56 protein-coding genes and 1 pseudogene (1 of these 57 cut by a window edge) are annotated in these 55,303 nt (G+C 71.7%); 15 read left to right on the top strand and 42 right to left on the bottom strand.

All coding sequences use genetic code 11. The features are described 5' to 3' along the window. The 10 genes in view from RV983_RS16070 to RV983_RS16115 are tightly spaced (at most 26 nt apart) and all read right to left on the bottom strand, a layout consistent with a single transcriptional unit that may run on beyond the window. A protein-coding gene (locus RV983_RS16070) for an NADH-quinone oxidoreductase subunit J (protein ID WP_475986468.1) crosses the window boundary here: on the bottom strand, positions 1-183 show its 5' portion. Its footprint begins 618 nt before the window's first position; 183 of the gene's 801 nt are visible here — the first part of the coding sequence; its start codon is at positions 181-183; its stop codon lies off the left edge, out of view. Next, complete coding sequence (gene nuoI, locus RV983_RS16075; protein WP_475986469.1) at positions 180-854, bottom strand: NADH-quinone oxidoreductase subunit NuoI; 675 nt, start codon at positions 852-854, stop codon at positions 180-182. The genes RV983_RS16070 and nuoI overlap by 4 nt, the downstream gene beginning before the upstream one ends. Continuing rightward, the gene (nuoH, locus tag RV983_RS16080; RefSeq protein WP_475990343.1) at positions 847-2,166 is read right to left on the bottom strand and encodes an NADH-quinone oxidoreductase subunit NuoH; all 1,320 of its coding nucleotides are present in this window, start codon (positions 2,164-2,166) and stop codon (positions 847-849) included. The genes nuoI and nuoH overlap by 8 nt, the downstream gene beginning before the upstream one ends. Positions 2,167-2,171: 5 nt before the next feature. Then, positions 2,172-4,655: an NADH-quinone oxidoreductase subunit G gene (locus tag RV983_RS16085; protein WP_475986470.1), complete on the bottom strand. Its 2,484-nt coding sequence runs from the start codon at positions 4,653-4,655 to the stop codon at positions 2,172-2,174. After that, a complete protein-coding gene (gene nuoF / locus RV983_RS16090) occupies positions 4,652-5,983 on the bottom strand; it encodes an NADH-quinone oxidoreductase subunit NuoF (protein WP_475990344.1) in 1,332 nt (443 codons plus the stop codon). The genes RV983_RS16085 and nuoF overlap by 4 nt, the downstream gene beginning before the upstream one ends. Before the next feature lie 2 nt (positions 5,984-5,985). Next, a complete protein-coding gene (gene nuoE, locus RV983_RS16095) occupies positions 5,986-6,813 on the bottom strand; it encodes an NADH-quinone oxidoreductase subunit NuoE (RefSeq protein ID WP_475990345.1) in 828 nt (275 codons plus the stop codon). A gap of 26 nt (positions 6,814-6,839) precedes the next feature. Continuing rightward, positions 6,840-8,186, bottom strand: a complete 1,347-nt coding sequence (locus tag RV983_RS16100; RefSeq protein WP_475986471.1) for an NADH-quinone oxidoreductase subunit D — start codon at positions 8,184-8,186, stop codon at positions 6,840-6,842. Next, entirely contained in the window at positions 8,183-8,920 is a 738-nt protein-coding gene (locus RV983_RS16105; protein WP_475986472.1) for an NADH-quinone oxidoreductase subunit C, read from the bottom strand. The genes RV983_RS16100 and RV983_RS16105 overlap by 4 nt, the downstream gene beginning before the upstream one ends. Continuing rightward, the gene (locus RV983_RS16110; RefSeq protein WP_319658399.1) at positions 8,917-9,471 is read right to left on the bottom strand and encodes a NuoB/complex I 20 kDa subunit family protein; all 555 of its coding nucleotides are present in this window, start codon (positions 9,469-9,471) and stop codon (positions 8,917-8,919) included. The genes RV983_RS16105 and RV983_RS16110 overlap by 4 nt, the downstream gene beginning before the upstream one ends. Before the next feature lie 15 nt (positions 9,472-9,486). Beyond that, positions 9,487-9,846: an NADH-quinone oxidoreductase subunit A gene (locus tag RV983_RS16115; RefSeq protein ID WP_401975342.1), complete on the bottom strand. Its 360-nt coding sequence runs from the start codon at positions 9,844-9,846 to the stop codon at positions 9,487-9,489. Between the two features lie 553 nt (positions 9,847-10,399). On the opposite strand from RV983_RS16115, the gene RV983_RS16120 reads away from it, so the two are divergent. After that, positions 10,400-11,215, top strand: a complete 816-nt coding sequence (locus RV983_RS16120; RefSeq protein WP_475986473.1) for a C40 family peptidase — start codon at positions 10,400-10,402, stop codon at positions 11,213-11,215. Between the two features lie 188 nt (positions 11,216-11,403). Here the strand turns inward: RV983_RS16120 and RV983_RS16125 are convergent, their stop codons facing one another. The 10 genes from RV983_RS16125 to RV983_RS16170 form a co-directional block, all read right to left on the bottom strand. Further along, a complete protein-coding gene (locus RV983_RS16125; protein WP_475986474.1) occupies positions 11,404-11,709 on the bottom strand; it encodes a hypothetical protein in 306 nt (101 codons plus the stop codon). Between the two features lie 284 nt (positions 11,710-11,993). Next, positions 11,994-12,353 (bottom strand): DUF4180 domain-containing protein, encoded by a 360-nt coding sequence (locus tag RV983_RS16130; protein ID WP_475986475.1) that lies wholly within the window; start codon positions 12,351-12,353, stop codon positions 11,994-11,996. Beyond that, on the bottom strand, positions 12,346-12,804 hold the full coding sequence (locus tag RV983_RS16135; RefSeq protein WP_475986476.1) for a helix-turn-helix domain-containing protein: 459 nt from the start codon (positions 12,802-12,804) through the stop codon (positions 12,346-12,348). Before RV983_RS16135 ends, RV983_RS16130 begins: the two co-directional genes overlap by 8 nt. A 76-nt stretch (positions 12,805-12,880) precedes the next feature. Continuing rightward, entirely contained in the window at positions 12,881-14,173 is a 1,293-nt protein-coding gene (locus RV983_RS16140) for a geranylgeranyl reductase family protein (protein WP_475986477.1), read from the bottom strand. A 62-nt stretch (positions 14,174-14,235) separates the two neighbouring features. Then, complete coding sequence (locus tag RV983_RS16145) at positions 14,236-14,925, bottom strand: demethylmenaquinone methyltransferase (RefSeq protein WP_475986478.1); 690 nt, start codon at positions 14,923-14,925, stop codon at positions 14,236-14,238. A gap of 55 nt (positions 14,926-14,980) precedes the next feature. Next, positions 14,981-16,036, bottom strand: a complete 1,056-nt coding sequence (locus RV983_RS16150) for a calcium-binding protein (RefSeq protein WP_475986479.1) — start codon at positions 16,034-16,036, stop codon at positions 14,981-14,983. A 62-nt stretch (positions 16,037-16,098) separates the two neighbouring features. Beyond that, entirely contained in the window at positions 16,099-16,503 is a 405-nt protein-coding gene (locus RV983_RS16155) for an imidazolonepropionase-like domain-containing protein (protein WP_475986480.1), read from the bottom strand. Positions 16,504-16,522: 19 nt separating this feature from the next. Next, a complete protein-coding gene (gene mqnC / locus RV983_RS16160; RefSeq protein ID WP_475986481.1) occupies positions 16,523-17,722 on the bottom strand; it encodes a cyclic dehypoxanthinyl futalosine synthase in 1,200 nt (399 codons plus the stop codon). A 53-nt stretch (positions 17,723-17,775) separates the two neighbouring features. Then, a complete protein-coding gene (locus RV983_RS16165) occupies positions 17,776-19,434 on the bottom strand; it encodes a serine/threonine-protein kinase (protein ID WP_475986482.1) in 1,659 nt (552 codons plus the stop codon). A gap of 84 nt (positions 19,435-19,518) precedes the next feature. Continuing rightward, complete coding sequence (locus RV983_RS16170) at positions 19,519-20,379, bottom strand: menaquinone biosynthetic enzyme MqnA/MqnD family protein (RefSeq protein WP_475986483.1); 861 nt, start codon at positions 20,377-20,379, stop codon at positions 19,519-19,521. A gap of 307 nt (positions 20,380-20,686) precedes the next feature. Between RV983_RS16170 and RV983_RS16175 the strand changes: the two genes are divergently transcribed. After that, on the top strand, positions 20,687-20,890 hold the full coding sequence (locus RV983_RS16175) for a cold-shock protein (protein WP_018558781.1): 204 nt from the start codon (positions 20,687-20,689) through the stop codon (positions 20,888-20,890). A gap of 274 nt (positions 20,891-21,164) precedes the next feature. Here RV983_RS16175 and RV983_RS16180 read toward each other — a convergent pair whose 3' ends face one another. The 5 genes from RV983_RS16180 to RV983_RS16200 form a co-directional block, all read right to left on the bottom strand. After that, positions 21,165-21,461: a DUF4229 domain-containing protein gene (locus tag RV983_RS16180; protein WP_475990346.1), complete on the bottom strand. Its 297-nt coding sequence runs from the start codon at positions 21,459-21,461 to the stop codon at positions 21,165-21,167. A gap of 113 nt (positions 21,462-21,574) precedes the next feature. Beyond that, positions 21,575-22,093, bottom strand: a complete 519-nt coding sequence (locus RV983_RS16185) for a GNAT family N-acetyltransferase (RefSeq protein ID WP_475986484.1) — start codon at positions 22,091-22,093, stop codon at positions 21,575-21,577. 125 nt (positions 22,094-22,218) lie between these two features. Further along, positions 22,219-23,382 carry an aminofutalosine synthase MqnE gene (mqnE, locus tag RV983_RS16190; RefSeq protein WP_475986485.1) on the bottom strand — a complete coding sequence of 388 codons (1,164 nt, stop codon included), beginning with the start codon at positions 23,380-23,382 and terminating at the stop codon, positions 22,219-22,221. A 63-nt stretch (positions 23,383-23,445) separates the two neighbouring features. Then, positions 23,446-23,901 (bottom strand): Lrp/AsnC family transcriptional regulator, encoded by a 456-nt coding sequence (locus tag RV983_RS16195; RefSeq protein WP_475990347.1) that lies wholly within the window; start codon positions 23,899-23,901, stop codon positions 23,446-23,448. Positions 23,902-23,998: 97 nt separating this feature from the next. Continuing rightward, positions 23,999-24,706: a UbiX family flavin prenyltransferase gene (locus tag RV983_RS16200; protein WP_475986486.1), complete on the bottom strand. Its 708-nt coding sequence runs from the start codon at positions 24,704-24,706 to the stop codon at positions 23,999-24,001. A gap of 103 nt (positions 24,707-24,809) precedes the next feature. On the opposite strand from RV983_RS16200, the gene RV983_RS16205 reads away from it, so the two are divergent. From RV983_RS16205 to RV983_RS16215, 3 genes are all read left to right on the top strand, one after another. Further along, complete coding sequence (locus RV983_RS16205) at positions 24,810-25,880, top strand: hypothetical protein (RefSeq protein WP_475986487.1); 1,071 nt, start codon at positions 24,810-24,812, stop codon at positions 25,878-25,880. Between the two features lie 211 nt (positions 25,881-26,091). Then, a complete protein-coding gene (locus RV983_RS16210) occupies positions 26,092-26,628 on the top strand; it encodes a rhomboid family intramembrane serine protease (protein WP_475990348.1) in 537 nt (178 codons plus the stop codon). Positions 26,629-26,674: 46 nt separating this feature from the next. Continuing rightward, entirely contained in the window at positions 26,675-27,358 is a 684-nt protein-coding gene (locus RV983_RS16215; RefSeq protein WP_475986488.1) for a DUF4870 domain-containing protein, read from the top strand. 32 nt (positions 27,359-27,390) lie between these two features. Here RV983_RS16215 and mqnP read toward each other — a convergent pair whose 3' ends face one another. Both mqnP and RV983_RS16225 read right to left on the bottom strand, forming a co-directional pair. After that, positions 27,391-28,314: a menaquinone biosynthesis prenyltransferase MqnP gene (mqnP, locus tag RV983_RS16220; RefSeq protein ID WP_475986489.1), complete on the bottom strand. Its 924-nt coding sequence runs from the start codon at positions 28,312-28,314 to the stop codon at positions 27,391-27,393. Next, positions 28,311-29,762 carry a menaquinone biosynthesis decarboxylase gene (locus RV983_RS16225; protein ID WP_475986490.1) on the bottom strand — a complete coding sequence of 484 codons (1,452 nt, stop codon included), beginning with the start codon at positions 29,760-29,762 and terminating at the stop codon, positions 28,311-28,313. Before RV983_RS16225 ends, mqnP begins: the two co-directional genes overlap by 4 nt. Positions 29,763-29,850: 88 nt before the next feature. Here RV983_RS16225 and RV983_RS16230 point away from each other — a divergent pair, with 88 nt between their 5' ends. Genes RV983_RS16230 through RV983_RS16240 form a run of 3 tightly spaced genes read left to right on the top strand, consistent with a single transcriptional unit; the run spans position 29,851 to position 31,683 of the window. Further along, a complete protein-coding gene (locus RV983_RS16230; protein ID WP_475986491.1) occupies positions 29,851-30,264 on the top strand; it encodes a PLDc N-terminal domain-containing protein in 414 nt (137 codons plus the stop codon). 22 nt (positions 30,265-30,286) lie between these two features. Next, positions 30,287-30,733, top strand: a complete 447-nt coding sequence (locus tag RV983_RS16235; protein WP_475986492.1) for a nucleoside deaminase — start codon at positions 30,287-30,289, stop codon at positions 30,731-30,733. Continuing rightward, positions 30,730-31,683, top strand: coding sequence for an isopenicillin N synthase family dioxygenase (locus tag RV983_RS16240; RefSeq protein ID WP_475986493.1), 954 nt, complete (start codon positions 30,730-30,732; stop codon positions 31,681-31,683). Before RV983_RS16235 ends, RV983_RS16240 begins: the two co-directional genes overlap by 4 nt. Positions 31,684-31,701: 18 nt before the next feature. Here RV983_RS16240 and ccsB read toward each other — a convergent pair whose 3' ends face one another. The 8 genes from ccsB to hemL form a co-directional block, all read right to left on the bottom strand. Further along, complete coding sequence (ccsB, locus tag RV983_RS16245) at positions 31,702-32,781, bottom strand: c-type cytochrome biogenesis protein CcsB (RefSeq protein WP_475986494.1); 1,080 nt, start codon at positions 32,779-32,781, stop codon at positions 31,702-31,704. Then, positions 32,778-34,574 carry a cytochrome c biogenesis protein ResB gene (gene resB, locus RV983_RS16250; RefSeq protein ID WP_475986495.1) on the bottom strand — a complete coding sequence of 599 codons (1,797 nt, stop codon included), beginning with the start codon at positions 34,572-34,574 and terminating at the stop codon, positions 32,778-32,780. Before resB ends, ccsB begins: the two co-directional genes overlap by 4 nt. A gap of 3 nt (positions 34,575-34,577) precedes the next feature. Beyond that, on the bottom strand, positions 34,578-35,339 hold the full coding sequence (locus tag RV983_RS16255; protein WP_475986496.1) for a cytochrome c biogenesis CcdA family protein: 762 nt from the start codon (positions 35,337-35,339) through the stop codon (positions 34,578-34,580). A gap of 1 nt (position 35,340) precedes the next feature. Then, positions 35,341-35,952 (bottom strand): TlpA family protein disulfide reductase, encoded by a 612-nt coding sequence (locus tag RV983_RS16260; protein WP_475986497.1) that lies wholly within the window; start codon positions 35,950-35,952, stop codon positions 35,341-35,343. A gap of 87 nt (positions 35,953-36,039) precedes the next feature. Beyond that, positions 36,040-36,612, bottom strand: a complete 573-nt coding sequence (locus tag RV983_RS16265) for a type 1 glutamine amidotransferase domain-containing protein (RefSeq protein ID WP_475986498.1) — start codon at positions 36,610-36,612, stop codon at positions 36,040-36,042. A gap of 27 nt (positions 36,613-36,639) precedes the next feature. After that, the gene (locus RV983_RS16270) at positions 36,640-37,983 is read right to left on the bottom strand and encodes a polysaccharide deacetylase family protein (protein WP_475986499.1); all 1,344 of its coding nucleotides are present in this window, start codon (positions 37,981-37,983) and stop codon (positions 36,640-36,642) included. Positions 37,984-38,181: 198 nt separating this feature from the next. Further along, positions 38,182-38,856 carry a histidine phosphatase family protein gene (locus tag RV983_RS16275; RefSeq protein WP_475986500.1) on the bottom strand — a complete coding sequence of 225 codons (675 nt, stop codon included), beginning with the start codon at positions 38,854-38,856 and terminating at the stop codon, positions 38,182-38,184. Further along, the gene (hemL, locus tag RV983_RS16280) at positions 38,853-40,166 is read right to left on the bottom strand and encodes a glutamate-1-semialdehyde 2,1-aminomutase (protein ID WP_475986501.1); all 1,314 of its coding nucleotides are present in this window, start codon (positions 40,164-40,166) and stop codon (positions 38,853-38,855) included. Before hemL ends, RV983_RS16275 begins: the two co-directional genes overlap by 4 nt. 106 nt (positions 40,167-40,272) lie before the next feature. Between hemL and RV983_RS16285 the strand changes: the two genes are divergently transcribed. Continuing rightward, the gene (locus RV983_RS16285; RefSeq protein ID WP_475986502.1) at positions 40,273-40,854 is read left to right on the top strand and encodes a hypothetical protein; all 582 of its coding nucleotides are present in this window, start codon (positions 40,273-40,275) and stop codon (positions 40,852-40,854) included. Between the two features lie 74 nt (positions 40,855-40,928). On the opposite strand, the gene RV983_RS16290 is transcribed toward RV983_RS16285, so the two are convergent. The 5 genes from RV983_RS16290 to RV983_RS16310 form a co-directional block, all read right to left on the bottom strand. Further along, positions 40,929-41,489 (bottom strand): hypothetical protein, encoded by a 561-nt coding sequence (locus RV983_RS16290; protein ID WP_475986503.1) that lies wholly within the window; start codon positions 41,487-41,489, stop codon positions 40,929-40,931. Between the two features lie 230 nt (positions 41,490-41,719). Next, positions 41,720-41,878, bottom strand: coding sequence for a hypothetical protein (locus RV983_RS16295; RefSeq protein ID WP_475986504.1), 159 nt, complete (start codon positions 41,876-41,878; stop codon positions 41,720-41,722). 211 nt (positions 41,879-42,089) lie between these two features. Then, positions 42,090-42,374 (bottom strand): glutaredoxin domain-containing protein, encoded by a 285-nt coding sequence (locus tag RV983_RS16300; protein ID WP_475986505.1) that lies wholly within the window; start codon positions 42,372-42,374, stop codon positions 42,090-42,092. Continuing rightward, a complete protein-coding gene (locus RV983_RS16305) occupies positions 42,371-43,735 on the bottom strand; it encodes a M1 family metallopeptidase (RefSeq protein ID WP_475986506.1) in 1,365 nt (454 codons plus the stop codon). Before RV983_RS16305 ends, RV983_RS16300 begins: the two co-directional genes overlap by 4 nt. Then, positions 43,732-47,649, bottom strand: a complete 3,918-nt coding sequence (locus tag RV983_RS16310) for a Pls/PosA family non-ribosomal peptide synthetase (RefSeq protein WP_475986507.1) — start codon at positions 47,647-47,649, stop codon at positions 43,732-43,734. Before RV983_RS16310 ends, RV983_RS16305 begins: the two co-directional genes overlap by 4 nt. A gap of 506 nt (positions 47,650-48,155) precedes the next feature. Here RV983_RS16310 and RV983_RS16315 point away from each other — a divergent pair. The 5 genes from RV983_RS16315 (at position 48,156) to RV983_RS16335 (ending at position 52,545) form a co-directional block, all read left to right on the top strand. Further along, positions 48,156-50,030, top strand: coding sequence for a LamG-like jellyroll fold domain-containing protein (locus RV983_RS16315; RefSeq protein WP_475986508.1), 1,875 nt, complete (start codon positions 48,156-48,158; stop codon positions 50,028-50,030). Positions 50,031-50,176: 146 nt separating this feature from the next. Further along, positions 50,177-50,656 (top strand): hypothetical protein, encoded by a 480-nt coding sequence (locus RV983_RS16320; RefSeq protein WP_475986509.1) that lies wholly within the window; start codon positions 50,177-50,179, stop codon positions 50,654-50,656. 148 nt (positions 50,657-50,804) lie between these two features. After that, entirely contained in the window at positions 50,805-51,200 is a 396-nt protein-coding gene (locus RV983_RS16325) for a hypothetical protein (protein ID WP_475986510.1), read from the top strand. A gap of 29 nt (positions 51,201-51,229) precedes the next feature. Then, positions 51,230-51,487, top strand: coding sequence for a hypothetical protein (locus RV983_RS16330; protein ID WP_475986511.1), 258 nt, complete (start codon positions 51,230-51,232; stop codon positions 51,485-51,487). A 320-nt stretch (positions 51,488-51,807) separates the two neighbouring features. After that, on the top strand, positions 51,808-52,545 hold the full coding sequence (locus RV983_RS16335; RefSeq protein ID WP_475986512.1) for a hypothetical protein: 738 nt from the start codon (positions 51,808-51,810) through the stop codon (positions 52,543-52,545). 233 nt (positions 52,546-52,778) lie between these two features. On the opposite strand, the pseudogene RV983_RS16340 reads toward RV983_RS16335, so the two are convergent. Continuing rightward, positions 52,779-53,045: pseudogene (locus tag RV983_RS16340) on the bottom strand (TetR family transcriptional regulator); the annotation flags it as partial. Between the two features lie 124 nt (positions 53,046-53,169). Here RV983_RS16340 and RV983_RS16345 point away from each other — a divergent pair. Beyond that, complete coding sequence (locus RV983_RS16345; protein WP_475986513.1) at positions 53,170-53,925, top strand: SDR family NAD(P)-dependent oxidoreductase; 756 nt, start codon at positions 53,170-53,172, stop codon at positions 53,923-53,925. A gap of 57 nt (positions 53,926-53,982) precedes the next feature. On the opposite strand, the gene RV983_RS16350 is transcribed toward RV983_RS16345, so the two are convergent. Then, complete coding sequence (locus tag RV983_RS16350) at positions 53,983-55,209, bottom strand: RtcB family protein (RefSeq protein ID WP_475990349.1); 1,227 nt, start codon at positions 55,207-55,209, stop codon at positions 53,983-53,985. Positions 55,210-55,303: the final 94 nt, after the last annotated feature.

Genomic DNA, 55,303 nt, shown 5'->3' on the forward strand with positions numbered 1-55,303 from the left:
GGCCAGATAGAAGACCGCCAGGACGATCATCGTCCCGGCGAGCGACAGTGCGCTGTGCACGGCCCTCTTCATCAGGACGGTCGCCAGCGCGCCCAGCACCGCGACGGTGCCGAGCACCCAGAACTGGACCGCCTCCCCGGTGGAGGTGGTGTACCCGGCCGCCAGCGTGGTCAGCCCGTTCATGCCTCGCCTCCCGTCCCGGCCGGAGCCGCGCCGCCCGCCGCGGGGACCTGTGCGTCCGTCGCGCCGGCCTCGGCTGCCGCGCCTTCTGCGGACTGCTCGCCCTGCACCGTCTCGTCGGCCTTCTCGCCCTTGGAGACCGCGACCTGCCGGACGGTGTCCGGGGCCGCGTGCGTGACCGCGCCGCGGTAGTAGTCGCCCTCGTCCATGCCGGGGAAGATCGCGTGCGGGGCCTCGACCATGCCCTCGTCCAGGCCGGCGAGCAGCTGCTCCTTGGTGAAGATCAGCGACTCGCGGCTGCTGTCGGCGAGTTCGTACTCGTTGGTCATCGTCAGCGCCCGCGTCGGGCAGGCCTCGATGCACAGCCCGCACAGGATGCAGCGGGCGTAGTTGATCTGGTAGACGCGGCCGTAGCGCTCGCCCGGCGAGTAGCGCTCCTCGTCGGTGTTGTCGGCGCCCTCCACATAGATCGCGTCGGCGGGGCAGGCCCAGGCGCACAGCTCGCAGCCGATGCACTTCTCCAGCCCGTCCGGGTGCCGGTTGAGCTGGTGACGGCCGTGGAACCGCGGCGCGGTCGGCTTCTTCTCCTCGGGGTACTGCTCGGTCAGCCGCTTCTTGAACATGGCCTTGAAGGTCACGCCGAAGCCCGCGACCGGGCCCAGGAACTCAGGCATCGTCGGCCTCCTTGCCTACGAGTTGACGCTCCGCACGGGACGCCCGCCGCGGGACGGGCGGGAGCTCCTGGCCGGGCAGCGGCGGCACGGGGTATCCGCCCGCCATGGGGTCGAACTGCTCGGGCGGCCCCGCCTCGGCGGCCGCCTCCTTGTCCTTCTCGCCGCGGTCCCGCAGGACGTCGAACGCCAGCGAGACCAGGAGCAGCAGCACGACGGCACCGCCGACGTAGAGCACGATCGACTGGAAGTCGTAGTTCTCGTTGCGCAGCGCCCGGACGGTGGCGACGAGCATCAGCCACACCATCGAGACCGGGATGAGCACCTTCCAGCCCAGCTTCATCAGCTGGTCGTAGCGCACGCGGGGCAGCGTGCCGCGCAGCCAGATGAAGAGGAAGAGCAGCAGCTGGACCTTGACCACGAACCACAGCAGCGGCCACCAGCCGTGGTTGGCGCCCTCCCAGAAGGTGCTGATCGGCCACGGGGCCCGCCAGCCGCCCAGGAAGAGGGTGGTCGCGACCGCCGAGACCGTCACCATGTTCACGTACTCGGCGAGCATGAAGAGCGCGAACTTGATCGAGGAGTACTCGGTGTTGAAGCCGCCGACCAGGTCGCCCTCGGACTCGGGCATGTCGAAGGGGGCGCGGTTGGTCTCACCGATCATCGTGCCGATGTAGATGATGAAGGAGACCGGCAGCAGCACGATGTACCAGCGGTCGTGCTGCTGGGCGACGATCTGCGAGGTCGACATCGAGCCGGAGTAGAGGAACACCGACGCGAAGGCGACGCCCATCGCGATCTCGTACGAGATCATCTGCGCGCAGGAGCGCAGGCCACCGAGCAGCGGGTACGTCGAGCCGGACGACCAGCCGGCCAGCACGATGCCGTAGATGCCGACGGACGCGGTGGCCAGGATGAACAGGATGCCGATCGGCAGGTCGGTGAGCTGCATCGGCGTGCGGTGGCCGAAGATCGAGACCTCGTTGTCGGCCGGGCCGAAGGGGATCACCGCGATCGCCATGAACGCCGGGATGGCCGCGACGATCGGGGCCAGCACGTAGACGACCGCGTCGGCCTTCTTGACGATCAGGTCTTCCTTGAGCATCAGCTTCACGCCGTCGGCGAGCGACTGGAGCATGCCCCAGGGGCCGTGCCGGTTGGGGCCGATGCGCAGCTGCATCCAGGCGACGACCTTGCGCTCCCACACGATGGAGAACAGCACGGTCAGCATCAGGAACGCGAAGCAGAAGACCGCCTTGATGACGACCAGCCACCACGGGTCGCGCCCGAACATGGACAGGTCCTCGACGGACATCGTGATCACTGGGCCACCTCCTTCATGGGCGCGGCCACCTTGACGACCTGGCCGGGCAGCGCGCCGGTGTCCGAGGCGAGACCGCCGCCCACGGAGTTCAGCGGCAGCCACACGACGCGGTCGGGCATCTCGGTCACCTTCAGCGGGAGCCGTACGGCGCCGGCGGGGCCGGAGATCTCGGCCTCGGCACCGTCGGCGAGGCCGATCTCCTCCGCCGTGGCCGCCGACAGGCGGGCGACCGCCGGGTGGCGGGTGCCGGCGAGGGCGTCGTCGCCCTGCTGGAGCAGGCCCTGGTCGAGCAGCAGCCGGTGACCGGCGAGGACGGCCTCGCCGACGCCCGGCTTGGGGATCGGGCGGCCGGTCTCGCGCGGCGCGGCGGCGCGCGGGCCGTCCACCGGGGCGAGCCGGGTGAGTTCGGCGCGCGCCGCCCTCACATCGGCGAGGCCGAGGGGGACATCGAGCGCGTCGGCCAGCATCGTCAGCACCCGGGCGTCCGGGAACTGGTGGCGCTGGACCTGCTGGGCCGGCTTGATGGCGGTCTCGAAGAGCCGCGCGCGGCCTTCCCAGTTGAGGAAGGTGCCGGCCTTCTCGGCGACCGCGGCCACCGGCAGGACGACGTCCGCCCGCTCGGTGACCTCGCTGGGCCGCTGCTCCAGGCTGACCACGAAGCCGACCGCGTCCAGCGCCTCGCGGGCCTTGGCCGGGTCGGGCAGGTCGGCGACCTCCACGCCGCCCACGAGCAGCGCGCCGAGCTCGCCGACCGCCGCCGCTTCCAGGATGTCGGTGGTGTCGCGGCCGAAGCGGGACGGGAGCGTGGCCACGCCCCAGACCGCGGCGACCTCGTCCCGGGCGCGCGGGTCGGCGACCGGGCGGCCGCCGGGCAGCAGCCCCGGCAGGGCGCCCGCCTCGACGGCGCCGCGCTCACCGGCCCGGCGCGGGATCCACGCCAGGCGGGCGCCGCTGGCCTCGGCCAGCCGGAGCACCGCGGTCAGCGCGCCGGGAACGGCCGCCAGCCGCTCGCCGACCAGGACGACGGCGCCCTCGGCACGCAATGCCTCGTGCGCCGCGCGGCCGGCGGCGTCCAGGCCGACGCCACCGGCGAGGGCGTCCAGCCACTCGGTCTCGGTGCCGGGCGCGGCGGGCAGCAGCGTGCCCCCGGCCTTGCCCAGCCCGCGGGTGGCGAAGGGAGCCAGCGTAAAGGTCTTCTGCCCGTGCTTGCGCCAGGCCTTGCGCAGCCGCAGGAAGACGCCGGGCGCCTCCTCCTCCGCCTCCAGCCCGGCCAGCAGCACCGCGGGGGCGCTCTCCAGCAGGGTGTAGGTGACGCCGTGGCCCGACAGGTCCCGTCCGCGGCCCGCGACGGCGGCGGCCAGGAAGTCGGCCTCCTCGGCGGAGTGCGCCCGGGCCCGGAAGTCGACGTCGTTGGTGTCCAGGGCGACGCGGGCGAACTTGGCGTACGCGTACGCGTCCTCGACGGTGAGCCGGCCGCCGGGCAGCACGCCGGTGCGGCCGCCGGCCGCGGCGAGCCCGCGGGCCGCCGCCTCCAGCGCCTCCGGCCAGCTCGCCGGCTCCAGCTCACCGCTGTCGGCGTTGCGCACCAGCGGCGTGCTGAGCCGCTCGGGCCGCTGCGCGTAGCGGAAGCCGAAGCGGCCCTTGTCGCAGATCCACTCCTCGTTGACCTCGGGGTCGTCCTGCGCGAGCCGCCGCATGACCTTGCCGCGCCGGTGGTCGGTGCGGGTGGCGCAGCCGCCGGCGCAGTGCTCGCACACGCTCGGCGAGGAGACCAGGTCGAAGGGACGGGAGCGGAAGCGGTAGGCCGCCGAGGTCAGCGCGCCGACCGGGCAGATCTGGATGGTGTTGCCGGAGAAGTACGACTGGAAGGGGTCGCCGTCCCCGATGCCGACCTGCTCCAGCGCGCCGCGCTCCAGCAGTTCGATCATCGGGTCGCCCGCCACCTGCTCGGAAAAGCGGGTGCAGCGCGCGCACAGCACGCACCGCTCGCGGTCCAGCAGGATCTGCGTGGAGATCGGCATGGGCTTGGCGTAGGTCCGCTTGCGTCCCTCGAAGCGGGTGTCGGCCTGGCCGGCGGACATCGCCTGGTTCTGCAGCGGGCACTCGCCGCCCTTGTCGCAGACGGGGCAGTCCAGCGGGTGGTTGATGAGCAGCAGCTCCATCACCCCGCGCTGGGCCTTCTCCGCGACACCGGAGGTGAGCTGGGTCTTGACGACCATGCCGTCCGTGCAGGTGATCGTGCACGACGCCATGGGCTTGCGCTGGCCCTCGACCTCGACGATGCACTGCCGGCAGGCGCCGACCGGGTCCAGGAGCGGGTGGTCGCAGAAGCGCGGGATCTCGATCCCGATCAGTTCGGCGGCCCGGATCACCAGCGTGCCCTTGGGCACGGACAGTTCGACGCCGTCGATGGTGACGGACACCAGGTCCTCGGGCGGCACCGCTGCCTCTCCGGAAGCGGCGTTCGTGGTGACGGTCACGCGTTCACCTCCAGGTGAGACTTGTCGGCCCAGACCGTGGACTTGGACGGGTCGAAGGGGCAGCCGCGGCCCTCCAGGTGCTCCACGTACTCGTCGCGGAAGTACTTGAGGGAGGAGAAGATCGGGCTGGCCGCTCCGTCCCCGAGGGCGCAGAAGGACTTGCCGTTGATGTTGTCGGCGATGTCGGCGAGCTTGTCGAGGTCCGCCAGGGACCCCTTGCCGGCCTCGATGTCGCGCAGCAACTGGACGAGCCAGTACGTGCCCTCGCGGCAGGGGGTGCACTTGCCGCAGGACTCGTGGGCGTAGAACTCGGTCCAGCGGGTGACGGCGCGCACCACGCAGGTGGTCTCGTCGAAGCACTGCAGCGCCTTGGTGCCGAGCATCGAGCCCGCGGCGCCGACGCCCTCGTAGTCCAGCGGGACGTCGAGGTGCTCGTCGGTGAACATCGGGGTGGAAGAGCCGCCCGGCGTCCAGAACTTGAGCTTGTGGCCCGGGCGCATGCCGCCGCTGAGGCTGAGCAGCTGGCGCAGGGTCACCCCGAGCGGGGCCTCGTACTGGCCGGGGTTGGCGACATGGCCGCTGAGCGAGTACAGCGTGAAGCCCGGGGACTTCTCGCTGCCCATGGAGCGGAACCACTCCTTGCCCCTGGTGAGGATCGCGGGCACCGAGGCGATCGACTCGACGTTGTTGACCACCGTCGGGCACGCGTACAGGCCCTCGACCGCCGGGAAGGGCGGCCGCAGCCGGGGCTGGCCGCGCCGGCCCTCCAGGGAGTCCAGGAGCGCCGTCTCCTCGCCGCAGATGTACGCGCCCGCGCCGGCGTGCACGGTCAGCTCCAGGTCGAAGCCGCTGCCCAGGATGTTCTTGCCGAGGAAGCCCGCCTCGTACGCCTCGGCGACCGCGTGGTGCAGCCGCCGCAGCACGGGGACGACCTCGCCGCGCAGGTAGATGAAGGCGTGCTGGGAGCGGATCGCGTGGCAGGCGATCACCATGCCCTCGATGAGCGAGTGCGGGTTGGCGAAGAGCAGGGGGATGTCCTTGCAGGTGCCCGGCTCCGACTCGTCGGCGTTGACGACGAGGTAGTGCGGCTTGCCGTCGCCCTGCGGGATGAACTGCCACTTCATCCCGGTGGGGAAGCCGGCGCCGCCGCGGCCGCGCAGACCCGCGTCCTTGACGAAGGCGATCACGTCGTCCGGGGGCATCGCGAGCGCCTTGCGCAGGCCCTCGTAGCCCTCGTGCCGGCGGTACGTGCCGAGTGTCCAGGACTGCGGGTCGTCCCAGAAGGCCGACAGAACGGGTGCGAGCACCTTCTCCGCCGAGTCAACCATCGTCACTGCTCCCCCTCGCCTTCGTTCGTGCGCTGCTCGGTGACGGGCCCGGCAGGGTGGTCGGGGTCGGAGACCGCGGACTCCTGCGGGGCGTCGTGGGAGCTGGTGTGGGCCGGCGGCACCTCGTCCTGCGGCGGGGCGGAGGTCTGCCGCGGCACACCGGCGCCGGTGCCCGGGAGTGCCTCGCCGCGGGAGAGCCGCAGGCCGGCGAGTGAGGCCGGGCCCGCGCCGCCGCTCGCCTCGACGGCGCCGGGGCGCTCGTCGGGGAACCCGGCGAGGATCCGGGACGTCTCCTTGTACGTGCACAAGGGAGCGCCCCGGGTGGGCTCGACGGTCCGGCCGGCCCTCAGGTCGTCGACGAGCCGCTTGGCCGACTGCGGGTCCTGGTTGTCGAAGAACTCCCAGTTGACCATCACCACGGGGGCGAAGTCGCAGGCCGCGTTGCACTCGATGTGCTCCAGCGTGACCTTGCCGTCCTCGGTGGTCCCGCCGTTCTCGACGCCGAGGTGCTCCTTGAGCTCGTCGAAGATCGTGTCCCCGCCGAGCACCGCGCACAGGGTGTTGGTGCAGACCCCGACCTGGTACTCGCCGGACGGCGCCCGGCGGTACATGGTGTAGAAGGTCGACACCGCCGTCACCTCGGCCGTGGTCAGCCCGAGCGTCTCGGCGCAGAAGCGGATCCCGGTACGGGAGACGTAGCCTTCCTCCGCCTGCACGAGGTGCAGCAGCGGAAGCAGAGCGCTGCGGCTGCCGGGATAGCGGGCGATGATCTCGCGCGCGTCCGTCTCCAGGCGCTGCCGTACGTCGGCCGGGTAGTCCGGCGCGGGCATCGCGGGGATGCCGAGTGATACCTCAGTCACCGGTCGACGCCTCCCATCACGGGGTCGATGGATGCCACCGCGACGATGACGTCGGCGACCTGGCCGCCCTCGCACATCGCCGCCATGGTCTGCAGATTGGTGAAGGACGGGTCCCGGAAGTGGACGCGGAAGGGGCGGGTGCCCCCGTCGCTGACCACATGGACCCCGAGTTCGCCCTTGGACGACTCGACGGCGACGTACGCCTGGCCGGGCGGCACCCGGAAGCCCTCGGTCACCAGCTTGAAGTGGTGGATCAGGGCCTCCATGGAGGTGCCCATGATCTTCTTGATGTGGTCCAGCGAGTTGCCGAGCCCGTCCGGGCCGAGCGCCAGCTGCGCGGGCCAGGCGATCTTCTTGTCGGCGACCATGACCGGGCCGGGCTGCAGCCGGTCCAGGCACTGCTCGACGATCTTCAGCGACTCGCGCATCTCGTCCAGGCGGATGAGGAAGCGGCCGTAGGAGTCGCAGGTGTCGACGGTCGGGACCTCGAACTCGTAGTTCTCGTAACCGCAGTACGGCTGCGACTTGCGCAGGTCGTGCGGCAGGCCCGTGGAGCGCAGGATCGGGCCGGTGGCGCCGAGCGCCATGCAGCCGGCCAGGTCCAGGTAGCCCACGTCCTGCATACGGGCCTTGAAGATCGGGTTGCCGGTGGCGAGCTTGTCGTACTCGGGAAGGTTCTTGCGGAACTTCTTCACGAACTCGCGGATCTGGTCCACGGCGCCGGGCGGCAGGTCCTGGGCGAGGCCGCCGGGGCGGATGTACGCGTGGTTCATCCGCAGGCCGGTGATCAGCTCGTAGATGTCCAGGATCATCTCGCGGTCGCGGAACCCGTAGATCATGATCGTGGTGGCGCCGAGCTCCATGCCGCCGGTGGCGATGGCCACCAGGTGCGAGGAGATGCGGTTCAGCTCCATCAGCATCACGCGGATGACGGTGGCCCGGTCGGGGACCTCCTCGGTGACGCCGAGCAGCTTCTCCACCGCCAGGCAGTACGCCGTCTCGTTGAAGAACGGCGTCAGGTAGTCCATGCGCGTCACGAACGTGGACCCCTGGGTCCAGGTCCGGAACTCCATGTTCTTCTCGATGCCGGTGTGCAGGTAGCCGATGCCGCAGCGGGCCTCGGTGACCGTCTCGCCGTCGATCTCCAGGATCAGCCGGAGCACACCGTGGGTGGACGGGTGCTGCGGACCCATGTTGACGACGATGCGCTCGTCGTCGGCCTTGCCGACGGTGTCGGCCAGTTCGTCCCAGTCGCCGCCGGTGACCGTGAAGACCCGGCCCTCGGTGGTGTCCCGCTCCGAGGCCTGCTGGGGTGCTGCGTGCGACGTTCCATGCGTGCTCACGAGTACGACCTCCGCTGGTCCGGAGCCGGGATCTGGGCGCCCTTGTACTCGACGGGGATGCCGCCGAGGGGGTAGTCCTTGCGCTGCGGATGGCCCTGCCAGTCGTCCGGCATCATGATCCGCATCAGGGCGGGGTGGCCGTCGAAGACGATCCCGAAGAAGTCGTACGTCTCGCGCTCGTGCCAGTCGTTGGTCGGGTAGACCTCGACCAGCGACGGGACGTGGCGGTCGTCGTCGGAGACGCTCACCTCCAGCCGGATCAGCCGGTTGTGGGTGATCGAGCGCAGGTGGTAGACGGCGTGCAGCTCGCGGCCCTTGTCCTCGGGGAAGTGGACGCCGCTGACCCCCGTGCAGAGCTCGAAGCGCAGCGCGGGGTCGTCGCGCAGGGTCCTGGCGATGCGGGGAAGGTGCTCGCGCGCGACATGGAAGGTGACCTCGCCGCGGTCGACGACAACCTTCTCGATCGCGTTGTCCGGGACGAGGCCCTGCTCCTCCAGGGCGCCCTCCAGCTCGTCGGCGACCTCGTCGAACCAGCCGCCGTAGGGCCGGTTCGTGGCCCCCGGCAGGCGCACGGTGCGCACCAGCCGGCCGTACCCGGAGGTGTCGCCGCCGTTGTTGGCGCCGAACATGCCGTGCTGGACGCGGATCGCCTCGCCGTGGTCCCCGCGCTGACCGGGCAGGCCGCTCGCCTGCACGTCCTTGTCCGGGTTCGGGGTGTCCGGGGAATCCGTCATCGGAGAAGCCCCTTCATCTCAATCGTCGGCAGCGCCTTGAGCGCCGCCTCCTCCGCCTCGCGCGCGGCCTGTTCCTGGTTCACGCCGAGCTTGCTGTGCTGGATCTTGTGGTGGAGCTTGAGAATGGCGTCCATCAGCATTTCGGGACGGGGCGGACATCCGGGGAGATAAATGTCAACAGGCACCACATGGTCAACACCCTGCACAATTGCGTAGTTGTTGAACATTCCGCCACTGGATGCGCAGACGCCCATGGAGATGACCCACTTGGGGTTCGGCATCTGGTCGTAGACCTGGCGCAGGACGGGGGCCATCTTCTGGCTCACCCGGCCGGCGACGATCATCAGGTCGGCCTGGCGCGGGGAACCGCGGAAGACCTCCATCCCGAAACGGGCCAGGTCGTACCGCCCGGCACCGGTGGTCATCATCTCGATGGCGCAGCAGGCCAGACCGAAGGTCGCCGGGAAGACCGACGCCTTCCGCACCCATCCCGCGGCGGTCTCGACCGACGTCAGCAGGAATCCGCTCGGCAGCTTCTCTTCAATACCCATGGCTTTTCTCCGCCCCTAGTCCCATTCCAGACCGCCGCGACGCCAGACATAGGCGTACGCGACGAAGACGGTGAGCACGAAGAGGAGCATCTCGACGAGCCCGAAGATCCCCAGGGAGTCGAAGGAGACCGCCCAGGGATAGAGGAAGACGATCTCGATGTCGAAGACGATGAAGAGCATCGCCGTCAGGTAGTACTTGATCGGGAAACGGCCACCACCGGCCGGATGCGGAGTCGGTTCAATGCCGCACTCATATGCCTCCAATTTAGCCCTGTTGTACCGTTTTGGGCCGATAATTGAAGCCATGATCACGGAGAAGATCGCGAAGCCGGCCGCGAGGCCGCCCAGCACGAGGATGGGCGCGTAGGCATTCACGTCCCCGCTCCTTCCAGTCGACGATGACTGATGACGGACCGTGCCCGGACCTGCGCGCCACGCCACCTGATCTCGCTATGTGAGGCAGTTCACAAGCCCGAACTGCCCGCATCCTATGCCTCCCGGTCTGTGATCTGCGACACGGGGTTCCCACTGGGCTTTGTGATCTACACCACCCGGCGAAGGAGCGTCGTGCCGGATGAGAGGTGATCTTCTCACGCAGGTATCTCAAATGATCACCAGAAGTCATATTTGCTTGCGTTATCGCTGGCCAGAAGGGGTGGCCCACTATCAGGCCATCACGGCTCGGAGCAAATTGGAGCTCCCCCGGACGCCGTGATAGCGAGCCGCCGCCCGTCCGGGTGAGGCCGGAAAGTCCGTGCTGACGACCGCCGAAAGCACGTGAACACGCGCACGAGGAAATGAACTTCGTTATCCGATTCATCCCGAATAAGGAAGATCAAAAAAGGGACAATAGCACTGGGGTGGCGCCAACTGTGGCGCATCACACTTTTGTTGAACGGAACCGATTCCGCCTGATACCCAAGAGCGCATGCCCCTTCAGATCTCGCATATACGCCGCCGGCGACGCGCCACGCAGAGCACCAACTGGGTGCGCCGCGCTGGAGTCGCCGGCGGCGTCATCGGAACGCTCGCCCTTACCGGAATGTCCGCCCCTGCGAACGCAGAACCGACGGCCGCCGACCCGGCGACCACCGGGAGCATCCCGGTCATCCCCGCCCTCTCCACCGAGGCGAGCGCCGCGCAGGCCGCCGCCGCCATCGACGAGACCGTCGTCGAGCAGCAGCTGGACGCGGCCCGCGACGAGGCCCGCGCCCAGGCGATGAAGGCCGCCGCCAAGAAGAAGGCCGCCGCCGACGCCCGCAAGGCCGCCGACGCCAAGGCCGCCGAGGCCCGGGAGTCCGCCACGGCGTCCCGCTCGGCCGGGCGCACCGCGCTGGCCACTTCCGCCTCCGCCTCCTCGGTCGCGTCGACGTCGAGTTCGGCCGCGAGCGGCAGCGTCGCCTCCGTGCTCAGCTTCCTGAAGGCCCAGGTCGGCAAGCCGTACGTCTACGGCGCCACGGGCCCCAGCGCGTACGACTGCTCCGGCCTCACCCAGGCCGCGTTCCGGACCATCGGCGTCGAGCTGCCGCGCACCTCCCAGGCGCAGTCGACCTTCGGCACCCAGGTCCCCGTGAGCGCGGTCCAGCCGGGCGACCTGCTGTTCTGGGGTGGCGTCGGCTCCGCCTACCACGTCGCCGTCTACGTCGGCGACGGCCAGTACCTGGACGCGGCCAACCCGGGCAAGGGTGTCGTGATCCAGCAGATGGCCTATTACATGCCCACCTCCGCCGTCCGCGTGGCCTGATCCCGCGACCCCGTCCCCACGGGAGGGCCGCCGTCCGTACCGGCCGGCAGGTCCGTGGTGCCGCCGCGCCCCGCGGCACCTGATGCCCGTGAAGGCGCGCACGCGCCCGTACGAGGCCGAGCCCGGCCCCACCGCAATGGCGGGGGGCCGGGCTCGGGAAGAGGGCGTGACGGGGACGCGAACGCGGATCAGCGGCGGACGCAGACCTTGTAGGCCGGGTGCCAGACCTTCTCCCAGCGCACGGAGCCGTGGGACGACCCGGCGTGTCCGCCGCGGCGGTCGCGCCCGTCGTGCTCGCCGCGGTCGCCGCGGCCGTCGTGCTCGCCGCGGCCCGAGGTGTGGCGGAGCGTCCAGTAGCCCTTGTGCCAGCTGCAGTGGAGCTTCTTGCCGTGCCCCGACGGGGCGGCGGATGCGGACGTGGCGGCGGTCATCCCGCCGCCCGCAAGCAGAACAGTGGCGGCGGCGGTGGCAAGGGACTTCGCGAAGATGTTCATGGTGTGCCTTCCTCCCGTTGACGGTGTCCCCGGTGGGGTGAGCAAAAGTATGGGCACACCATCACGAACCATGCATTTCGGGCTTTTGCCTCCAACAGCCCCTCGCAGCACGTGACATCGATGTCAGATGCGTCGGTTCGGCGGCCACCCCAGTCGGCCGGGCACGGCACGGCACGGTGTTCACACGTTCGACGCCATCGCCCCTGACGGCTTCGCGCACCCGAATGCGGCCACCGGCACGGCAGGGACCGCATCCCCTTCGAACGCCTTCTGACGCAACGTCATCACGCCAATCGGGCGTCGAGTTCCCCCAGATCGGACACGAACCACACCTGGTTTCCCCGGTTGGACTCGCGCACCAGGTCGCGCAGCGCCGTACTGGCCCCGGTGTACGCGGAGATGTCGCCCACGACCACCAGTCGCAGCCGGTAGTTGACGAACTTCTGCAGGATCTCGCCCGCCACCCCGGTGCGCAGGGCGAAGAAGCTCTCGTCGAAACGGGACACGGGCACGGCCACCACCTCGGCGCGGTAGAAGGCCGCGCCGATCACGTCGAGCGCGTCCTGCGGGCCCGCGATTCCGGGGCCGTCCTCCCCCACGACCAGAACGGGCACACCGGCGCGTTCGGTCACCACGTCAGCCATGGACTCCGCCTTCGGGGTCGTCGGGGAACATGCCGTTCTCCGCTCCGAGAATGCCGTCGATGGTGCCGAGCACATCCGCCGTGGGCGCGAGCCCGCCCAGGACGACGATCTTGAGGCGGGCCCGCGGGCCGTCGTACACCGTCTGGATCCGCAGCGGCTCCGCGTCGTCGCGCGGCATCCGGGCACCGGCGGCGAGCAGGGTGGTCAGTCGGTCGGCGGCCGTCGCCCCGATGCCGTCGAGTTCGACGATGGCGGAGACCTCGGCCCGCCGTGGCGGCGGCACGGGGGCCGGCCGCCCGGTGAGCGCGTCGAGGTCGGCCGGCGCGACGCGGTACTGCTTGCCGATGCGCACGGCCTTCAGCCGCCCGCCGCGGATGTACCCGCGCACGGTCCGCACGTGCAGTCCGAGCCGCTCGGCGACCTGCTCCACCGAGTACCAATCCTGCTCCATGCTTACGCATCCTACCCTTCACGTGTAAAGAAAGGGAAGGTTACGTAAGCACGGGAAGAGGTTGAGTCCGGCGTCGTTACGACCGCGGGGCCACCTTCGACAGGCCGTTGATGACGCGGTCCATCGCGTCGCCGCCGGACGGGTCGGTGAGGTTCGCCAGCAGCTTGAGCGTGAAGCGCATGAGCAGCGGGTGGCTGAGTCCGCGCTGCGCCGCCACCTTCATGACCTTCGGGTTGCCGATCAGCTTCACGAAGGCCCGGCCGAGCGTGTAGTAGCCGCCGTAGGTGTCCTTCAGGATGCGCGGGTAGTTGTGCAGCGCCAGTTCCCGCTGCGCCGCGGTGCCGCGCGCATGCGCCTGGACGATGACGTCGGCGGCGATCCGGCCGGATTCCATCGCGTACGCGATGCCCTCGCCGTTGAACGGGTTGACCAGGCCGCCCGCGTCGCCGACGAGCAGCAGGCCGCGGGTGTAGTGCGGCTGGCGGTTGAAGGCCATCGGGAGCGCGGCGCCGCGGATGGGGCCGGTCATGTTCTCGGGGGTGTAGCCCCAGTCCTCGGGCATGGACGCGCACCAGGCCTTGAGGATCTCGCGCCAGTCCAGCTCCCTGAAGGAGGCGGAGGTGTTGAGCACACCGAGGCCGACGTTGGACGTCCCGTCGCCCATGCCGAAGATCCAGCCGTAGCCGGGCAGCAGCCGGGGGTCGCCCGGGACGCGCCGGTCCCACAGCTCCAGCCAGGACTCCAGGTAGTCGTCGTCGTGGCGGGGCGAGGTGAAGTACGTGCGGACCGCGACGCCCATCGGGCGGTCCTCGCGGCGGTGCAGGCCCATCCCCAGCGAGAGCCGGGTGGAGTTGCCGTCGGCGGCCACGACCAGCGGGGCGTGGAAGGTGACCGGGGTCTTCTCCTCGCCGAGCTTCGCCTCGACCCCGGTGATGCGGCCGGTGCGCTCGTCGCGGATCGGACCGGAGACGTTGCAGCGCTCGTACAGCCGCGCACCGGCCTTCTCGGCCTGGCGGGCCAGCACTTCGTCGAAGTCCTCGCGCTTGCGGACGAGTCCGTAGTCGGGGAAGGAGGCCAGGTCCGGCCAGTCGAGCTGGAGGCGGACGCCGCCTCCGATGATGCGGAGGCCCTTGTTGCGCAGCCAGCCCGCCTCTTCGGAGATGTCGATGCCCATCGCGACGAGCTGCTTGGTCGCCCGCGGGGTGAGACCGTCGCCGCACACCTTCTCGCGGGGGAAGGCGGTCTTCTCCAGCAGCAGGACGTCCAGACCGGCCTTCGCCAGGTAGTACGCGGTCGTCGAACCGGCGGGACCGGCCCCGACGACGATCACATCGGCACTGCGCTCAGAGGCGACGGTCGTGTCAGTCACGGTCGGGGTCTCCCGTCGGTATGGGGAATCGGCGTTGAGAGTCTATGAGGCGGTGCCCCGGGTCAGCGCACCGCCCGGTGCAGCGCCACGATCCCGGCCGACAGATTGCGCCACGCGACCTTCGACCAGCCGGCCTTCTGGAGCCGTCCGGCCAGCGCGGGCTGGTCGGGCCAGGAGCGGATCGACTCGGCGAGGTACACGTAGGCGTCGGGGTTGCTGCTGACCGCGCGGGCCACCGGCGGCAGGGCCCGCATCAGGTACTCGGTGTAGACGGTGCGCAGCGGCGCCCAGGTGGGGTGGCTGAACTCGCAGATGACGACCCGCCCGCCGGGCCGGGTCACGCGCAGCATCTCGCGCAGCGCGGCGTCGGTGTCGTGGACGTTGCGCAGCGCGAAGGAGATGGTGACGGCGTCGAAGACCCCGTCGGCGAACGGCAGTCGCGTCGCGTCGCCCGCGGTGAGCGGCAGCGACGGGTTCCGGCGCTTGCCCTCGCGCAGCATGCCGAGCGAGAAGTCGCACGGCACGACGCTCGCCCCGGCAGCTACGAAGGGCAGCGAGGAGGTGCCCGTGCCGGCGCCGAGGTCCAGCACCCGCTCACCGGGGCGCACGTCCAGGGCCTTCGCGACGGCCTTGCGCCAGCGCCGGTCCTGCCCGAGCGAGAGCACGTCGTTGGTCAGGTCGTAGTTGGCGGCGACGTCGTCGAACATCGCGGCGACTTCGTGCGGCTGCTTGTCCAGGGAGGCTCGGGTCACGACCCCATTGTTCACCCGGGGGCCCCGGGTCCCGCGCAGGGGCCCGGGCGAGCGGTCACGGGATGCCGAGCGACGTCTCGCAGTGGTCGGCGCGGTCGCGGGTGCCGGCCTCGCCGTCGCAGACGTCGCGGTCCGCGCCGCCGTCGATCCGGTCCTCGCCCGGGCCGGCGCGGACGACGTCGTCACCGGGACCGGCCACGAGCAGATCGCGGCCGCCGGCCGTGCCGTTGCTCGCGTCGCGGGCGACATCGGTGTTGTCCCCGAAGATCGTGTCACGGCCGCGGTGCCCGGTGATCACGTCGTTGCCCGCCGAGGTGACGTGGTCGCCGGAGTTGTCCCCGATCAGCGTCTCGTCGCCGGCGCCGCCGATGATCCGGTCGTCGCCGGAACCCGCCGCGGTACGGCCCCTGCTGACCGAGTAGTTGTCGCCGACGACCGCGAATCCGCCGTCTGCGCCGAGGTCGAGGAGGTCGTCGCCGCCGCTGCCCACGGCGTTGAGGAGGGCGAAGCTGTCGCCGACCAGGCGGTCGGCGCCGGGCCCGCCCTTCAGGACGTCGTCGCCCGCTCCGAAGGCGTTGCCGGTGTCGGCGGCGGAGTCGCCGGTCATCAGGTCGTCCCCGGGACCGCCGTCCATGCGGTCGTCGCCGCCGCCGAAGGCGTCGCCCGCGGTGGCGCTGTTGTCGCCCGCGGCGCGGTCGTCGCCCTCTCCCAGGAGCAGCAGGTCGTCGCCCTGGCCGACGGCGTCGCCGTGGTCGGTGAACAGGTCGCCGGCCGCCAGGTCGTCGCCGGCGCCGGTGGCGATGCTGTCGTTGCCGGGGCCGCCGCTGACCCGGTCGTTCCCGGCGAGGGAGCAGATGCGGTCGTCGCCGCCCCCGCCGTCGATGCGGTCGGCCCCGGGCGAGCCGACGATGACGTCGTCGCCGGGTGTGCCCTGGATGCCGCCGGAGCCGGTGATCGTCGGCACGCGGCCGAAGCACAGCGCCTGCCCCGCGGAGGGCGCCTCGCCGACGGCGGCCGCGGGGAGGGCCACGAGGGCGATCGCCGCGAGCACGGCGACCACAGGGGCCGCGAGGCGACCGGATAGGACGCGGGGTACGGATATGTCCGGCATGACCGGAACCTAAGCGACGGGCTGTCAGCCGGCCACCGGTGCACGGCGGCCGGGTGACCGCCTCACGCCCTGCGGTACAGCAGGCGTCCCCCGACGACGGTGGCCAGGCAGGCGCCGCTCCCGTCGACGACGGCGAAGTCCGCCCGGGCGCCCGGGGCCGGCTCCGGTGCCCGGCGTGCGGGGAGCAGTCCGCTGCGGTCCAGCGCGAAGCGCAGTGCGGGGTCGTCGGGGACCGCCGCGACGGCCGTGACGCCGCGGCTCAGCAGGGCGTGCACCCGCTCACGCGGGCTCGGTGCCTCAGGCAGCGCGCCCTGGTGGGTCAGGCCGGGCCGCAGCGTGCCGGGCCAGGACCTGACCCGGGCGCCGGGACGGCTCGCGCGCAGCGCGGCGAGCGGGCCGACGGCGGCGATGGTGCCGCCGTCGACCACCAGGGCCGCGCCGTCCGCGCCCGCGTGGATCGTCAGCATCGCGGACCGCGTGCGCCGGTCAGGAGGTGCTGATCAGCTTGAGCTCGGGGTGCGCCGTGCCGCCCTCGATGGCGGTCGATGACAGGTGCGAGACCACGTGGTCGTCGACCGGGTCGTTCGCCGGGTCCTCGTGGACCACGAGGTGCTCGTACGTGGTGGCGCGCTGGGCCGGGACCCGGCCGGCGGAGCGGATCAGGTGGATCAGCTCCATGCGGTTCGAGCGGTGCTTGGCACCGGCCGAGGAGACGACGTTCTCCTCCAGCATCACCGAGCCGAGGTCGTCGGCGCCGTAGTGCAGCGACAGCTGGCCGACCTCCTTGCCGGTGGTGAGCCAGGAGCCCTGGATGTGGGCGACGTTGTCCAGGAAGAGCCGCGCGACAGCGATGATCCGCAGGTACTCGAAGAGCGTGGCCTGCGTGCGGCCCTTCAAGTGGTTGTTCTCGGGCTGGTAGGTGTACGGGATGAAGGCGCGGAAGCCGCCCGTACGGTCCTGGACGTCGCGGATCATCCGCAGGTGCTCGATGCGCTCGGCATTGGTCTCGCCGGTGCCCATGAGCATCGTGGAGGTCGACTCCACGCCCAGGTTGTGCGCGGTCTCCATGATCTCCAGCCAGCGCTCGCCGCTCTCCTTGAGGGGGGCGATCACCTTGCGCGGCCGCGCCGGCAGCAGTTCGGCGCCGGCGCCCGCGAAGGAGTCCAGGCCGGCCGCGTGGATGCGGGTGATGGCCTCCTCCACCGGCACCTTGGAGATACGGGCCATGTGCTCGACCTCGGATGCCCCCAGGGAGTGGATGACCAGCTGGGGGTAGGCCTGCTTGATGGCGCTGAAGTGCTTCTCGTAGTACTCGACGCCGTAGTCCGGGTGGTGGCCGCCCTGGAACATGATCTGGGTGCCGCCGAGTTCGACGGTCTCCGCGCAGCGGCGCAGGATGTCGTCCAGGTCGCGGGTCCAGCCCTTGGCGGTGTCCTTGGGCGCGGCGTAGAAGGCGCAGAACTTGCAGGCCGTCACGCAGACGTTGGTGTAGTTGATGTTGCGCTCGATGATGTACGTCGCGACGTGCTCGACGCCCGCGTAGCGACGGCGGCGCACCGCGTCCGCGGCGGCGCCCAGTGCGTGCAGGGGTGCCGAGCGGTAGAGGTCGAGCGCCTCCTCGGGGGTGATGCGGCCACCGCCGGCGGCACGGTCGAGGACGGACTGCAGATCGGCGTTCTCGCTCACCGGGCATCCCTTCCGAGGGGTTGTGACGGACCCGCTCACCCTACGCCAGGCAGTCAGCCGCCCTGCTTGCCGAGGTCGCCTTCGGGCTTCCCGGCCAGGGAGTCGCCCGACTGGTAGTGCAGCGAGCCGTCGTCGTTGAGGGTGAAGCGCTCATCGGCCGAGCCGTCCGAACACACCCCCGGGTGCGGGTTGGTGCCGCCGCTGGTGTCCAGGACGATCCACCGCTCCGTGGCCGTGGCGAGCTTCCACTCGCCGCCGCAGTCATAGGTCTGCCCGAGCAGCGACAGCACGCTCTTGTCGTGACCGACCACCGCGCCGACCTTGCCCTCGGTGATCGTGATCTCGAACGTGCCGGGCAGACCGTGGGCGGTGACGGTGTCGCCCTTCCATGTGCCGGCGAAGGCCGCCGGCAGCGACGCCAGCCGCGGCGCGGAGGGGGTCGCGGAGCCGTGCGACGACGAACCCGTGGACAGCGAGGAGGTCGGACTGCCGCCGCCCTTGCCCTGGTCGTCGTCCCCACCCCCGTGGAGTACGAGCCCCAGCGTCACGGCCGCCGCGACCAGCACGATGCCGGCGCCCGCCAGCGACGCCGCCCGTCCGGCACCGCGGCGGGGAACGGCCGGGGGGCCGGCCGGCGGCGGCGTGGCGGCGAACGAGGACGGCACCGCGTCGTGCGGCTCGGTCAGCCGCGGCGGCGGGCCGAAGGTGCCGTACGAGGGGTGGGAGCCGTACGAGGAGCCGGCGCCGCCCGTACCGCTCGCGCCGGCGGGGGTTCCGGCACCGCCGCCGTTGCCGAGCGCGCCGGGCGGCGGCGTCGGCTCCAGGTCCAGCAGTTCCACCGCCTGGCGGCCGAGCCGTTCCGTCAGCGCCGCGGGCAGCCAGCCGCCGCGCACCAGGGACGCGGCCCCGCCGTCCGGCGCGAGCAGGCCGGCGAGCTGACGGGGGGTGGGCCGCTCCGCGGGGTCCTTGGCCAGGCAGGACTCGGCGACGCGGCGCAGTCCGGCGGGCATGCCGTCGAACTCGGGCTCCTCGTGGGCGACCTTGTACAGCAGCACGGCCGCGCTGTCGCCGGGGAAGGGGCCCTGCCCGGTCGCGGCGAACACGATCACCGCGCCGAGGGCGAAGATGTCGGCGGCCGGCCCGGCCGGCCGGCCGGTGACCTGCTCGGGCGCCATGTAGCCCGGCGAGCCGACGACCACGCCCTCGCTGGTGAGCGCCGCGGTGGCGTCCATGGCACGGGCGATGCCGAAGTCGATCAGCACCGGGCCGTCCAGCGACAGCAGCACGTTGGACGGCTTGATGTCGCGGTGCACCAGGCCCCGTGCGTGCACCGCCTCCAGCGCCTCGGCGAGCCCGGCCCCCAGCGCCCGTACGCCGTCCTCCGGCAGCGGCCCGAAGGTCTTCACGGCGTCGGACAGCGCGGGCCCCGCGACATAGCGGGTGGCCACCCAGGGCACCGGCGAGTCGGTGTCCGCGTCGAGCACCGGGGCGCTCCACACCCCGCCGACCCGGCGTGCCGCCTCCACCTCGCGCTGGAAGCGGGCGCGGAACTCCAGGTCGTCCGCGAGTTCCGGGCGCACCACCTTCACGGCCACCGTGCGGCCGCCCGGGCTGCGCCCGAGGTAGACCCGGCCCATGCCGCCGGCCCCGAGCCGGCCGAGCAGCCGGTAGGGACCGATCACCGTGGGGTCGTTCGCCAGTAGCGGTTGCATCTGCGCGCCTCTCGCGGTGCGGAAGGTCGAAGAACGACGGGAGTTCCCCGCATACGCCGGGCAACCTACGGGAAGCCGGTGAAATCAGAGAAGATGTACCCGCGCCCGGGGCGGGAACCCCACGCGGCGGGCGAACTCGGCGATTCCGGTCAACTGGTCCTGGCCGAGGGAGAAGTCCAGCGTGGTGAAGTAGCGCTGCAACGTGTCGGCGTCGAAGGACTCCCAGCGGGCGGCCTGTTCGGCGACCTTCTCCACTTCCTCCATGCTCAGGTCGCGGGAGGCGAGGAAGGCCCGGTGCACCTCGCGCACCGCCTCGGGGTGCGCGGCCAGATAGTCCCGGCGGGCGGCCCAGACGGCGAAGACGAAGGGCAGCCCGGTCCACTCCTTCCACATCAGGCCGAGGTCGTGGACCTCCAGCCCGAGGCGGGGCGCGTCGTACAGCGAGGCGCGCAGCGCGGCGTCGCCGATCAGGACGGCGGCCTGCGCCTCCTGCATCATCAGCGACAGGTCCGGCGGGCACGTGTAGTAGTCGGGCTCGACCTTGTACTGCTCGGCGAGCAGCAGCTCCGCGAGCCGAACGGACGTACGACTGGTGGAGCCGAGGGCGACCCGGGCGCCGTCCAGGCTGCCCAGCGGGACCTGGCTGACGATGACGCAGGACATGACGGGGCCGTCGCAGCCGACCGCGATGTCCGGGAGGGCGACGAGCTCGTCGGAGTGGCGCAGGTATTCCATGAGCGTGATCGGGCCCACGTCGAGGCCGCCGGACACGAGCTGGGCGCTCAGCTTCTCGGGGGTGTCCTTGGTGAGCTCCAGGTCCAGCAGGGCACCCGTTCGGGCCAACCCCCAGTAAAGAGGTACGCAATTCAGGAACTGGATGTGCCCGACGCGAGGCCGGGTCCGGCGCTCACCACCGGCGGAGGGAAGAAGCGCAGATTGGTCCACATCAGGAGGCTAGACCCCCACTCCCGCGATCTTTCGGCGGGGCCCTCCGGGGTGTCGTCCCGGGCGTCGCCCGGAGGCGAGGGGTTCACCCCCGTTCGATCTTTACGCGGTCCGGGTGAATGGGGATCTTGCCGCTCTTCCCCGCCGAGGATCCCCCGTGCTACTGTCGTCGCAAGTTGCAGTTTGGTTTCCCTTGCAGTACAAAGCCTGCGGAGCATGTGACCGCGGGCTTTTGTAGTTTTCAGACTTCTTGCGGCTAGCAGGGCAGGTTCTGGAGCAGGGCAACCCTTTGGCCCAAGGAGGGCTTATGGCTACCGGAACCGTCAAGTGGTTCAACGCCGAGAAGGGCTTCGGCTTCATCGCCCAGGACGGCGGCGGCCCCGATGTCTTCGTCCACTACTCCGCGATCAACGCCAGCGGCTTCCGCTCGCTGGAGGAGAACCAGGCGGTGACCTTCGACGTCACGCAGGGTCCGAAGGGCCCGCAGGCGGAGAACGTCGTCCCCGCCTAATTGCGGACAGACGTGTAGTACCCGATTAGCAGTACCCAAGGAGCCCCGCGCTGTGTGCGGGGCTCCTGCCTTTTCCCGGCGACGGCATGCGGGCGGCGCGGGACGGCCGGATTACTCCGTGAATTCGGCCGGGGACACGGCGGAACGGTGGATGAGGGCGGCCGGGGGGCAACATGCCCGCCGGCGGCCACGCTCCGCACGACCTGCGGCCCGGCACGAGCGGATGGATCGCCCTCGGCGGCCGACCGGGCCCACCCGGTCACCGGCCCCGGTGTCAGCCGCGGGTCGCCGCGCGCGAGGCGTCGTCCGCCTCGTCCTCCTGGGCGGCGCTGGCGGCCAGATTGGCCCTCGTACGCTCCACACGGGTCGAGACCTGCACGGAGGCCTGCTCGCGCAGGCCGCGCAGCACGACGAAGCTGAGCGGCGCACTGATCACCAGCGCCAGCAGCATGACCCACAGCAGGTTGGAGTCGCCGAGACCCGCCGGCAGGACGTGGACGTAGACCAGACCCCAGATGGCGAGGAAGCAGGCCGCGAAGAGGCCAAGGCGCATCAGGGAGTAGCGCAGCATGGGACTCGGCTTCCAGCTCACGGCGATGGCACTTCCTTCGGTGTGTTCGGCGGTCCGGTCCGCGGGACGTACCGGACGTACTGCCCCACCAGTGAAGCACGCGGCCTTCGCGCTCAGAGCAGCGGGAGCCACATCGTCAGCTCGTCCCTGTCGTCACCTGCGGCGACGCGGATCGCGCCGGGCGTCCGGCCGACCTCCTTGTAGCCGGCGGAGGCGTAGAAGCGGTCGAGGCCCATGCCGCTGCGGCAGGTGAGCCGCAGTCCCTCCAGGCCCAGTTCCCGCGCCGCGCGCTCGGCCTCGCGCAGCAAGTCCGCGCCATAACCCCGCCCCTGGAGGGCCGGGTCGACCATGACGGTGTAGAGCCAGGCCCAATGGCGCATCAACCGGTGGGTGTTGAGGGCCAGGAAGGCCGTCGCGGCCAGGCGCCCGTCCTCGAATCCGGCGAGCAGATGCGCCCGGCCCTCCGATATCGCCTCGCAGCGGCCCTCCGCCTGCGGGGCCACGTCGGCCGCGGCGACGGGGGCCACGAAACCGACGGCGCCACCGGCGTTGGTGACGTCCGTCCAGAGGGTCACGAGCTGGTTCCGCAGGTCGGCGGTGAGCTCGGGGTCGAGGGTGAAGCGCAGTGCCATGGCCAAACTGTAGGGACGCGCACTGACGGCTTCTGAAGCCGGTCCTGACTCCGGGCGACATCCATATGAAGCGCGGGCCCCGGATCACCGGGGCCCGCGGCCTTCCACGCGGTGCGCGGTACGGGTCAGAAACGCATCGCCTGCGGCGACTCGCGGCGCGCGGCGTCGGGGCCCGGGTACTCGCGGATGATCTCGTAGCGGGTGTTGCGCTCGACCGGGCGGAAGCCCGCGTCCGTGATGAGCTCCAGCAGGTCGTCACGGGTGAGCTTGTTGGGCGTGCCGTAGTTGTCGGCGTCGTGAGTGATCTTGTACTCGACGACCGAGCCGTCCATGTCGTCCGCGCCGTGCTGGAGCGCCAGCTGCGCGGTCTGCACACCGTGCATGACCCAGAAGACCTTCACGTGCGGGACGTTGTCGAAGAGCAGCCGGGAGACGGCGAAGGTCTTCAGCGCGTCGGCACCGGAGGCCATGGTGGTGCGCGCCTGGAGGGTGTTGCGGACCTTGCCGTCCTTCAGGTCGACGAAGTCGTGCTGGTAGCGCAGCGGGATGAAGACCTGGAAACCGCCGGTCTCGTCCTGGAGCTCACGCAGGCGCAGCACGTGGTCCACCCGGTGCCGGGGCTCCTCGACGTGCCCGTACAGCATGGTGCACGGGGTCTTCAGGCCCTTCTCGTGCGCCAGGCGGTGGATGCGCGACCAGTCCTCCCAGTGGGTGCGGTGGTCGACGATGTGCTGCCGCACCTCCCAGTCGAAGATCTCGGCGCCGCCGCCGGTCAGCGACTCCAGGCCGGCCTCGATCAGCTCGTCCAGGATCTCGCTCGCGCTCAGCCCGGAGATCGTCTCGAAGTGGTGGATCTCGGTGGCGGTGAACGCCTTGAGGGAGACGTTCGGCAGCGCCTCCTTGAGCGCCTTGAGCGAGCGCGGGTAGTAGCGCCACGGGAGCGTGGGGTGCAGGCCGTTCACGATGTGGAGCTCGGTGAGGTTGTCCCCCTCCATCTCCTTCGCGAGCCGCACGGCCTCCTCGATGCGCATCGTGTACGCGTCCTTCTCACCCGGCTTGCGCTGGAAGGAGCAGTAGGCGCACGAGGCCGTGCACACGTTGGTCATGTTGAGGTGGCGGTTGACGTTGAAGTGGACGACGTCGCCGTTCTTCCGGGTCCGCACGTGGTGGGCGAGGCCGCCCAGCCAGGCCAGGTCGTCGGACTCGTAGAGGGCGATCCCGTCCTCCCGGGTCAGCCGCTCACCCGCGTAGACCTTCTCCTCCAGCTCCCGCTTGAGCCCAGCGTCCATGCCTCGCCTCCACACATCCCTCGACCGGCCCTCGACCGGCAGACAACCCGCTCGACCATACGCCTACATGGTCTCGGGCAGCTCCCCGACCCGGTTCTCCCACTTCGTGGACAGCACGATGGTGGTGCGGGTGCGCGCGACGCCCTTGGTGCCGGACAGACGGCGGATGGTGTGCTCCAGACCGTCCACGTCGGGAACGCGGACCTTGAGCATGTAGGAGTCGTCACCGGCGATGAACCAGCAGTCCTCGATCTCGTCGAGATCGCGCAGCCGTATGGCCACGTCCTCGTGGTCGGCGGCGTCGCTCAGTTGCAGGCCGACCAGGGCGGTGACCCCGAGGCCGAGAGCGGCGGGATGAATGGTGGCCCGGTAGCCGGTGATCACGCCGGCCTGCTCCAGGCGGTTGATCCGGTCGGTGACGCTGGGGCCGGACAGGCCCACCAGCCGGCCAAGCTCGGCATAAGAGGCCCGGCCGTTCTCACGGAGGGCCTGGATGAGCTGCCTGTCCACCGCGTCCATCAGACTGGACCCCTTCATTCGTGCCATGACTGCGCTGTCGGGACAAGAATCTAAGGCATCGGCGGGCATGTGCCTTGCGCATCGAGCGGCCGCAGCCTCATCCGCTGTCATCCGCCTCCGCAGTCACAGCAGTCACGGCAGCCGCCCGCGCGGCCCCCAGTTCGCCCTCCCAGCGGTGGTAGAGCTTGTGCGGCACCCCGGCGGCGTCCAGCACCCGCCCGGCCACGAAGTCGACCAGGTCCTGGATGTGCCGGGCGCCCGCGTAGAAAGCCGGGGACGCGGGCAGCACCACGGCGCCCGCCTCGTCGAGGGCGACCAGGTGCCGGAGGGTCTGCCCGCCGAGCGGCGTCTCCCGTACGGCCACGACCAGCGGCCGCCGCTCCTTCAGGGTGACACTCGCGGCGCGCTGCAGCAGGTCCTTGGAGAGCCCCAGCGCGACCCCGGCCACGCAGGCGGTGCTCGCCGGGACGATCAGCATGCCCCTGACGGGGTACGAGCCCGAGCTCGGCCCGGCCGCGAGATCCCCGGCGGCCCAGTGGCGCACCCGGGTGACATCGGTCCCGAAGCGGTCCGGGGTGCCGTCGGCGCCGCGGGCCAGCCAGCGGGACAGGTCCTCCCGCCAGTGGCCGTCGCGGAAGGGCGCCCCGGTCTCGTCCAGCACCGTGAGCCGGGCGGCCCGGCTGACCACCAGGTCGACGGCCTCGCCCGCGTGCAGCAGCGCCCGGATCACGGCGGCCGCGTACGGCGTCCCGGAGGCCCCGGAGACCCCCACCACCCAGGGCGTCCCGCGCTCGCTGTCGTCCATGTGGCGAGCCTATCCGCCCCCTCGTACAACCTTCCGCGCAGCTCATGAGTCAATGAGGTGTCCATGTAACAACCAAGGGGTTGGGGAGAGAACCATCAACGCCATGCGGAAGGGCATCGCCGCCGCCGGCTGCGCCGCCTTCATAGCCACCACCGCCGCCGCGTGCGGCACCACCCAGAGCCTGAGCGCCGGAGCCAAGGTCCAGGGGGCCCTGGACCGGTTCGGCCAGCAGAAGGCCGTCACCTTGTCGGTGGGCTTCGACGGGAGCGAGCAGCAGATCTGGTCCGCGCTGAAGGGCTCGGACGGCTTCACCCAGGACAACGCGAAACTGCTCGCCGGTCTCGACGTCTCGATGTCCATGAGCGCGGACAAGCCCCTGAAGGACGTCAAGGGCGACCCGGCCTCGGTCGCGCTGCGGGTCTCGCTCGGCCAGGGCAAGGACCTTCTGGAGCTCCGCAGCCTGGCGGGGAAGCAGACGTATCTCCGCGCGGACGTGCGCCAGTTCCTCACGCTCGCCGGCGATCTCGGCGACAAGAAGGACAAGGCCGATCTTCAGCAGTTCGAGCAGATGCTCGACGCGGCCGACAAGCTGCCCTCCTCGCTCAAGTCCGTGAAGGACGCGCTCGGCGGCAAGTGGATCTCCATCGACCTGAAGTCCTTCGAGGAGTTCGCCAAGAGCATGGCCAAGGCCAGCCCGGCCGGCTCGCCGCTGCCGGACACCTCGGCGCTGAACACCAAGACGGCGGAGCAGATCACCGAGGCGCTGCGCAAGGCCGTGCAGGACAACGCGAAGTTCACCGACGCCGGCAGCAAGGACGGCGCCGACCACGTCAAGGTGACGCTGCCGGCCGGGAAGACGGCCGACGCGTTCGCCAAGGGGCTGAAGCCGGTGGCGGACCAGCTGCCGGACGGGTTCTCGCCCTCCGACCTGACGTCGGTGCCGGACAAGGACGTCACCCTGGACGTGGCCCTCAAGGACGGCGCGCTGTCGGGGATCAGCCTGGACCTCGACCAGTTCGACACCGGCGACGAGATCCACGGCGCCCTGCCGCTGACCGTCGGCTTCGCCGCCGACGCCCAGCCCGTCGCCGCCCCGGCCGGCGCCACCCCGCTCAACCCCCAGGACATCATGGGCGCCGTGATGCAGCTCATGGCGGGCGGAATGAGCGCGTAAGGCGCGGAACCGCCACGGACGCCGAACTCGTTGTCTACCGTGGGAAGTCCGGGCCAAGTCAGGCCGGACGGACGGACGGTGGACCACCACGAGGGGGGATCCTGTGGCGTACGAACCCATCGCCGGCCATGACGCCGGTGACGCCCGGCACGGCGCCCGCAGCGGCGCCGTGCCGGGCGCCGGCGTCCGGGCCCGTACGGCCGGGGCGCTCATGCTCACCTGGGTGGGGCTGCTCTGGCTGATCGAGTCGGTCGACGTGATGACCGGCCACGCCCTCGACACCTTCGGCATCGTGCCGCGCGAGGCCGGGGAGTTGCGGGACATCGTCCCGGCGGCCTTCATCCACTTCGGCTTCGACCACGTCGCCGCCAACAGCCTTCCCCTGCTGGTGCTGGGGTTCCTGGCGGCGCTGCGCGGCACCCGCCGTTTCCTGAGCGTGGCCTTCGTGATCATCCTGAGCAGCGGCCTGGGCGTCTGGCTGGTCGCGCCGCCGCACACCAACACCGCGGGCGCGTCCGGACTGGTCTTCGGCCTCTTCGGCTACCTGCTGGTGCGCGGTTTCGTGGACAGGCGGCTGCTCGACATCGCGGTCGGCCTGGTCGTCGCGGTGCTGTACGGCTCCATCCTGTGGGGTGTGCTGCCCACCGCGCAGGGCGTGTCCTGGCAGGGCCATCTCTTCGGCCTGGCGGGCGGCGTGGCCGCGGCGTTCCTGTTCCGGGACCGGCCTGCCGACGGCCTGATCCGCTGAGGCCGTAGGATCCCGGAAACCACGATCACGGGGGGGCCGGTCGCACATGACCGATTTCAGCAAGCACGAAGGCATACCGCCGCAGGACGCGGCTCCGCAGGGTCCGCCGCAAGGGCCGCCGCAGGAACCGCCGCAGGGCCCGCCGCCGCCCGGACCCGGCCCGTACACCGCTCCCGGGGCCGGCTCGGGCCCCTTCCCCCCGCCGCCCCCGCCGTACGGCCACCCCGGCCCGGGCCCCGGCTGGGCGGGCGCCCCGGGTTATCCGCCGCCGTTCCCGCCGCCGCCCATGCGGCCGCCGACCGGGCCGGCGATGTGGGCGCACCTGAGCGCCCTGATCACGGTCCTCGTGGGCTCCAGCATCTGCTGCCTCGGCTGGGCGCTGGGCTGGGTCCCGCCGCTGATCATCCGCGGCAACGAGCAGAACAAGTACGACCCGTTCATCCGCCACCACGCCGCACAGGCGATGAACTACGGCATCACCGCCGCCGTGACCGTCCTGCTGGGCGGCGTGGGCTACGGCGCCGGCATCGGAGGCGCGATCTGGCACAGCGAGGACAACGGCCCGATCGCCCTGGCCGTCGCCGGCTTCGGCCTCCTCGCGCTCTGCGTGCTCCACATGCTGCTCGGGATCATCTTCTGCGCCATCGCCTCCACCAAGGCCAACAGCGGCCAGTGGTGGCGCTATCCGCGGTTCGTCGCGCTGCCCTTCCTCAAGTCCGAGCAGGGCTGAGCCCGGGGGCCGGGTCCGGGGTCCCGCGGCGCTCAGACGCCGAGCCCCCGGACCATCAGGTCCAGCAGCGCGCACACGAACAGCGCCATGCCGATGAAGCCGTTGACCGTGAAGAAGGCGCGGTTGAGCCGGCTGAGGTCGCCGGGCTTGACGATGCTGTGCTCGTAGACGAAGGCGCCGCCGACGATCAGCATCCCGGCCCACCAGAAGGCGCCGGCGCCGACGGCCAGTCCGTACCAGACCAGCAGAACGGTCGTCACCACATGGCTGGCGCGCGCGCCGTACAGCGCGCCGTCGACGCCGAAGCGGGCCGGCACGGAGCGCACGCCGTGGGCGCGGTCGGCGGCGACGTCCTGGCAGGCGAAGATCAGGTCGAAGCCGCCGATCCACACGCCGACCGCGAGGCCGAGGATGACGGCGTCCCACGACCAGGTCCCGCTGACCGCGAGCCAGGCGCCGATCGGGCCCATGGCCTGGGCGAGGCCGAGGATGGCGTGCGGGTAGTCGGTGAACCGCTTGCCGTACGGGTAGACCACCATCGGGATCACCGCGATCGGCGCGAGCGCCAGACAGAGCGGGTTGAGCAGCGCGGCCGCGCCGAGGAAGAACACCACCGCGACCAGCGCGCCGGTCCACGCCGAGCGCACGGAGACGGCGCCGGTGACCAGTTCACGCCTCGCGGTGCGCGGATTGCGGGCGTCGATCTCGCGGTCGATGATCCGGTTGCAGGCCATGGCGAAGGTGCGCAGGCCCACCATGGCGACCGTGATCAGGAAGAGCTGCCACCAGTGCACGCTCCGGTCCTTCGCGAACATCGCGCTGAGCGCGGCGATGTAGGCGAAGGGCAGCGCGAAGACCGAGTGCTCGATCATCACCAGCCGCAGGAACGCGCGGACTTTGCCGTCGGGCCGGGGCGAGGGGCCGAAAAGGTCCGGGGTCGCGGATTCCGCGCTCACAGGCCGTACTCCTTCCACCGGCGGTCGACCTTCGCGGCGGTCTCCGGGTCGGAGACCACCATCTCGGGCCAGCCGCCGTCGCGGGTGTAGCCCTCCTCGGGCAGCTTCCGTGTCGCGTCGATACCCGCCTTGCCGCCCCAGAACTGCTGGTAGGAGGCGTGGTCGAGATGGTCCACGGGTCCTTCGACGACCGACAGGTCGCGGGCGTAGTCGGTGTTGCCCAGCGCCCGCCAGGCGACCTCGTGCAGGTCGTGCACATCGCAGTCGGCGTCGACCACGACGATCAGCTTGGTCAGCGACATCATGTGCGCGCCCCAGACGGCGTGCATCACCTTCTGGGCGTGCTTGGGGTACTTCTTGTCGATGGAGACGATCGCGCAGTTGTGGAAGCCGCCCGCCTCGGGCAGGTGGTAGTCCACGATGTCCGGCACGATGATCTTCAGCAGCGGCAGGAAGAACCGCTCGGTGGCCCGGCCCAGCGGGCCGTCCTCGGTCGGCGGCCGGCCCACCACGATGGACTGCAGCAGCGGCCGCTTCCGCATCGTGACGCAGTCGATGGTCAGCGCCGGGAACGGCTCCTGCGGGGTGTAGAAACCGGTGTGGTCGCCGAACGGCCCCTCGGGCAGCGTCTTCCCGGGCTCCAGCCAGCCCTCCAGCACCACCTCGGCGTGGGCGGGCACCTGGAGCGGGACCGTCTTGCAGTCGACCATCTCGACACGCTTACCCCCGACGAAGCCCGCGAAAAGGTACTCGTCGATGTCACCGGGCAGCGGGGCGGTCGAGGCGTACGTCACGGCCGGCGGGCAGCCGAAGGCGATGGCGACCGGCAGCCGCTCGCCGCGCCGCTGGGCCGCCTGGTAGTGGTTGCGGCTGTCCTTGTGGATCTGCCAGTGCATGCCGATGGTGCGGCGGTCGTGCCGCTGGAGCCGGTAGAGGCCCAGGTTGCGGACGCCGGTCTCGGGGTCCTTGGTGTGCGTCAGACCCAGGTTGAAGAAGGAGCCGCCGTCCTCGGGCCAGGTGAACAGCGCGGGCAGCGCGTCGAGGTCCACGTCGTCGCCGGTGAGGACGACCTCCTGGACGGGCGCGTCCTTCACCTTCTTCGGTGGGACGTGCGTCATCCCGGCGAGCTTGCCGAACGCCTCGCGCACCCCGACGAAGCCGTGCGGCAGCTCCGGCTTGAGCAGGCCGCCGATGCGGTCGCTGATGTCGGCGTAGGACGTCAGGCCGAGCGACTTCAGCAGCCGCCGGTCGGTGCCGTACACGTTCATCGCCAGGGGCATCGAGGAGCCCTTGACGTTCTCGAACAACAGCGCGGGGCCGCCCGCCTTGTTCACCCGGTCGACGATCTCCCCGACCTCCAGGTACGGGTCGACCTCGGCGGTGACGCGTCTGAGGTCGCCGTCCTTCTCCAGGGCCCTCAGCAGCGAGCGAAGATCGTCGTAAGCCATGCGGTCCAGTATCCGGCACGCACTAGTCTTGGCCCGTCACCGGGGCCCTGTCATGCCCCGCCGTCGCTGCCTGGGGGGCATTCCCGCGATGATCCGGCTTCTCCCGTTCCTGCTGGTGCTGGCGTTGATGATCTACGCCTTCATCGACTGCCTCAACACTCCCGAGGAGCAGGTCCGCGGCCTCCCCAAGGTCGTGTGGATCATCATCATCCTGCTCTTCGGCGAGATCCTGGTCGGCCCCGTCGTCTGGCTGGTCGCCGGCAAGCACCGGACCTCGCCGGCGGGCGGCAGCACGCCCGCGGAGTGGCACCGCAACCACCGGTCGCAGTGGGTCGCCCCCGACGACAACCCCGAGTTCCTCCACTCGCTCCGCGAGGAGAACAAGCGGGACGAGGAGTTGCTGAAGAGCTGGGAGGCCGACCTGCGCCGCCGCGAGGAGGAACTGCGGCGCCGTGAGAACGGCCCCGGCGGCACGCGGGACGAAACCCCGCCCCGCGGCTGATCCCTGCGGGACACTGGCCGCCATGGACACCGCACAGGCGATGCTCACGACGGCCGTCGCCGAGGCCCGCGCGGGTCTCGCGGAGGGCGGCATCCCCATCGGCGCCGCGCTGTACGCCGCCGACGGCCGCACGGTCCTGGGCCGCGGCCACAACCGCCGCGTGCAGGACGGCGACCCGTCGATGCACGGCGAGACGGCCGCCTTCCGCGCGGCCGGCCGGCAGCCCACCTACCGCGGCACGACCATGGTGACCACGCTGTCGCCGTGCTGGTACTGCAGCGGCCTGGTGCGGCAGTTCGGGATCTCCCGGGTGGTCATCGGCGAGGCCCGCACCTTCCATGGCGGCCACGACTGGCTGGCAGAGCACGGTGTGGAGATCGTCCTGCTGGACGACCCGGAGTGCGTCGCCCTGATGACGGACTTCATCAGGGACCGCCCCGAGCTGTGGAACGAGGACATCGGCGCATGATCCCCACCATCGACCTCGGCCCCTGGCTCACCGGCGGCCCCGCCGCCCGCGCCCGCGTCGCCGCGACCGTCGACGAGGCCCTGTGCACCGCAGGCTTCCTGCTGGTGACCGGGCACGGCGTGGACCCGGCGCTGCGCGCCGCCGTCCGGGAGCAGGCCCGCGGCTTCTTCCTGCTGCCCGCCGCCGCCAAGCAGGCGTACGCGGTGAAGGTCGGCGGCCGCGGCTGGCTGGGGCCGGGCGCGGAGGCCAACGGCTACGCGGAGGGCACCGCGACCCCGCCCGACCTGAAGGAGTCCTGGTCCTTCGCGGCCGAGGAGCCCACCGGCGACCCGGCCGTGGACGCCGAGTGGTTCCTGCCCAACGTCTGGCCGTCCCAGGTCCCGGGGCTGCGGCCGCTGGTGACGGAGTACACGGCGCGGATGCGCGAACTGTCGGAGCGGCTGCTGGAACTGCTGGCGGCCGCGCTGGAGGTGTCGCCGGACTTCTTCACCCGGCACACCGGACATCCCACCTGGGGCCTGAACCTCAACTGGTACCCCGGCACGGACGTCGTCGGGGAACCCGCGCCCGGCCAGTTCCGTATCGGCCCGCACACCGACTTCGGCACCGTCACCGTGCTCGACCGCCAGCGGGGCAAGGGCGGTCTCCAGGTCCACACCGACACCGGCGGCTGGGAGGACGCCCCCTGGCATCCCGACGCGTTCACCGTCAACATCGGCGATCTGATGGCCCGCTGGACCGGCGACCGCTGGCGCTCCGGGAGGCACCGTGTGCTCCCTCCGCCGGCCGACGCGCCGGCGGAGGAGCTGATGTCGCTGGTCTTGTTCTACGAGTGTGACCCGGGCACCCGGGTCGCGTCGCTGCCCGCTCCCGTCGGCCGGGTCGCGTACGAGCCCGTGGACTCGCACGCGTACCTGAGGGCAAAGCTCGACGCGATCGGCCTGGACTGAGTGCGTCCCGGCGGGGGCTCAGACCCCCGCGTAGGAGTGCTTGCCGGTGATGAAGATGTTCACCCCGTAGTAGTTGAACAGGAAGCACGCGAAGGCGAGCAGCGCCAGGTAGGCGGCCTTGCGGCCCTTCCAGCCGGCGGTGGCGCGGGCGTGCAGGTAGCACGCGTAGACGACCCAGGTGATGAAGGACCAGGTCTCCTTGGGGTCCCAGCCCCAGTAGCGGCCCCAGGCGGCCTCGGCCCAGATCGCGCCCGCGATGATCGTGAAGGTCCACAGCGGGAAGACCATGGCGTTGACCCGGTACGCGAACTTGTCCAGGCTCGCGGCGGCCGGCAGCCGGTACATGATGCCCGCCCAGGTGCCCTCGGCCTTGCCGGAAGCCGCGAGAGCGGTCTCGTACCCGTCCCGGAGGAGGTAGAGCAGCGTCGCGACCGCGCCCAGGTAGAACACCGCGCCGGAGATGATCGCGCAGGAGACGTGGATCCACAGCCAGTAGGAGTGCAGGGCGGGAACCAGCTGGTCGCTGTCGGTGTAGAGGACGGAGACGGCCAGGCCCAGGTCGAGCAGGACCGTGGTGGTCAGGATGAGCCCGATCCAGCGGACCTTCTTGCCCAGCGCCAGCAGCACGAGGTACGCGGTGACCGCGACAGCGCCGAAGGTCGTCGAGAACTCGTACATGTTGCCCCACGGCGCGCGCTGCACCGAGACCGCGCGGGCGACGACACTGCCCACGTGCATCGCCCAGGCCAGCACGGTCAGCGAGATCGCCATCCGGCCGTAGGTGTCCCCCTGCCGGTCGCCGCCGGCGGCGCCGGGTCCGTCCGCGAAGCCCCGGTCACTGCTGGAGGCGCGGGTGACGACCGCGGGCCGCTGCAGGGTGGCGGTGCCGCCCCCCTTGACGGTGACGGTCACCGCGGGCCGGTCCGCGGCGGGTTCTGCGGCGAGCGCGGCGGAGGTCCTGGCGACCTTGCTGCGGCTGCCGAAGACCCACTCCGCGATGTAGGCGAGGAAGGCCAGCGTGTAGACCGCCATCGCCGAGTAGATCAGGTAGTTGCTGATATGGGCGACGTTCTCGTTGACCGCGGCAGCACTGGTCACGCGCGCGCTCCTTCGTCATCGGGCAGGGGTTCTTGCGAGGATTCCGGGGCCGCCGCGGGCAGCAGCGGTGCCGTGGACGTGAGGTCGGCGGCGAGGTCGCCGAGTTCGTCGGCGATCCGCACCGACTCGCTGCGGCCGAGGCCGGCGAGCTCGACGACGGTGACACCGTCCGCGCCGCGCACCGCCCGCACCCAGACGCGGCGGCGCTGGATGAACAGCGATCCGGCCAGGCCGAGGATGGCGGAGACGGCGCTCACCAGCGCCCAGCCGTTGCCTACCTGATGGGAGACCTGGAAGCTGGCCCAGGTCTTGACGCCGTTGAAGGTGAGGGTGCCGTCGCCGTTCGGCAGGGTCAGCGTGTCGCCCGCCTTCATGGCCTTGCGGACGATCCCGCCGTCGCCGTCCTTGAACTGCTTCATGTTGGTCGTGTCGAGCTGGTACACGTTCTGCGGCAGTCCCGCGTCCACGCCCAGGTCTCCGTAGTAGGCGGTGAGGACGAGCGCCGGGTAGTCCAGGGCGGGGAACGTGGAGTGCGGGCCCTGAGTGGCGTTCAGCCCGAAGGTCGGGGTGAACAGGCCGCTGAAGCCGTACTGGATCCGCTTGTCCGCGTGGTTGCGGGCGTCCATCACCTTGATCACGCCGGACGAGGTGAGGTTGCCGTCCTGCGGCAGGAAGGGCACCGGGCCCTCGAAGACCACATTGCCCTTGCCGTCCTTGACGGTGACCGAGGGCGCGTAGCCGTGGCCGATCAGGTAGACCTTCGAACCGCCGATCTCCAGCGGCTTGTTGACCTCGATGGCCGACGGGGTCCGCTTGCCGTCCACGCTCGTCCAGTAGTGGATGTTGGCGCGGAAGGTGCGCGGGGTGCCCTTCTCGGGGCCCGAGCGGGCGTACGAGGCGTCGAAGCCGTCCAGGCTGAAGCCGAAGGTCGCCAGGTCGTCGGCGTTGTAGAAGGTGCCGGGCTTGAAGTCGTCGTACTGCGTGAGGGTGTTGTTGAAGCCGTCGCCCTCGACGATGAGCTTGCCGCCCTCGGCCTTGAACAGCCCGCCCACCGCGAAGGAGATCAGCAGCCCGAACAGGGCGACGTGGAAGAGCAGGTTGCCCGCCTCGCGCAGATAGCCCTTCTCGGAGGCGACCGCGGAGTCCGCCGCCCGGGTCCGGAAGCGCCGGCCGCGCAGCACCCGCCGCGCCGACTCGAGCACCTCGTCGGGCTCGGCCGCGGTGCGCCAGGTCGCGTACGCCGGGAGCCGGGTGAGGTTGCGCGGCGGGAGCGGGGGCTTGGCGCGCAGCTGGCCGACGAACTGCCAGCTGCGCGGCACGATGCAGCCGGCGAGCGAGACGAAGAGCAGGATGTAGATGGCCGAGAACCACACCGAGCTGTAGACGTGGAACAGGCCGAGCTTCTCGTACAGGGGCGTGACCGCGGTGTGCACGTCCTTGAAGTCCTGTGCCTTGACCGCGTCGACGCTGGTCTGCGGGACCAGGGAGCCGGGGATCGCGGCCAGCGAGAGCAGGAAGAGCAGCACCAGCGCGACCCGCATCGAGGTCAGCTGCCGCCACGTCCAGCGCAGCCAGCCCCACGTCTCGCGAAGGGTCCAGCCGAGCCCGCCGGCGACGCCGGGCCCGCGCACGCCGCCGAAGGAGCCGGGCACGATCTCGCCCAGTTCCTCCACCGGCGCGGTGGACAGCTGGGCGCCGGCGGCCCCCAGGTCCGTGCCCGTTTCGGTGTCCGTGCCCGCTTCGGCTTCCGCGGGGCGGCCCGCGGCCGCCGTCTCGCTGTCTTTGGAACTCATGGATCAGATCCCTGGGGTGAAGCCGGACGACCAGATCTGCATCTGGTAGACGATGTGGTCCCACACGCCGGTGACGAGCAGGACGCCGACGGCGACGAGCATCGCGCCGCCGGCCCGCATGACCCACACATAGTGGCGCTTGACCCAGCCGAAGGCACCGAGGGCGCGGCGGAAGGCGACGGCCGCCACTATGAACGGCAGCCCCAGCCCGACGCAGTAGACGGCGGTGAGCAGGGCGCCGCGGCCGGCGCTGGCCTCGTTGAAGGCGAGCGCGTTGACGGCGGCGAGCGTCGGGCCGATGCAGGGCGTCCAGCCGATGCCGAAGAGCACACCGAGCAGCGGCGCGCCGGCCAGCCCCATGGTGGGCCTGCGGTGGAAGCGGAACTCGCGCTGGGTGACGCCGCCGACCAGGCCCATGAAGGCCAGTCCGAGGACGATGGTGAGCGCGCCGAGCACCTTGCTGATGACCGCCTTGTGCTCCTGCAGCGTCCATCCGAAGTTGCCGAACAGCGCGCCGCCGGAGACGAAGACGGCGGTGAAGCCGATGACGAACAGCGAGGCCCCGGCGAGCATCCGCCCGCGCCGCGCCTCGGCGAGGTCGGACCCGGTGACGCCGGTCACGTACGACAGGTAGCCGGGGACGAGCGGCAGCACGCAGGGGGAGAAGAAGGAGACCAGGCCGCCGAGCAGGGCGACCGGCACAGCGGCCAGCAGAGCGCCGTTGAGCACGGTCTGGTTGACGTCGCCTGCGGCGAGTGCGCTCACGTCACTTCTCCGCGACCACCGGGTCGAGCGCCTTGTGCAGTTCGCCGGCGCTCAGCTCCTTCAGGGCGCGCACCGCGATCTTCCCCTGCCGGTCCAGGATCAGGGTGGAGGGGATGGCCTGCGGGTTGAGGCTGCCCTTGGGGAACCGCAGCAGGAGGTCGCCGGCCGGGTCGTACAGGCTCGGGAAGGGGATGCCGAACTCCTTCTCGAAGGCCTTGGCCTGCGCGGTCTGCAGGTCCCGGGTGTTGATGCCGACGAACTCCACGCCCTGGGACTTCGTCTGCTTCGCGACCTCGGCCAGATGCGGCGCCTCCGCCCGGCAGGGCGGGCACCACGAACCCCAGACGTTGACGACGACGACTTTGCCCTTGTAGTCGGCGAGGCTGAGCTGCGCGCCGTCGACGGTCTTGCCGCTCAGCTCGGGGGCGGCCGTGCGGTGGCCCTGCTCGATCGTGGAGATCTCACCGGTGCCGCCGACGTAGTTGCTGCCGTTGCCGCTGCCGCCGGACGCGGAGGCCGAGCAGGCCGTGGCGGCCAGCGCGAACACGGCGGCGCCGGCCAGTGCCGCGGCGCCGCGGAGCGAGCGGCGCCGGGAAGCGCGCGTAGGACTCATGTGAAAAGTTTCGCATGTGGTCCCGAGCGATCTTGCGCACCCCCGACACCTTTACCGAAAGCGGTGAATGCCCCGTATAAACGGCGCCTAATCGCGGTCCGGGACGCGTCCGGCGAACACCGCGGTGAACGCCTCCTCGAAGGCCTTGAGGTCGTCGGGCCTGCGACTGGTCACCAGGACGTTCGGGCCGGTGGGGTCGACCACGACCTCCTGGTCGAGCCAGGTGCCGCCCGCGTTGGTGATGTCGGTGCACAGGCTGGGCCAGGAGGTGAGGGTGCGTCCGCGCAGCGCGCCGGCCTCGATCAGCAGCCACGGCGCGTGGCAGATCGCGGCGACCGGGCGGCCCTCGTCGAAGAAGTCCTTGGCGAAGCGGACGGCGGCGGGGTCCAGGCGCAGCAGGTCGGGGTTGGCGACCCCGCCGGGGAGCACGAGGCCGTCGAAGTCCACCGAGGCCACCTCCTCGAGGGTGTCGTCCACGGGGAAGGTGCCGGCCTTGTCCAGGTGGTCGAAGGCCTGGACGGTGCCGTGCTCGCGGGAGACCAGCCGCGGGATGCCGCCGGCCTCCCGCACGGCCCGCCACGGGCTGGTCAGTTCGATCTGCTCGACGCCCTCGGGAGCGACGAGGAAAGCGATCTTCCTGCCCTGCAGCGGTGCGGTCATGGGGTCCCCTTCATGCCTGGTCGTGGGTCAGGAACCGTCCACCGACGGTTCAGGACGGATCGGGGCGGTCCTCGCGGGCGGGGGCGCCTCGTCCCGCAGATCGCCTTCCCCGAGCGGATCGGGCGAAACGGACGCCCCGTCCCTGCTGGGGATACGTTCCTGCGCCAGGAACCGCCGCCATCCGCCGGGCGGCGGCCGGCCCGGCCCGAGCGTGCGCAGCTTCGCCAGTACCGCCGGGTCCTGGACGTCCAGCCAGTCCACGAACTGCCGGAAGGACACCAGGCGCACCTCGTCATGGCCGGCGATCCGCCGCAGCGCGTCCTCCACGGCGTCCATGTAGATGCCGCCGTTCCACCGCTCGAAGTGGTTGCCGATGAACAGCGGTGCGCGGTTGGTCTCGTACGCCCGCAGGAAGCCGGAGAGGTAGGCGTCCCGCGCCTGCCGTTCCCACTCCGGGTAGTTGGCGGGATTGCCGCGGGTGGAGTTCGCCGACTGGTTGGCGAGCATGTTGTAGTCCATCGACAGGACCTCGAAGGAGTGCCCGGGGAAGGGCACCGACTGCAACGGCAGGTTCCACATCCCGAGCAGCCTGCCCGGCCACATCTGCAGGCCCCCCGGGGCGCTCGCGTCGTACCGCCAGCCGAGCCGCGCGGCGGTGGGCAGCAGTCCGTCCCGGCCGAGCAGGCAGGGGGTGCGGCCGCCGGTCAGCTCCCTGCGGTAGTCGAAGGGCAGGGCGGGCAGGTCGTCGAAGCCGGTGTTGGTGCGCCAGGTCTCCACGAAGGAGACCGCCTGCTCGATCTCGCTGCGCCAGTCCGCCGGGGTCCAGCGGCCCACCGAGCCGGAGCCGGCGCAGAAGTGGCCGTTGAAGTGCGTGCCGATCTCATGGCCCTCCAGCCAGGCCAGCCGCACCTGTTCCAGGGTGGCGCGCACATGCGCGTCGGAGAGGTAGCCGATGGCGGAGGCGCCGACGGGGTTGTTCGGGGGCCGGTACAGGTGCTTCCTGGACTCCGGCAGCAGGTAGATCCCCGAAAGGAAGAAGGTCATCTTCGCGCCGAGTTCGTCGGCCACCCTGCGGAAGCGCGAGAAGAGCCCGTCGTCGAGTTCGCCGGCGCCGTCCCAGGAGAACACCACGAACTGCGGGGGGCGCTGCCCCGGCTCCAGCCGCTCCGGGACCGGCTGGTGCGGCTGCGGGCCGGTGTCGGAAGTGGAACCGTCCCCGATCGGGCGGGCGGTGTACGCCGTGCCGGTCGGCCTTGGACCCCCGCCCGGCACGCGAGGGCTCTCCCTGTGATCCCTGCCACATCCCGCCAGGCCCGCGGCGGCGGCACCGGCGGCCAGACCCAGCACTCCACGTCGGCTGATCTCCCGCATTCCGCCCCAATCCCGTGCGCGCGACGGCCTCATCGCACTGGATGCCATGGCGGAGGGACGGGCTCTTCCGCCGCACGACGGATTCACCGGGAAAGCGGAGTGATTCGGCCACGGTGGCGGCACGCCGGTCGTGGTCCGGACGCGAACATGGTGGGGGCGTACGGCCGGTGCCCGTGCAGGCACCGGCCGCCGCCGGGGCTATGCCCCGAAACCCTTGCTGCCGCCCTTGACCGGCTTCGCGCCGGCCAGCAGATGGGCCGGGACGAGATCGCGGGCGGGCTCGCTGTACCCCACGGAGACGATCTTGTCGTCCTCGTACGTGAACGTGGTCAGACTGGCCAGGGTGCACTGCCGCTTGCGCGGGTCGTGCCACAGCCGGCGCCGCTCCACGAAACTGCGCACGGTCCAGATCGGCAGCTGGTGGCTGACGCAGACCGCCTCGTGGCCGCGCGCCGCGTCGCGGGCCGCCTCCAGCGCGCTGGTCATCCGCACGACCTGGTCGACGTACGGCTCGCCCCAGCTCGGCCGGAACGGGTTGACCAGGAGCTTCCAGTTCGACGGGCGCCGCAGGGCACCGTCGCCGACGCCGAAGGTCTTGCCCTGGAAGGCGTTGTCCGCCTCGATGAGGCGCTCGTCGCGCGCGACGTCCAGGCCGAGCACGGAGGCGATGGGCGCCGCCGTCTCCTGGGCGCGCTCCAGCGGGGAGGCCACCACGTAGGTGATGTCGCGCCCCGACAGGTGCTCCGCGACCCGGTCGGCCATCTTCCGGCCGAGGTCGGACAGGTGGTAGCCGGGCAGGCGCCCGTAGAGGACACCGCTGGGGTTCTCCACCTCGCCGTGCCGCATCAGGTGGACGACCGTGATCTCGCTCATGCGGCGGCCTCCGCGGCGGCGCGGGCGGCGGCCGGCAGGGCGGCGGCGATCCGGTCGATCGCGGCGGCGTCGTGCGCCGCCGACACGAACCAGGACTCGAAGGCCGAGGGCGGCAGGTAGACGCCCTGCGCCAGCATCGAGTGGAAGAAGGCGGTGAAGCGGTGCGACTCCTGCCGCTTCGCCTCGTCGTAGTCGGTCACGCGACCCTCCGTGAAGAACACGGAGAACATGTTCCCCGCGGTCTGCAGGCTGTGCGCCACGCCCTCCTTGGCGAGCGCCTCGCTCACCAGGCCGGACACCTCGGCGGCGACCCGGTCCACGGTCGCGTACGCGGCGTCGTCCAGCAGCCGCAGCTGCGCCAGGCCCGCGGCGGTGGCCACCGGGTTCCCGGAGAGCGTGCCCGCCTGGTAGACCGGGCCGGCCGGGGCCAGGTACGCCATGACGTCGGCACGGCCGCCGAAGGCCGCGGCGGGGAAGCCGCCGCCCATGACCTTGCCGAAGGTCATCAGGTCGGGGCGGACGCCGTCGATGCCGAACCAGCCCGCCTTGGAGACCCGGAAGCCGGTCATGACCTCGTCGGAGATGTAGAGCGCCCCGTTCTCGCGGCACAGGTCCGCGAGACCCTGGTTGAAGCCCTCGGCCGGGGGCACGACGCCCATGTTGCCGGGCGAGGCCTCCGTGATCACACAGGCGATCTCACCGGGGTGCGCGGCGAAGGCGGCCCGCACCCGGTCGAGGTCGTTGTAGGGCAGCACCACCGTGTCACCGGCCTGTGCGCCCGTCACCCCGGGGGTGTCCGGCAACCCGAAAGTGGCAACGCCGGAACCCGCCGCGACCAGCAGCGCGTCCACATGACCGTGGTAACACCCCGCGAACTTGATCACCTTGGCCCGGCCGGTGAATCCGCGCGCCAGCCGGATCGCCGACATGGTGGCCTCGGTGCCGGACGACACCAGCCGTACCTGCTCGACCGGAGTGACTCGCGCCACGATCTCCTCGGCGAGTTCCACCTCGCCCTCACCGGGGGTGCCGAAGGAAGTACCGCGGGCGACGGCGGCCTGTACGGCGGCGATCACCTCGGGGTGCGCGTGGCCGAGAATCATCGGTCCCCACGAGCAGACGAGATCCACATATTCGCGGCCGTCCGCGTCCTTAAGATAGGGACCGGTGCCGGACACCATGAAACGGGGCGTACCGCCCACGGCGCGAAAGGCGCGAACGGGGCTGTTCACCCCACCTGGGGTCACGGCGGCTGCTCGATCGAACAAGGTCTGAGAAACTGGCGCGTCGTAGGCGTACGGATAGCTCACAAGCACATGTTCTCAAATGCCGGGCGTTGCGCGACGAGGTATCGACCGTGCATCTGAGACGATGATCGGGTTGCGCGGTTGGGTCTGCGGATGGTCGGGTAGTGGAATGCAGCGCGGTGGCGAACGCGGTGGCGATCTGGACGGCGAGGGCGACGACCCCGATCCCGAGCACGCCCGTACCACCGGCCGGCGACGCCGGCCGTCAACAGAGCGCGACAAAGCCGTTCAGAAACGCGGGAGCAGGGGTGGCCGAGTGGGGGTGACCTACAAGTACTTCGGCGCACCCGACGGTGCAACCGCCGCGCGGGTCCCCATCTCCATGCGCCCGGAGGAGCTTGGCGGCGACGAACTGGGCCAGGGCATGTACACCAAGGTCAAGCCGGAGACCATGGCCGCCATGGTGCTCACCGGCATCGAGGGCATACCCCCGGCCAAGGTCCCGCCGCTGGAACTGGTCGTTCTGCACCCCGACTACGCCGTCGTCAAACTGCCCATCTCCGTCGTCGAGCCGCTCCGCAAGGCCGACGAGGAAGCGCTCGGCGCCGCCGCGTTCATCTGGTCCACCGTCCCCGACCGGCGCGGTCCGCGGGACGCCTTCATGATCTACAAGATGCTCCACGAGTGGCAGGACTTCGCCCAGCGCTGCCACGAGAGCGGACACCAGCTGTACTGCCTCGTCTGGCCCTGAACCCAGCCCGTAGGCCCGCACACGCGAAAGGCCCGGCACGTCGATACGACGTACGCCGGGCCTTCGCGCGTGGGTCAGTTGGCGGGGGTGGACTCCACCGGAGCCGGGGCGGGAGCCTCGACGGGAGCCACGGCCGGGGCCACGGGCGCGGCGACCGGGGCGGGAGCCACGGCCGGGGCCACGGGCGCGGCGACCGGGGCGGGAGCCACGGCCGGAACCGCGGGCGCGGCCACGGGAGCGGCCACAGGAGCCACGGGGGCCGCCACGGCTGCGGCAGCCGCAGCGGCGGCCGCGGCAGCGGCCGCGGCCTCCTCGACGGCCTTGGCCTCGGCGGCCTCCTCCGCGTCGATCTCCGCGGTGTGCTTGGCCACGAACGCCTCGCCCAGGACCTCGTGGGCCTCCTTGAGGTGGTCGAGCTCCACCTCGCCGTTCTCGGCGACGTGGCCCTCGATGGCCTCGAACATCCTCTCCACCGGCTCGTGCGAGCCGCCGAGGCGCTGCTCGGCGTAGACCGCGACGCCCAGCTTCAGGAAGAGCTCGGCCGTGCGGCGGTTGACGGTGAAGTCGTGGATGGCGTCACCGCCCGCATCAAAGCCCTTCTCGATGACTTCAAATGCCTTCTTGATGAGACTCACGCTGTGCTCCCCTGCACGTGCCCGTCGGACGACTGCCTGACTGTGACCTGACCTGACCTGATCTGATTCGATCTGATCCGAGTTGACCTGGACTGACCCGAACTGACCTGCGCTGTACGGCAACTGACTGAGTGAGCCAGTCCGCGCCGAACCCTATGGCAGTTTCCCGGCCGATGCGCAGCCGCCCCGCCCCCGTCCCCCCACGACGGGGGCCTGACGGGCACAGGTCGTCACCCCCGGTGCGACGCCGCCGCGTACCGCTCCCGCGTGATCGCGGTGACCCGCACCGGCTGCGCGGTGCCCGGCACGGTCGATGTGCGGTCGTACGTCATACCGAGCTTGGCCATCACACGGGCGAAGAGGTGGTTCTCGACGGGGTGGACGCTCACGAAGCGGCCCAGCCCGGCATCGGTGAAGCCGAACTCCGTGACGGGCAGGCGGCTTCGGTCGCGTGGCCCGGGCCGAATCGGGCGCGTCCCTCCCGCCGGAAGCGGCCCGGCCGAGGGGCGGTCTCAGCGCGCGTGCGGGTCGAGCCGTCCGCGACCGGACGCATGGCCTCCGGGTCGGCGTCCCGCCAGGCCCGCGGGCGCAGCCGCCAGGTCAGCCGTTCCACTGCAGGTGCGCGGCGTGCGTCCGTACGGCTTCGCGCAGTTGGCGCCGGGAGGGGTTGACCATGGGCCGGCCGGCGACGGTCACCGTGGGCACGGTCTCGTTGCCGTCGGCGACGGAACGGACGAAGGCCGCGCCGTCCGGGTCCCGCCAGATGTCGACCTTGGTGTGGCGCAGCCGCGTCACGAACAGGTAGAGCCGCAGCCTCATGCAGTAGGGGCAGCCGGGCCGCCAGTAAACGACGACGCCGTTGTCGCGCTCTTCCGCTCCGGTCATGCTTCCCCGCTCGGCAGGCGTGGCAGCCGCGTCCCGTGCAGCCACGGTTGGAACACCAGAGCGTCCAGGGGCTGGTCGCTGTGCCGGTGGGCCAGTGCGATGAACTGGTCGGTGGTCACGCTGCCATGACGGTACGTCCTGGTCCAGGCCTGTACCAGCGCGAAGAAGGCGGCGTCGCCCATGGTGGTGCGCAGCGCGTGCAGGGTGAGCGCCCCGCGCTTGTAGACCCGGTCGTCGAACATGCGCCGTACGCCGGGGTCGGAGAGCCGCAGATCCTGCGCCAGGGAGGAGAGCCGGGCGTGCGCGCGAGCGGCGTGGCGGGCGGCGGGCATGCCGCCGGAGACCTCCGACCAGAGCCATTCGGCATAGGCGGCGAAGCCCTCGTTGAGCCAGATGTGCCGCCAGTCGGCGATGCTGACGCTGTTGCCGAACCACTGGTGGGCGAGCTCGTGGGCGACCATGCGCTCGGAACCGCGCCGACCGTCGACGTGGTTGCGGCCGAAGATGGACAGCGCCTGGGCCTCGACGGGGACGTCGAGTTCCTCGTCGACCACCACGACCGCGTACTCGGCGAACGGATACGGCCCGAAGAGCCCCGCGAAGGCCTTCATCATCTCCGGCTGCCGGCCGAAGTCATGGCCGAAGTCCGCCACGAGCGCGGCGGGGACGGCGGCGGGCTGGGGTATGTCGCCGCCGATGTGGTCGATCAGCTCGTACGCGCCGATCTGGACGGTCGCGAGGTACGTCGGCATCGGCTCGGCCAGCTCGTACACCCAGGTCGTGCTCGAGGCGCCGACCCGGTACGACTCCAGGCTGCCGTTGGCCACGACCGCGTACGCCGACGGCGCGGCCACGGTGATCCGGTAGCTGGCCTTGTCGCCGAGGTGGTCGTTGCAGGGGAACCAGGAGGGCGCGCCGATCGGCTGGCTGGCGACGAGGGCGCCGTCCTCCAGCTGCTCCCACCCGAGGTCGCCCCAGTCGCGGGTGCGCACCGGCCGGGGGTTGCCGACGTAGCGGACCTCGATCTCGAACGGGCCGGCGGGCAGCGTCTTCAGCGGCTTGATCCGCAGCTTGCCCGCGCGGTGGCTGTACCGGCACGGCCGGCCGTCGACGAGCACCCGGTCCAGCCGGAACGGGCCGAGGTCGAGGCTCAGCCCGGACAGCGCGCGGGTGGCGACCGCCGAGATACGCGCGCGGCCCGACAGCCGGTTGGCCGCCGGGCGGTAGTCGAGTTCCAGGTCGTAGTGGGCGACCTGGTACCCGCCGTTGCCGTGCTCGGGGAAGTAGGAGTCGGCGGACACGTCCGCCCCCGGCGTGGCGGGGACGTCCTCCCCGCCACGCACGCGCTTGCCGTTGCTCACCCTCTGCGGGCCCCCTCTGTGTGCCAGGCGGAAATCGGGTTGCCCAGCCACCGGGTGTCCTCGGGAACGCTCTCCCCGCGCATGACCAGCGAGGCCGGGCCGATCGTGGTGCGCGCGCCGACGGTCGCCCCGGGCAGCACGATGCCGTGCGGGCCGAGCGTGGCGCCCGACTCGAGGACGACCTCGTCCATGCGCATGATCCGATCGTGGAACAGGTGCGTCTGTACGACGCAGCCGCGGTTGACGGTGGCACCGTCCCCGACCCTGACCAGGTCGGCTTCCGGCAGCCAGTACGTCTCGCACCATACGCCCCGGCCGATCCTGGCCCCCATGGTCCTCAGCCACAGACTCATCAGCGGGGTGCCGCCGAGCGCGCCGACCGCCCACGGCACAGCCAGCACCTCGACGAAGGTGTCGGCCAGCTCGTTGCGCCAGACGAAGGAGCTCCACAGCGGCCGCTCGACCACCCGGAACCGCCCGACCAGCAGCCACTTCGCCTCGATGGCCACCGTGCAGGCCAGCACGCCGGCAGCGGCGAGCAGCAGCCCTCCGGCGAGCAGCGCCACCGCGACGCCGAACCGGCTCGCCAGCACCGCGTACCCGGCCAGCAGCAGCACGGCCAGCGCGGCCGCGCACATCAGCGGGACGACGCGGCACAGCTCGACGGCCCCGCGGGCCAGCACCAGGTGCCGGGGCGGCGCGAAGGTGCGGCTCTGGTCGGCGGCCTCGGGGGTGCGCGGCAGCTTCATCGGCGGCATGCCGAGGTAGGAGCTGCCCGCCTTGGCGCCCTTGGGGGTCGACGAGAGCACGCCGACCAGGCCGTTCTTGGGCACCGAACGACCGGGGGCGGTCATGCCGGAGTTGCCGAGGAAGGCCCGCTTGCCGATCCGGGCGCCGGCGAGCCGCATCCAGCCGCCGCCCAGCTCGTAGGAGCCGACCATGGTGTCGTCGGCCAGGAACGCGCCGTCGCCGACGGTGGTCATCGAGGGCAGCGCGAGCACGGTCGAGGCCTCGACGCGGCGGCCGATCTTCATGCCCAGCGCCCGCAGCCAGACGGGCGTGAACAGGCTCGCGTAGAACGGGAACAGGTGCCCGCGGGCCATGTCCATGAGGCGTTCGGTCGCCCATGCCTGCCAGGCGACGCGGCCGTGCACGGGGTGGTGCCCCTCGCTCAGCCCGCGGCCGAGCAGCCGCACGCCGGCCAGCACCAGCAGTGCGTACGTCAGCAGCCAGGCGAGCGTGGCGAGCGGGACGGCGGCCAGCGCGGCGCCCAGGGAGGCGTGCCCGGCACCGCGCAGGAAGGCGGCGAGGACCAGCACGGCGGGGACCGCGGCCACCGTGGGCAGCAGGCCGAGCGCGAAGGACGCCATCTCGTAGGCGAGCGCCCAGCGGCGCTTGCGCGGCGGCCGGGTGTCGGGCCAGCGGTGGGACGCCTTGCCGGTACGGGCCGCGGGCACGCCCGCCCAGCGCTGCCCGGCGGGGACGGCGCCCTTCACTCCGGAGCCCGGCGCGATCTCGGCGCGCTTGCCGACACGGGCCCCGGGGAAGAGCGTGGAGCGCGAGCCCACGGTGGCCCCGGCGCCGATCCGGATCTTGCCGATGTGCAGCAGGTCGCCGTCGAGCCAGTGGCCGGCGAGATCCACCTCGGGTTCGACGGCGCTGCCCCGGCCGAGTTTGAGCATGCCGGTCAGCGGCGGCAGGGAGTGCAGGTCGGCGCCGTCGCCGATGCGGGCGCCCAGGGCCCGCGCGTAGTGGGTCAGCCAGGCGCCGGTCAGCTGGGTCGCGCCACTGAAGTGGGCAAGGCGTTCCGCGGTCCACAGCCGCAGGTGCACGCCTCCGCCACGGGGGTACGTCCCCGGGCGCACTTCGCGCAGCAGCAGCCGGGTGCCACCCGCGGAGATCGCCAGGCGGCCTGCCGGGCTGATGAGCAGCGCCCAGCCGACGGCGATCCACCACCAGGACACGGGCTGCACGCCGGTGGGGGCGCCGAGCAGCGTCAGCACGTTGCCGACGGCCGCGGCGACCACGCCCCAGCGCAGTCCGGCCACGGTGAGCAGCGGCAGCATCAGCGCGAGCTGCACGGCGGCCGCGCGCCGGGGCACCGGCGTGATGGTGCGGACGGCGGTGCGGCGGAGGTCGGCCTCCTCCAGCCGCGCGGCGAGGCCGGCGAGCGTGGGGTGCTGGTAGATGTCGCTGACCGAGGCGCTGGGGAAGCAGGTACGCAACTGCGAGACCAGCCGGGCGGCGGTGAGGCTGCCACCGCCGAGCGCGAAGAAGTCGGCGTCGGCGCCGGTGGCGGGTGCGCCGAGGATCTCGCCCCACTGTTCGGCGAGCCAGGTCTCGGTCTCCGTGAGGTCGCCGGGCAGCGCCCCGGCGGCGTCGAGCGCGGGCAGCGGCCAGGGCAGCGCGTCGCGGTCGACCTTGCCGGAGGTCCGGGTCGGCAGCGTGTCGACGACGGCGATCAGCGGCACGAGGGCGGCGGGCAGCGCCTCGCGCAGCCGGGCGAGCGCGTCGGTCTGGTCGAAGGCGTCGGTGCCGGCGACGTAGCCGACGAGGATCTGGTTGCCGGCCCTGGTGGTGCGGACGGCGGCCGCGGCGCCCGCGACCTCGGGCAGCGCCTGGAGCGCGGCGTCGATCTCGCCGAGCTCGATGCGGCGGCCGCCGAGCTTGATCTGCTCGTCGGCGCGGCCCATGAAGAGCAGGCCCTCGGGCTCCGCGCGGACCAGGTCGCCGCTGCGGTAGGCGCGCTCCCAGCCGAGCGAGGGCAGCGGGGCGTACTTCTCCGCGTCCTTGGCCGCGTCCAGGTAGCGGGCCAGGCCCACGCCGCCGATGACCAGCTCGCCGGTGGCGCCCATGGGCAGCGGCACGCCGGCCGTGTCCACCACGGCCAGTTCCCAGCCGTCCAGGGGGAGCCCGATGCGGACCGGGCCCTCGCCGGTGAGCTGGGCGGCGCAGGCGACGACGGTGGCCTCGGTCGGACCGTAGGTGTTCCACACCTCGCGGCCCTCGACGGCCATGCGCTCGGCGAGCTCGGGCGGGCAGGCCTCGCCGCCGAAGATCAGCAGGCGTACGTCGTCCAGCGCCTCGATGGGCCACAGGGCGGCCAGTGTCGGCACGGTGGAGACCACGGTGATGCCCTGCTCGACCAGCCAGGGGCCGAGGTCCAGCCCGGTGCGGACCAGGGAGCGCGGCGCGGGCACCAGGCAGGCGCCGTGCCGCCACGCCAGCCACATCTCCTCGCAGGAGGCGTCGAAGGCCACCGACAGGCCGGCCAGTACCCGGTCGCCGGGCCCCAGCGGCTCCTCGGTGAGGAAGAGCCGGGCCTCGGCGTCGACGAAGGCGGCGGCGGAGCGGTGGGTGACGGCGACGCCCTTGGGCTTGCCGGTGGAGCCGGAGGTGAAGATGATCCAGGCGTCGTCGCCGGGGCCGGGGCGGCGGCCCGGCTCGCCGCGGGGCGCGGCGTGCGGGGTGATCGCGCGGTGCTCGCCGATGACGGCGCAGACGCCGGCCTCGGAGAAGACCAGCTCGGCGCGCTCGTCGGGGTCCTCGGCGTCGACCGGAACGTAGGCGGCGCCCGCGGCCAGGACGGCGAGGATCGACACGTACAGGTCGACGGTGCCCGAGGGAACGCGCACGCCCACCCGGTCGCCCGCGCCGATCCCGGCGTCGGCCAGGCGGCGGCGCAGCCGCTCGGTCTCGGCGGCCAGAGCGCGGTAGCTCAGCGCGGTGGTGCCGTCGTCGACGGCGGCCGCGGCGGGGTGCGCGCGGGCCGTGGCGGCCAGGATGTCGAGCAGGGTGCGCTCCGCGGCGGCGTCACCGGCGCGGAAGAGCGCCGGGACGGGTTCGTCGGGGGCGGTGCTGACACCGGCGAGGGAGGCATCGAGGAGGGGGAGCGGCGAGTCGACGAGCGTCACGCGGGGCTCCCCGGCTCGGGCGACCCGGACGCAGGTGGCGCGTCGAAGGACGCCCCGGACGTGTTCCGGTCACTCATGGCCGTAGACCGACGCATGTCAAACCCTCCAAAAGCTCAGGACCACTGCGGTGCCGGTAAGCCTCGACCGGCCGGCCGGGGACCACACTGTCCCGGCTCGCGGGCTTCTTCCCGCGACTGGCGCACGCCCGGCGCATCCCCGTTCCGCGTCCGTCCGATCCGGACGGCGACGGGCCCCTTCACCTGGCGTCACAAATAGCGAACAGCGAGTTTACCCGCCGTTAATCCGCACGGCCTGCCGAAACGAGCGCCAAGTGGCTGGTCTCACAACCGGCCGCGAATCGGCGGGACGCGGTCAACACCCTTGCGGCAGATGACACGACGGTCCCGACACCGTTCACCCCTCCTTCTCCGGCGGTTGGGCCGGGCCCCGTGATCCGCCCGTAGCGTCCGGGCGACGCTGCCCTATCGGCCGAGAGCGGGATCACCATGTGCGACACACACCACAGACCGGATGGACCCCAGCTCGGCGCGAGCCGCCGCTCCGTGCTGGTCGGCGCGGGGCTGGCGGGCGCCGCCGTCGCGGGCCTGGCCGCGGCCGCACCGACGGCGTCGGCCAGCACGGCGCCGGTCGGCACGGCACTCGGCGGCTCCTGGCGCCCCGACACCGACGACGCGCGCTTCACGCTGGTCGTGATGCCGGACACGCAGTACCTCTTCGACGGCGCGAGCATCCACCCGGCCCCCGTCGAGGCGTCGTTCCGGTACCTACTCGACCACGGCAAGGACGAGAACATCGTCTTCATGGCGCATCTGGGTGATGTCACGCAGAACGGCCAGGCCGGTGAATTCGCCGCCGTCGACGACGCGTTCCGCATCCTGGACCGCAAGGGTGTGCCGTACAGCGTGGTCGCGGGCAACCACGACATCAACTCCTCCACCGACGACCAGCGGGGCGACTCCGCCTACCTGGACGTCTTCGGTCCGGACCGCTACCGCCACGCGCCCGCCTTCGGCGGCTCCAGCCCGGACGGCTACAACCACTACCACCTGTTCCGCGCGGCCGGCCGTGAGTGGATGGTGCTCTCCCTGGACTGGCGGCCCTCGCCGGCCGGCATCGCCTGGGCGAAGGACGCCATCGCGCGGCACCCCGGCACACCGGTGATCCTCACCACCCACGAGATCGTGTACGCGAACGCCTACGGTGACGAGGCCCAGCTCTCCGACCACGGCCAGGAGCTGTGGGACGAGCTGATCGACGGCACGGACCAGATCTTCCTCACCCTGAACGGGCACTTCTGGCCGCCCGCCCGCACCACCCGCACCAACGCGGCGGGCAACGCCACGCACCTGCACATCACGAACTACCAGAACCGCTACTACGGCGGCGCCGCGATGATCCGGCTCTACCGCTTCGACCTGGCGCGCAACACCATCGACGTCGAGACCGTCTCCCCCTGGATCCTCGGCCGCGCCGGCGAGGACCTGAACGCGCTGGAGCGCGAGGAGGTCGAGCTGACCGGCCCGCAGGACCGCTTCGCCGTGGACATCGACTTCGCCGGGCGATTCGCGGGCTTCGCCCCGGTCCCGGCGCGCCCGTCGCGCCCGGCCGCCCGGATGCTGATCCCCGGCACGGTCGCCTACTGGCGCTTCGACGCCTCCCACGACACCGACCGGGTCCGCGACCTGACCGGCCGCGGCAACGACCTCACCAAGGCCGTCGCCCCCGGTTCCGACCCCGCGACCGCCCTCACCTGGTCCGCCGAGCACCACCCCGACCAGCCCGGCCACGCCAGCCTGTACTTCGGCGGCGACAAGAGCCCGCTGCGCGGCGCCCACCTCACCACCGGCGACCACGCCCCGCTCAACGCGGCGACCTTCCGGTCCGGCTACACCTTCGAGGCGTTCTTCAAGCTCCCCGCCGACTGGGACGAGGGCCGCAATGGCTGGGCCGCCCTGCTCAGCCGCTGGGGTCTGAGCCGAGAGGCCAGCAAGACCTCCGGCGATCCCGACGAGCCGGTCGTGACCCTCAGCCTCTCCGGCGGGCGCGAGCTCCAGTGGTGCGTCTACCCGCTGAACACGGACGGCTCGGTCACCAACTGGGGCCACGAGCTGCCGCTGGACACCTGGTGGCACGTCGCCGTCGTCAATGACGGCCGCCACACCACCATGTACGTCGACGGCTGCCCCGTCGCCCGCAACCCCTCCACCCGCAACTCCGGCCTCAGCGCCCTGGGCCTGCCCTGGATGCTCGGCGGCTACGAGTACGGGGGCAAGCTCGACCAGCTCCTGCACGGCTGGATCGGCGACGTCCGCATCAACGAACGCGCCCTGGAACCTGACGAGTTCATGAACGCGCGCTAGTCCTCGGCCGCCCCTGCGCCCGCCCCTGCCCCCGGAGGGCAGGGGCGGGCGGGGTGAACGCCCCGGGCGCGGTCTGCGTATCCCCTCGCGTAGCGGGTGCCGCACGAACAGCTGCCCGAGATCGTCACGAGGGTGAGGACCGGCCGATGAACAGTCAGAGCAACGTCTCCTTCCAGGCGCTTCAGGCACTTCCCGACGGCGAGGCGGAGCTGCCCCTGGTCGTCCACCTCCGCTGGGAGGACCTGGCGGCGCTGGGCCGCGAGGCGAGCCGGCTGGCGGTGCGGCTGCAGCGTCCGGTGAGCCTGGACGAGGCGGCCGGGCACCATCTGCGGACCCGGTTCGGGGTGACGACGCACGCGCCGGAGAAGGACGAGCAGCCCAAGGCCGACGCCACCCGCGCTGTCGCGGCGCCCGCCGCCGTGCCGACCACCGCCGCGCCGATGGCGATCACCCCGGGCACGGCGCAGCACTCGTCGGGAGCGCACGCGGCGCCCCCCGTCGTCACGGGTACCGGCACCGGTCCGGGCGCGACCCCTGCGGCGTACCAGCCGGACCACGCCGGTCGGGTCGGCCCGCTGGGCGGCCGGAACATGGTCGTGCAGCCGGGCACCGCCGCCGGCGGCTGAGCTCAGCCGCCGGCGGCGGCCGCCCTGGTCTCGTCCGTCCAGCGCACGAGCGCGGCGCGGCAGGTCTCGATGTGCTCGGCGCCGTAGCCGCGCGGACCGCACCCGACGACGAGGATCAGGCCGAGACAGGCCGGTGGAGCGCCGGCCGGTGCCGCATGGCGGCCCCGAAGTCCCGCTGTCCGCCGGCCTCGCGGTAGCCGGCGACGAGATCACTGTCCGGGCCGGTGTCCCCGCCGACGCCGAGCGAGACCAGTTCGGGGCCGGGTCGCCGAAGAAGGCGCGTTCGCGGTCGATGAGCCCGGTGACGGCCGTGCCGTCACCGGAGACGAAGACGTTGCCGGGCCGCAGGTCGAAGTGGACCAGCCGCGGCCGGTCGACCCGCGCCGGCGCTGACGCGCCGGAGGCCGCCGGCTCCCGTACCTCGTCCGGTGACACCCCGAGCGGGGAGTGCCACCGCGCGGCGTCCTCCGGCATCGCCTCGACCATCGCGCCGAAGGCGGCCGGCCGGTCCGCCGCCGACAGCCCGGCCCCGGGGGCGGGGTAGCCGTAGCGGCCGTCCTCCGGGGTCAGGGTGTGCAGCCGCGCCGCGATCCGGCCGAGTCCGCGGCGCAGTCCGGTCTGCCGCCCGGGCTGATCCCGCCAGCTCATGTGCGCCCCGGGGCCGTCGTGATCGACGTCGGGACCAACCCGACCCCCGAGGGCGGGCTCGCCGGCGACGTGGACGCCGCCTCGGTCATACCGCATGCCGGCGCCCTCACGCCGGTCCCCGGCGGCGTGGGCCCGGTGACCACCGCGCTCCTGCTCCAGCACGTGGTGGAGGCGGCGGAGTAGGGGCGCGCGGGGACGTCGAGGCTTTCCCCGCGCGGGAGTTCGGGCAGACGGCACCGCGATCGCGCGGCGCGGTCCTTCCGCATGCCCGCGGCCGCCGGCCCCACGACCCGCCTCCACGGGGGCGCGCGGCTACACCCGTCACGCCGGGTGGCACAAGCCCTACGCACTTGCTCTGTTCCCGGACTACTTTCGTATGGCAATCTCATCTACACGTCGTACGCTCAGGCCGCACGGGCCCCGTACGCCCCTTTCCGCCCCTCCTTCCGTTCTTTCCCGCTGGTTTCCCGCTGTTTCACAGGACCGACGAAGAGAAGACCGCTGTGGCGCCCCTGCCCCTCACTCTCGCGGCTCGTCTGCTGCCCACCGCCGTACTCGCCATCGTCGGCTGGACGATGGCCTCCTCGTCCCAGCACGACGCCGCGAGCCCGTCGGCCGGCGGCTCAACGGCGGGGACGTCCACGCCTTCCGGCGGTTCCGGCTCCACGGGCGGCTCCGGCTCCTCGAGTGCACCGGACTCCCCCGGCAGCTCCGGCGCCCCGGCGATCACGTACACCAAGCCGCCCGCGCCCTGCACGGCGATGACGGCGGCCACGATCAAGAAGCTGGTGCCGGAGGCCAAGACGGCGGGCAAGGCGCTCTCCCTCACCGACCCCTCGCACCGCACGGGTTGCTCCTGGAACGCGCTCAAGGGCTTCGACTACCGCTGGCTGGACGTGACCTTCGAGGTCGCCGCGGGCGGCAACGGGCTGAGCGCGGAAAAGGCGGCGCAGGCCTCGTACGACCGGTCCAAGAAGGCGAACACCGCCGCGGGGATCGGCGACGAGGCGTCCGTGTCCGTCCAGGTGACCACGGACGACGGGCAGCAGACGCGCGAGGCCGTCGTGGTCTTCCGCAAGGGCAACGCGGTCGTCACCGTCACCTACAACGGCAGCGACTTCGAGTCCAAGAAGGCGCCCGGCGTCTCCGAGGTGCGCGACGGCGCGCTGACCGCGGCCAAGGACGCCCTGGCCGGACTCGCCAAGGCCTCGACCTCCGTCACCGGCGACCAGAACGCCTGAACCCCTTCCCTTCCCCTTCCCCTTCTCTCTCCCCGCCGACAGGCCCCGTCCGTCAGGGCCGCCTCACGTGGGACAGCGCCGCACGGTCGGGGGCGGCGACCGGCGGCGAGCTGCTGCTGGACGATCGCCTTTAGGCGCTCCGCAACCGCAGTCAGCGTCCCGTCGCTCTCCCAGCGGTCGAGGAAGTGCGTGACCTCGGGCAGCCGAAAATCGAAGTCGGCGGCGGCCGCGAAGAGGCCCTCCTCGTTGCCGAAGTGGCGCGTCACCATCGACGGGTCAATGGAGGCGTCCTTCGCGACGGCGCGGACGGTGGCGTGCTCGTAGCGGTCCGCGGCGAAGCGTTCGCGGGCGGCGGCCAGGATCGCGGCGCGGCACCGGGGTGGCCCGGACTCATGCCCGCTCCTCCTTCCGGACCGAGACGTCGCCAGGGCCGGCGCCACCCCGCGCGACGCGGGCCCCGCCGCGGCCCTCTCGCCGTAGGCGGCCCCGGCCCGACGCACGCGTGCGGACGCGGGTGGTCCTGGCGGCGCACCACCGTGCGATACCTCACCAGCGCCCCGCCTATGCTCCAGTCATGGCCAGGCACCGCAGCCGGGTACCGGCGAGAGCGAAAGGCAGCACGACATGAGCCCCCGTACCGCAGTCGTCACCGGAGCGAGCAGCGGCATCGGCGCCGCCACCGCCCGCCGGCTCGCCGAAGCCGGCTATCACGTCGTGCTCACCGCCCGCCGCGCCGACCGTCTCGACGCCCTCGCCAAGGAGCTCACCGCGGCCGGCCACTCGGCCGCCGCGGTCGCCCTCGACGTCACCGACCGCGCGGCGGTCGACGCGCTCGCAGGGTCCCTCGACCGCTGCGACGTGCTCTTCGCCAACGCCGGAGGGGCACTCGGCGCCGACCCCGTCGCGACCGCCGATCCCGAGGAGTGGCGGACGATGTACGAGGTGAACGTGCTCGGCGTGCTCCACACCGTGCAGGCGCTGCTCCCGAAGCTCATCGCCTCCGGCGACGGCACCGTGGTGATCCTGTCCTCCACCGCGGGCCTGACCCCGTACGAGGGCGGCGGTGGCTACGTCACGGCCAAGCACGGCACGCACGCCCTCGCCGGCACCTTGCGCCTGGAACTGCTCGGCGAACCCGTCAGGGTCGTGGAGATCGCGCCCGGCATGGTCAAGTCCGAGGGCTTCGCCCTCACCCGCTTCCACGGCGACGAGGAGAAGGCCGCCGCGGTCTACGCGGGCGTTGCCGAGCCCCTCACCTCCGACGACATCGCCGACGCCGTCACCTGGGCCGTCACCCGCCCCGCCCATGTGAACGTCGACCTCATGGTCGTCCGCCCCCGCGCCCAGGCCGCCCAGCACCGGGTGCACCGCGAGCAGTGACCCGGGCCGGGGACAGCCCCACCCCCGGGCCGGCGGCGCCGGCCCGGGGAAGGCACGTCATCCCTTGACGCAGACGACCTGCTTGAGCTTCGCGACGACCTCGACCAGGTCCCGCTGCTGCTCGATGACCTTCTCGATCGGCTTGTAGGCGCCGGGGATCTCGTCCACCACACCCGAGTCCTTGCGGCACTCGACGCCCTTGGTCTGCTCCTCCAGGTCCCGCGTGGAGAACCGCTTCTTCGCCGCGGTGCGGCTCATCTTGCGGCCCGCGCCGTGCGAGGCGGAGTTGAAGGCGTCGGGGTTGCCGAGGCCGCGGACGATGTAGGAACCGGTGCCCATGGAGCCCGGGATGATCCCGTAGTCGCCGCTGCCCGCCCTGATCGCGCCCTTGCGGGTGACGAGCAGGTCCATGCCCTCGTAGCGCTCCTCGGCCACGTAGTTGTGGTGGCAGGAGATGACCTGGTCGAAGGTGACCTTGGCCTTCCGGAACTCGCGCCGCAGCACCTCCTGGAACAGGGCCATCATGATCGCGCGGTTGCGCTTCGCGTAGTCCTGCGCCCAGAACAGGTCGCGCCGGTACGCCGCCATCTGCGGGGTGTCCGCGATGAACACCGCCAGGTCGCGGTCGATCAGGCCCTGGTTGTGCGACAGCTTCTGGGCCTCGCCGATGTGGTGCTCGGCGAGTTCCTTGCCGATGTTGCGCGAACCCGAGTGCAGCATCAGCCAGACCGCGCCCTCCTCGTCGAGGCAGACCTCGATGAAGTGGTTGCCGGAACCGAGGGTGCCCATCTGCTTGGTCGCGCGCTCGTGCCGGAACCTGACGGGCTCCGCGAGGTCGTCGAAGCCGTCCCAGAAGCCGTCCCAGCCGCTCGCCGACAGGCCGTACAGCCGGCCGGGGTCGATCGCCTCGTCGTGCATGCCGCGGCCCACCGGGATGGCCTGTTCGATCTTGGAGCGCAACCGCGACAGGTCACCGGGAAGATCGTTGGCCGTCAGGGAGGTCCTCACGGCGCTCATGCCGCAGCCGATGTCGACGCCGACCGCGGCCGGGCAGACCGCGCCGTGCATGGCGATGACGGAGCCGACCGTGGCGCCCTTGCCGTAGTGGACGTCGGGCATGACCGCGAGGCCCTTGATCCACGGGAGCGAGGAGACGTTGCGCAGTTGCTGCATCGCGACGCCCTCGACGGCGGCCGGGTCGGTCCACATGCGGATCGGCACCCGGACACCGGGCACCTCCGTGTACGTGGATGCGGATCTGGATGTCGCTGCGGCTCCGGACATGGACATCTGCGTTTCCCCCAGGGGTGGTTCATGGAACGGTTCAACCAACAAAGCACTCAAAATGAATAAAGGTCATGCATCAATGAAAAACGAA

The organism is Streptomyces sp. RLA123, assembly GCF_056270165.1.

What these genes read in the sequence shown, in the direction of transcription:
- nuoI (WP_475986469.1), bottom strand. Translation starts at nt 854, where the DNA reads ATGCCTGAGTTCCTGGGCCCGGTCGCGGGCTTCGGCGTGACCTTCAAG.
- nuoH (WP_475990343.1), bottom strand. Translation starts at nt 2,166, where the DNA reads ATGTCCGTCGAGGACCTGTCCATGTTCGGGCGCGACCCGTGGTGGCTG.
- nuoF (WP_475990344.1), bottom strand. Translation starts at nt 5,983, where the DNA reads ATGGTTGACTCGGCGGAGAAGGTGCTCGCACCCGTTCTGTCGGCCTTC.
- nuoE (WP_475990345.1), bottom strand. Translation starts at nt 6,813, where the DNA reads ATGCCCGCGCCGGACTACCCGGCCGACGTACGGCAGCGCCTGGAGACG.
- RV983_RS16105 (WP_475986472.1), bottom strand. Translation starts at nt 8,920, where the DNA reads ATGACGGATTCCCCGGACACCCCGAACCCGGACAAGGACGTGCAGGCG.
- RV983_RS16110 (WP_319658399.1), bottom strand. Translation starts at nt 9,471, where the DNA reads ATGGGTATTGAAGAGAAGCTGCCGAGCGGATTCCTGCTGACGTCGGTC.
- RV983_RS16120 (WP_475986473.1), top strand. Translation starts at nt 10,400, where the DNA reads ATGCCCCTTCAGATCTCGCATATACGCCGCCGGCGACGCGCCACGCAG.
- RV983_RS16125 (WP_475986474.1), bottom strand. Translation starts at nt 11,709, where the DNA reads ATGAACATCTTCGCGAAGTCCCTTGCCACCGCCGCCGCCACTGTTCTG.
- RV983_RS16130 (WP_475986475.1), bottom strand. Translation starts at nt 12,353, where the DNA reads ATGGCTGACGTGGTGACCGAACGCGCCGGTGTGCCCGTTCTGGTCGTG.
- RV983_RS16135 (WP_475986476.1), bottom strand. Translation starts at nt 12,804, where the DNA reads ATGGAGCAGGATTGGTACTCGGTGGAGCAGGTCGCCGAGCGGCTCGGA.
- RV983_RS16150 (WP_475986479.1), bottom strand. Translation starts at nt 16,036, where the DNA reads ATGCCGGACATATCCGTACCCCGCGTCCTATCCGGTCGCCTCGCGGCC.
- RV983_RS16155 (WP_475986480.1), bottom strand. Translation starts at nt 16,503, where the DNA reads ATGCTGACGATCCACGCGGGCGCGGACGGCGCGGCCCTGGTGGTCGAC.
- RV983_RS16165 (WP_475986482.1), bottom strand. Translation starts at nt 19,434, where the DNA reads ATGCAACCGCTACTGGCGAACGACCCCACGGTGATCGGTCCCTACCGG.
- RV983_RS16175 (WP_018558781.1), top strand. Translation starts at nt 20,687, where the DNA reads ATGGCTACCGGAACCGTCAAGTGGTTCAACGCCGAGAAGGGCTTCGGC.
- RV983_RS16180 (WP_475990346.1), bottom strand. Translation starts at nt 21,461, where the DNA reads ATGCTGCGCTACTCCCTGATGCGCCTTGGCCTCTTCGCGGCCTGCTTC.
- RV983_RS16185 (WP_475986484.1), bottom strand. Translation starts at nt 22,093, where the DNA reads ATGGCACTGCGCTTCACCCTCGACCCCGAGCTCACCGCCGACCTGCGG.
- mqnE (WP_475986485.1), bottom strand. Translation starts at nt 23,382, where the DNA reads ATGGACGCTGGGCTCAAGCGGGAGCTGGAGGAGAAGGTCTACGCGGGT.
- RV983_RS16195 (WP_475990347.1), bottom strand. Translation starts at nt 23,901, where the DNA reads ATGGACGCGGTGGACAGGCAGCTCATCCAGGCCCTCCGTGAGAACGGC.
- RV983_RS16200 (WP_475986486.1), bottom strand. Translation starts at nt 24,706, where the DNA reads ATGGACGACAGCGAGCGCGGGACGCCCTGGGTGGTGGGGGTCTCCGGG.
- RV983_RS16205 (WP_475986487.1), top strand. Translation starts at nt 24,810, where the DNA reads ATGCGGAAGGGCATCGCCGCCGCCGGCTGCGCCGCCTTCATAGCCACC.
- RV983_RS16210 (WP_475990348.1), top strand. Translation starts at nt 26,092, where the DNA reads ATGCTCACCTGGGTGGGGCTGCTCTGGCTGATCGAGTCGGTCGACGTG.
- RV983_RS16215 (WP_475986488.1), top strand. Translation starts at nt 26,675, where the DNA reads ATGACCGATTTCAGCAAGCACGAAGGCATACCGCCGCAGGACGCGGCT.
- RV983_RS16225 (WP_475986490.1), bottom strand. Translation starts at nt 29,762, where the DNA reads ATGGCTTACGACGATCTTCGCTCGCTGCTGAGGGCCCTGGAGAAGGAC.
- RV983_RS16230 (WP_475986491.1), top strand. Translation starts at nt 29,851, where the DNA reads ATGATCCGGCTTCTCCCGTTCCTGCTGGTGCTGGCGTTGATGATCTAC.
- RV983_RS16235 (WP_475986492.1), top strand. Translation starts at nt 30,287, where the DNA reads ATGGACACCGCACAGGCGATGCTCACGACGGCCGTCGCCGAGGCCCGC.
- RV983_RS16240 (WP_475986493.1), top strand. Translation starts at nt 30,730, where the DNA reads ATGATCCCCACCATCGACCTCGGCCCCTGGCTCACCGGCGGCCCCGCC.
- resB (WP_475986495.1), bottom strand. Translation starts at nt 34,574, where the DNA reads ATGAGTTCCAAAGACAGCGAGACGGCGGCCGCGGGCCGCCCCGCGGAA.
- RV983_RS16260 (WP_475986497.1), bottom strand. Translation starts at nt 35,952, where the DNA reads ATGAGTCCTACGCGCGCTTCCCGGCGCCGCTCGCTCCGCGGCGCCGCG.
- RV983_RS16265 (WP_475986498.1), bottom strand. Translation starts at nt 36,612, where the DNA reads ATGACCGCACCGCTGCAGGGCAGGAAGATCGCTTTCCTCGTCGCTCCC.
- RV983_RS16270 (WP_475986499.1), bottom strand. Translation starts at nt 37,983, where the DNA reads ATGCGGGAGATCAGCCGACGTGGAGTGCTGGGTCTGGCCGCCGGTGCC.
- RV983_RS16275 (WP_475986500.1), bottom strand. Translation starts at nt 38,856, where the DNA reads ATGAGCGAGATCACGGTCGTCCACCTGATGCGGCACGGCGAGGTGGAG.
- RV983_RS16285 (WP_475986502.1), top strand. Translation starts at nt 40,273, where the DNA reads ATGCAGCGCGGTGGCGAACGCGGTGGCGATCTGGACGGCGAGGGCGAC.
- RV983_RS16300 (WP_475986505.1), bottom strand. Translation starts at nt 42,374, where the DNA reads ATGACCGGAGCGGAAGAGCGCGACAACGGCGTCGTCGTTTACTGGCGG.
- RV983_RS16315 (WP_475986508.1), top strand. Translation starts at nt 48,156, where the DNA reads ATGTGCGACACACACCACAGACCGGATGGACCCCAGCTCGGCGCGAGC.
- RV983_RS16320 (WP_475986509.1), top strand. Translation starts at nt 50,177, where the DNA reads ATGAACAGTCAGAGCAACGTCTCCTTCCAGGCGCTTCAGGCACTTCCC.
- RV983_RS16345 (WP_475986513.1), top strand. Translation starts at nt 53,170, where the DNA reads ATGAGCCCCCGTACCGCAGTCGTCACCGGAGCGAGCAGCGGCATCGGC.
- RV983_RS16350 (WP_475990349.1), bottom strand. Translation starts at nt 55,209, where the DNA reads ATGTCCGGAGCCGCAGCGACATCCAGATCCGCATCCACGTACACGGAG.